This window comes from Pseudomonas oplopanacis (genome assembly GCF_057128725.1).
The window spans coordinates 56,328-112,164 of the sequence record NZ_JBSKHV010000010.1 but is presented as its reverse complement, the minus strand read 5'-3'; the positions used below and the strand labels follow the sequence as shown (position 1 = coordinate 112,164).

The following is a 55,837-nucleotide window of genomic DNA, read 5'->3' as shown; positions in this document are numbered from 1 at the left end:
GATTCTAAGTTTTTTTGGTGAAAACAAAAACGAGTGCTGAATGGCCTACAGACACTTAAGAGCCGCTTTATAACAAGGGCTCTAAAAAGCTGTCAAGGAAGCCACCCGGCCAAATGCTACTAATGCGTGCTAATTCTTTCCTTAGAGTCAGACTCGCGTTTTTCATCCTTTGCAACTATCTCTGGAGCCACATCAGGCAGGGGCTCCGGCGCGTATTGCAGCGCAATTTGCAGGACCTCGTCAATCCATTTAACCGGTTTAATCTGCAGATCTTGCTTGATATTGTCAGGAATTTCCTTCAGATCGCGTACGTTCTCTTCAGGAATGATCACTGTCTTGATCCCGCCACGGTGAGCAGCGAGCAGTTTTTCCTTCAAGCCGCCAATGGCGAGCACTTGACCACGCAGGGTAATTTCACCCGTCATCGCGACGTCTGCGCGCACCGGAATCCCGGTCAGTGCCGACACCAGGGCCGTGCACATGCCCACACCGGCGCTAGGGCCGTCCTTAGGGGTCGCCCCTTCCGGCATGTGGATATGCGTGTCGCGCTTCTCGTGGAAGTCCAGAGGGATCCCCAGGCTCTTCGCTCGGCTGCGGACAACGGTCAGTGCTGCAGTGATCGATTCGACCATCACATCGCCCAGGGAGCCGGTCTTGATCAACTGGCCCTTGCCCGGTACTACCGCGGCTTCGATGGTCAGCAATTCGCCGCCCACTTGCGTCCACGCCAAGCCGGTCACCTGACCGATCTGATCTTGCGATTCAGCCAGGCCGTAACGGAATTTACGCACGCCCAGGAAGTGTTCGAGCATCTCGGCAGTGACCTTCACCGAGAAGCGTTTTTCCATCGCATGCTCTTTGACTGCCTTGCGGCAGACCTTGGCAATCTGGCGCTCCAGCCCACGCACACCGGCTTCGCGGGTGTAGTAGCGGATGATGTCGCGGATCGCTTCGGCGTCGAATTCCAGCTCGCCTTTCTTCAGGCCGTTGGCAGTGATCTGCTTCGGCGAGAGGTATTTGACAGCGATGTTGATCTTCTCGTCTTCGGTGTAGCCCGGCAGGCGAATCACTTCCATCCGGTCCAGCAATGCCGGCGGGATGTTCATGGAGTTCGAGGTGCACAGGAACATCACATCGGACAGGTCGTAGTCGACTTCCAGGTAATGATCGTTGAAGTTGTGGTTCTGCTCGGGATCGAGCACTTCCAGCAACGCCGACGCCGGATCGCCGCGCATGTCGCTGCCCATTTTGTCGATTTCATCGAGCAGGAACAGCGGGTTGCGAACGCCCACCTTTGTCATCTTTTGAATCAATCTTCCTGGCATCGAACCGATGTAAGTACGGCGATGACCACGGATTTCGGCTTCGTCACGCACGCCACCGAGGGCCATGCGCACGAATTTGCGGTTGGTGGCATGGGCAATCGACTCTGCCAGCGAGGTTTTACCCACGCCAGGAGGACCGACCAGGCACAACACCGGGCCACGAATTTTCTTCACGCGCTTTTGCACGGCGAGGTATTCGAGGATCCGCTCTTTGACTTCTTCCAGACCGTAGTGGTCTGCATCGAGAATGTCCTCGGCGCGCGCAAGGTCCAGACGCACTTTGCTCTGGGCCTTCCACGGCACCTGAACCAGCCAGTCGATGTACGAACGCACCACGGTCGCTTCCGCGGACATTGGCGACATTTGTTTCAGCTTGTTCAGCTCACCCTGGGCTTTGGCCAAGGCGTCTTTTGGCAGGCCGGCGGCATCGATGCGCTTTTTCAGCTCTTCGATTTCGTTGTGGCCTTCGTCGCTGTCGCCGAGCTCCTTCTGAATGGCCTTCATCTGCTCATTCAGGTAGTACTCGCGCTGACTGCGCTCCATTTGTTTTTTGACGCGACCGCGAATGCGTTTTTCGACTTGCAGCAGGTCGATCTCGGCATCCAGCAACGCCAGGACGTGCTCGACCCGGGCCGACAAATCGATGATTTCGAGGATTTCCTGCTTCTGCTCGATCTTCAGGGCCATGTGCGCGGCCATGGTGTCGACCAGGCGGCCTGGCTCGTCGATGCTGTTGAGCGACGACAGGACTTCAGCCGGGACTTTCTTGCCCAGCTGCACATATTGTTCGAACTGAGCCAGCAGGCTGCGCACGAATACTTCCGACTCGCGCTCTGGTGCGTCGACTTCGTCGATCAACGAGACTTCGGCACGGCAGTGGCCGTCCACTTCGCTGAAGCGCTCCACGGCGCCCCGCTGCTCGCCTTCGACCAGAACCTTTACAGTGCCGTCAGGCAGTTTGAGCAGCTGCAGAACGGTCGCAATCGTACCTACGCGATAAAGTGCATCTTCACCGGGATCATCGTCAGCAGGGTTTCTCTGAGCCAGCAGAAGGATCTGCTTGTCGCCCGTCATCGCAGCCTCGAGGGCTTCGATGGATTTCTCGCGCCCCACGAACAGCGGGATAACCATGTGCGGATAAACCACAACATCACGCAATGGCAGGAGAGGCAATTCGATGGTTGTCTTCATGATTTCGCCTCTACGGCGGCCATAAGGCCGGAAACAGATGGAAGTAAGCTTGAAACCAAGATGGGGGCTGCCTTCAAAAAAAACAAGCGCAAAGACAGTGATAAAACGCAGTAATAGCAAAGGGGCCCGAAGGCCCCTTCTTTGTACCAGCTGCGTGACGCTTAAGCGTCTGGCGCGGCCTTGGCAGCAGGCTCACTGTTTTCGTAGATATACAGTGGCTTGGACTTGCCTTCTATAACGCTTTCGTCGATCACTACTTTACTCACCTCGGATTGCGAGGGGATTTCATACATAGTGTCGAGCAATACACCTTCGAGAATCGAACGCAGTCCACGGGCACCGGTCTTGCGTTCCAGGGCACGTTTGGCGACCGATTTCAGTGCGTCGGCCCGGAATTCCAGGTCCACGCCTTCCATCTCGAACAACTTGGCGTACTGCTTGGTCAGAGCATTTTTCGGCTCGGTGAGAATCTGCATCAACGCAGCCTCATCTAGCTCGTCCAGCGTGGCAAGTACCGGCAGACGACCGACGAATTCCGGGATCAGACCGAACTTGACCAGATCGTCAGGCTCGACTTCACGCAGGGATTCACCGACTTTCTTGCCTTCTTCCTTGCTGCGCACTTCCGCGTTGAAACCGATGCCGCCTTTCGTGGAACGGTTTTGTATAACCTTTTCCAGACCGGAGAACGCACCACCGCAGATGAACAGGATGTTACGGGTGTCGACCTGAAGGAATTCCTGCTGCGGATGCTTGCGACCACCTTGAGGTGGAACGGAAGCGACCGTGCCTTCGATCAACTTGAGCAAGGCCTGCTGCACGCCTTCACCGGAAACGTCCCGGGTGATCGACGGGTTGTCAGACTTGCGCGAAATCTTGTCGATTTCGTCGATGTAGACAATGCCCATCTGGGCTTTTTCTACGTCGTAATCGCACTTCTGCAGCAGCTTCTGAATGATGTTCTCGACATCTTCACCCACGTAACCCGCCTCGGTGAGGGTGGTTGCGTCGGCGATGGTGAACGGAACGTTCAGCAAACGAGCCAGTGTTTCGGCAAGCAGGGTTTTACCCGAGCCTGTCGGGCCGATCAGCAGGATGTTGCTCTTGCCGAGTTCGACGTCGTCATTCTTTTTGTCACGCTGGTTCAGACGCTTGTAGTGGTTGTACACCGCTACGGCCAGAACCTTTTTCGCACGCTCCTGACCAATCACGTACTGATCAAGGATGCCGCTGATTTCTTTAGGCGAAGGCAATTTATGCGCGCTGCTTTCGGCCTGGGCTTCCTGCACCTCCTCTCGGATGATGTCATTGCACAGGTCGACGCACTCGTCGCAGATAAAGACCGAGGGGCCGGCAATCAATTTGCGTACTTCATGCTGGCTTTTGCCACAGAAGGAGCAATAGAGCAGCTTGCCGTTGTCCTCGCCGTTGCGGGTGTCAGTCATTCGTTCGATCCAAATCCGATAGGCTTGCAACACAAGATGAAGGCTATTGCGGGCTTTTTCAAGCCCGCAGGTGATCGGACCCGCCGACCAACCTTATTTTGAGCTGCTTATTTTAAGCGGGGCGCTGGCTGATCACTTCATCGATCAACCCGTAATCACGCGCAGCTTCTGCACTCATGAAATTATCGCGGTTGGTGTCACGCTCGATTTCTTCAAGAGTGCGCCCGCTGTGCTTGGCCATCAGCGTGTTCAGACGCTCACGAATGAAGAGGATTTCCTTGGCATGGATTTCGATATCCGAAGCCTGGCCCTGGAAACCGCCCAGTGGCTGGTGAATCATCACACGTGAGTTCGGCAGGCAGTAACGCTTGCCCTGCGCACCGGCGGTGAGCAGGAACGCGCCCATGCTGCACGCTTGACCGATACAGGTGGTCGACACGTTTGGCTTGATGAACTGCATGGTGTCGTAGATCGACATGCCCGCAGTCACCGAACCGCCCGGCGAGTTGATGTAGAGATGGATGTCCTTGTCCGGGTTTTCCGCTTCAAGGAACAGCAATTGCGCACAGATCAGGTTGGCCATGTAGTCCTCTACCGGACCAACCAGAAAGATCACTCGTTCCTTGAGAAGGCGCGAGTAGATGTCATAGGCGCGCTCGCCACGAGCAGACTGCTCGACAACCATCGGGACCAGGCCGCCTGCGGCCTGGATATCAGAGTTCTGCTGAATATACGAATTACGGAACATGCTCTGCAGTCACTCCCAAATAGTTATGTCTTGAATACGCATAAGCCAGCACGAAGGCTGGCTTATGGTGTGTGCTTCTTACCGCAAAAACGATCAGTCGGCTTGTGGAGCTTCTACCGGCTTGACTGCTTCTTCGTAAGAGACCGATTTGTCGGTCACGCTAGCTTTCTGCAGAACAGTATCCACAACTTGTTCTTCCAGCACAACCGAACGAACTTCGTTCAGTTGCTGGTCGTTCTTGTAGTACCAAGACACAACCTGCTCAGGCTCTTGGTAGGCCGAGGCCATTTCCTGAATCATTTCGCGAACGCGAGTTTCGTCAGGCTTGAGGTCGAATTGCTTGACCACTTCAGCCACGATCAGACCCAGTACAACGCGGCGCTTGGCTTGTTCTTCGAACAGCTCGGCCGGCAGTTGGTCAGGCTTGATGTTGCCACCGAACTGCTGAACAGCCTGCACGCGCAGACGGTCAACTTCGTTGGACAGCAGAGCCTTAGGCACTTCGATCGGGTTGGTGGCCAGCAGACCGTCCATTACCTGATTCTTGACCTTGGATTTGATCGCCTGACGCAGTTCGCGCTCCATGTTCTTGCGAACTTCGGTGCGGAAGCCTTCAATGCCAGTTTCCTTGATGCCGAATTGAGCGAAGAATTCTTCGTTCAGCTCTGGCAGTTTTGGCTCGGAAACAGTGTTCACGGTGACGGTGAACTCGGCAGTCTTGCCGGCCAGGTCGAGGTTCTGGTAGTCCTCTGGGAAAGTCAGGTTCAGAACACGCTCTTCGCCGGCTTTAGCGCCAACCAGACCGTCTTCGAAGCCAGGGATCATGCGGCCGGAACCCAGCACCAGCTGAGTACCCTTGGCGGAACCGCCAGCGAACACTTCACCGTCAACCTTGCCGACGAAATCGATGTTCAGCTGGTCTTCGTTCTGGGCAGCGCGATCGGCCACTTCGAAACGGGTGTTCTGCTTGCGCAGGATGTCCAGCATTTTGTCCAGATCGGCATCAGCCACGTCAGCGCTCAGGCGCTCTACGGTGATACCGTCGAAACCGGCAACGGTGAACTCAGGGAACACTTCGAAAATAGCGACGTATTCCAGGTCCTTGCCCGCTTCGATCGACTTAGGCTCGATCGAAGGTGCGCCAGCCGGGTTCAGCTTTTGCTCAACAACAGCTTCGTAGAAAGAAGACTGGATTACATCGCCCACGGCTTCTTGACGCGCATCAGCACCGAAACGGCGCTTGATTTCGCTCATTGGCACTTTGCCTGGACGGAAGCCAGCAATCTTGGCCTTTTGGGCGGTCTGCTGCAGACGCTTGTTGACCTGAGTCTCGATGCGCTCAGCCGGCACGGTGATGCTCATGCGGCGCTCAAGAGCAGAAGTATTTTCAACAGAAACTTGCATGGATATTCCTCGTTGCACAGACGTTAGCCGGCCGTTTCCGACCCCAGAATCAAGGGCATGCATTCTAGTGGGTCAAACTCAAGAAGTCACCCTACTGAAAACGGGTAAAAACGCAGCAGGCAATTTATAGGAGCGAATGCACGAATACACCTCGCTCCAATGGCAAACACAACCGATCACGCCAGGGCCCTGCGCCAACCCTTCTATATATAGAAGAGGTTGCCAATCATCTCCCTGACAGCCGATCTTGCGAACAAGGCCGGCGGGCAGCGCGGCATCATCGAGCAACAAATACGACGAAACGCCCTGCCCCTGCGACCCAGAACCTGCAGTCGCTGAACCCGCCAAAACAAAAAAGGCGCCAGACTGTTAAATCTGGCGCCTTTCGAAATATGGGGTGGACGAAGGGGATCGAACCCTCGACAACGGGAGTCACAATCCCGTGCTCTACCAACTGAGCTACGCCCACCATATTGCGTGACAAAGAAGTAAACAACTTCCCTGCTGACCCCAACCAAGCCAATCGGCATGAGTGAAGCTTTATTTGGTGCGGATGAAGAGACTCGAACTCTTACGCCTCGCGGCGCTGGAACCTAAATCCAGTGTGTCTACCAATTCCACCACATCCGCGGGTTGAAGCTGTTAAAGCAAAGGCGCCAGACTGTTAATCTGGCGCCTTTCGAAATATGGGGTGGACGAAGGGGATCGAACCCTCGACAACGGGAGTCACAATCCCGTGCTCTACCAACTGAGCTACGCCCACCATATTGCGCTACTTGTGCCAAAGCTGCCTAAATGGCGCACCCGGCAGGACTCGAACCTGCGACCATCCGCTTAGAAGGCGGATGCTCTATCCAGCTGAGCTACGGGCGCCTTGTAATTTGTACTCTTGGAGGACTACAAACTAAGTGCTTTCCAGTCTTGCGAAACCGCAGTCACGCTTGACCTTCTTAACCAGTGCTAGGCTGTGCCCGACAAGTGCGACGAATAGTATAGAGCCCCCTGAGGGTCGTCAAATCCTTTTTAAAAAAAATTCATTTAATTAAAGGAGTTAGGGGAATTTGCAGACCAAGCGCCTTTGCCCTCACCTCATGACATGCGAGAATGCGTTCTCTTTTTTTCCCCTCTCGATGGTTAATCACGCGCAATGACTGCACAACTAATCGACGGCAAATCGATCGCCGCCAGCCTGCGCCAGCAGATCGCCAAACGAGTTGCCGAACGTCGCGAGCAAGGCTTGCGTACACCCGGCCTCGCGGTGATCCTGGTCGGCAGCGATCCCGCCTCTCAGGTTTATGTCTCGCACAAGCGTAAAGACTGTGAAGAGGTCGGCTTTATCTCCCAAGCCTATGACCTGCCTTCCGAAACCACTCAAGAAGCGCTGACCGACCTGATCGATCGTCTGAACGACGACCCGGCAATCGACGGCGTTCTGCTTCAGCTCCCTCTACCTGAACATCTGGACGCCTCCAAATTGCTGGAGCGCATTCGTCCGGACAAAGACGTCGACGGTTTCCATCCTTATAACGTCGGTCGTCTGGCCCAGCGTATTCCGCTGCTGCGCCCCTGCACCCCTAAAGGCATCATGACCCTGCTGGAAAGCACCGGTGCCGATCTTTACGGGATGGATGCAGTAATTGTCGGGGCGTCCAACATTGTCGGCCGTCCGATGGCGATGGAATTGTTGCTGGCCGGTTGCACCGTGACCGTCACCCACCGTTTCACCAAGGACCTGGCCGGCCATGTCGGCCGTGCCGATCTGGTGGTGGTGGCCGCTGGCAAACCAGGCCTGGTCAAGGGCGAGTGGATCAAGGAAGGCGCGATCGTGATCGACGTCGGGATCAACCGCCAGGAAGACGGCAAACTGGTCGGCGACGTGATTTATGAAACCGCCCTGCCCCGCGCTGGCTGGATCACTCCGGTCCCGGGCGGCGTTGGCCCGATGACCCGTGCCTGCCTGCTGGAAAACACGCTGTACGCCGCAGAAACCCTGCACAGCTGAGTTTCACAGCAGACGTAAAGAGCGATTCAAAAGACCCCGCCCCATGGCGGGGTTCTTTTTGCCCGAAGAAAAAGCCCTGCCACCCGCCTGAAAATGACATTTTTTTCATGTTTCACAGGACTTTCGCCTGTTACTTGAACAACCATCGACAGTTATTCAGCCATACTCCAGAATGTCGCGCTTTTACGAAATAGCCCGTTACAAAACGGCGTATCAACACATAATGAGTCTGCCAGCGTGAAAATCCGTCATTCCATCCTGAGCCTATTTTTTGCAGTTACAGGGACTTTCATCACGCCAATCGCCAGCGCTGGCGATACCACCGCTGCGCCTCGAGACGCGCAACATCTCAAACTTGCGTCGGGCAGCTCGTTAGTCATGGATATGCAGACCAACAAAATCATCTACGCCAGCAATCCTGACGTGGTGGTGCCGATTGCGTCTGTCAGCAAACTGATGACCGGCCTGGTCATTGTTGAAGCCCGTCAGAACATGGACGAGTACATCAACATCAACATCAGCGACACCCCGGAAATGAAGGGTGTGTTCTCCCGAGTCAAACTCAACAGCGAAATGCCCCGCAAGGAAATGCTGCTGATTGCCCTGATGTCTTCGGAAAACCGCGCAGCCGCGAGCCTCGCCCACCACTATCCGGGCGGCTATGCGGCATTCATCGCTGCGATGAACGCCAAGGCCAAGGCGCTGGGCATGGTTAACACCCACTTCGTCGAGCCGACCGGCCTGTCCCCACGTAACGTGTCCACCGCCCGCGACTTGAGCAAACTGCTGGTGGCTGCACACAAGTACCCGCTGCTGACCGAGCTGAGTACCACCAAGGAAAAAACCGTGTCGTTCCGTAAACCCAACTACAGCCTGGGTTTCCGCAATACCGACCATTTGGTGCGCAAACCGGACTGGGACATCCAGCTGACGAAAACCGGCTTCACCAACGAAGCGGGCCACTGCCTGGTGCTGGTGACGAGCATGGGTAATCGCCAGGTTGCGCTGGTCATCCTTGACGCTTATGGCAAGTACACCCACTTTGCCGACGCCACCCGTATCCGCAACTGGGTCGAAACCGGCAAGGGCGCAGAAGTGCCATCCGTTGCCTTGCAGTACAAATCGGACAAGAACCTCAAACACCGTCAGAGCGGTGTGGTTGAAGCCTCGAAATAAATAGCGCTGACAAAAAAGCCCCGGACAGTCGGGGCTTTTTTTCGTCTGGTGTTCGTCAGTCGTTGGGCAGCGGCATCTGATCGTCATCCGGAATGCCATCCCCTTTGCTCGGATCTCTCCAACCGTGTGGATGTTCTGTCGGCACCACCACCGGCCGGGCCAGAGGATCGCGCAGCGGGCTGTCCGGATCCATCACCGGGTCGATATCTTCTTCCGGCGTGGTAGGGACGCTGTCCGGACGTTTATCGTCGAAACTCGAATCGGTAGACATAGGCACCTCATCAGGGCTCAGGGTTTCAGGTCGGCGAGAGGGTCGTAAGGCTTCGCTGGCGCCTTGGGGTTGTCGCCCGGCTTCACGTCCCTGGGCGCCTTGGCGGGACCGATGGGGTCGACCTGGGGATCGGCGAGGTCCGGCGAATCGGGATCGAAACCCAACTCATCATCCGAAGAGTGCTCAGACGAATGCGGGCCGACAGGGGTAGTGGAATGTGCCATGGGCGCCTCCTTGGATGTGGCCCGGACAAATCCGGGCCCTTCACCTTAGAGAGCCGGCAAACGCAGCAGTGCCCTGCAGAATGACGAACGGACGCCTACTGCGTGGTCAGGGCCTTCTTGGCCCGCGCCGCCGCTTGTTCCTGACCAGCCTGCCCCAGATCATTCGCTGCCTTGAGCCAACGCTGCTGGTCGACGTTGACCGGGATCTGGTTCGGCTTCTGGATCAGCACGGCCCAGCCACCCGCGTCCTTGAACGACGACTCAAACGAACTGAAGCTCATCATGTCCCGATGATTCATACCTGCGCGAAGCAACACCGTCTGCTTCTTGCGGTTGTACCCGGCGAGAATGGCGTAGCGCGGCTCAGCCCAGAGCGCGGTGCCCTCAGTGAAGCGCACCATCACCGGATAGCCGGCGGCAACCTGAGTCAGCAGTGCGGGCAACGTGCTGTCGAGGGGATACACCACCATCCCGTATTCGCGGGCCAGGTTCTGCATGTTCTGCTGCAACTGGTCCTCGGCGCCCGGCAAATGCAGCGGTTTTTCCAGCAAACCCGGGGTAATGACTATGCCCTGCTGGGCCAACAGGCTGGCCAGCACTTGCGGTCCGCTTTGAAAGGCTTGCCCGCGATAAAACGTCCCGCTGAGTTCCACCCGCTCCGGCAGACGCTTGATCTCAGGCGCAACGCTCCCGGCGCACCCCGCCAACCCGGCCACACAGCCCACAATCAGCGCCACCATGCGAATTCGAGAAAATACCCGCTCCATCTTCACTCTCTTGTTCAGACGCCGGGCAACAGGTTCCCGGCCAGGCTGTCGATCATAGGATGCCGCGCGACGGCGGTATAGCCTTAACCGGCAGTTGCGTGCATTCGATAGAGCGAACTGGTTAGTGACAGGCGACCTTTGGTCAATTGTCTGACACACAGCACCGACTAGACTGTCAGTTGCATAGCGTGTGTGCCCGATGCAGGGCAAAGAGGAGGCACGATGAGCCTGACAATGACGATCGTGATGTTGATTTCCGGCTGGCTGGCCGTTGCCGCCGCCATGTTGTGGGGAGTCCTGCGCATTACCCGGCGGCACCATCACCACCCGATTCAATCAACACCACAGGAAACCAACGAAAAGTCCGATGCCCGTCACGCCACCGTGCACTGAGTGGCATTTTTCGTCTTCAAAAAAAAGGCCGCCTGAACACTTTCGTATTCAGGCGGCCTTTTCATTTAGAGCCGATCAAGCATCAGCAGTGATGCGCTTCTGTTTGGCTCGACGCGACATCATGTTCAAGCACTCGATCGTTGCCGAGAATGCCATGGCCGCGTAGACGTAGCCTTTCGGTACGTGAGCGCCGAAGCCTTCGGCGATCAGCGTCATGCCGATCATGATCAGGAAGCCCAGCGCCAGCATCACCACCGTCGGGTTGTCGTTGATGAACTTGGCCAACGGATCAGCCGCCAGCAACATCACCAGTACCGACACCACCACCGCAATGATCATGATCGGCAAATGCTCGGTCATGCCGACCGCGGTGATGATGCTGTCGATGGAAAACACCATGTCCAGCATCAGGATCTGACCGATTGCAGCGGCAAAGCCCAGGGTCACGGTCGACGTCGCCGACTTCGGATCTTCCGGTGCCGGGTCCATGCTGTGATGGATCTCGGTGGTGGCTTTCCACAACAGGAACAGGCCGCCGGCAATCAGGATCATGTCCTTCCAGGAGAACGCGTGGCCGAGGATTTCGATCACAGGCGCCGTCAACTGGACGATAAACGCGATGGTGCTCAGCAGACCCAGACGCAGGATCAGCGCCATGCCGATACCGATGCGGCGGGCTTTCTGCCGATGTTGCTCGGGCAGTTTATTGGTCAGGATCGAGATGAAGATCAGGTTATCGATGCCGAGCACGATCTCCATGACAATCAACGTGGCCAGGGCGACCCAGGCGGTAGGGCTTGCAGCAAGTTCTAAAAGGTATTCCATGGGTCAGTCCTGACTCGTATTAGACGTTAGATTTCCTGGGACGAAGCTTCGGTTTTTTCTTTGTCTTCGCCCGCTGATTCTTTCTTGCTGATCAGGCCGCCGGTGGCGTCGCTGAGCGCTTGTTCGGCGGCTTTGTGCGTATCGTCGATGGCCTGCTTGGCGCTTTCAGCGGCCTTGCCCATCAGTTGCTGGGCGCTTTTTTCGGCCTGGTCGCAACCGGCCAGTACCAGTAAAGACGCGAACAGCACAGCCGTGGTGGTGATCTTCATGATGCTTCCCTCGTTAGAACAAACGGCACCCAAACGATGGCCCGTTGATAGCGATGCATTCTAGGGAGGCAGACACTTCAGGAAAATTCGTATTTTTAGCGGTTATACTTCGATTTTTACGAACTGTAGACCGTCATGCTCAACTATCGGCAATTGCATTACTTCTGGGTGGTGGCCAAGACCGGCAGCATCGTGCGCGCCTGCGAGCAGCTAAACCTGACACCGCAGACCATCAGCGGGCAGATTTCCCTGCTTGAGCAAACCTACGGCATCGAATTGTTTCGACGGGTGGGCCGGCAACTGGAACTCACCGAAGCAGGCCGTCAGGCCCTGCCTTACGCCGAGCAGATGTTTCAGCTGGGTGGCGAACTCGAATTGATGTTGCGAGCACAGCCCAACGAGCAGCAGATTCAGTTCCGGGTCGGCGTGGCGGACGTCGTGCCCAAGTCCATCGTGTATCGGCTGATCGCGCCGACCATGGAGTTGAGCGAGCCACTGCGCATCACTTGCCGCGAAGACAAACTCGAACGTTTGCTTGCCGATCTGGCGATCCAGCGCCTGGACATGGTGATTTCCGACAGTCCGATGCCCTCGCACCTGGATATCAAGGGCTATAGCCAGAAACTCGGGGAATGCGGGATCAGCTTCTTTGCCACGACGGAACTGGCCGCGCAGTACGGCCAGGATTTCCCGCGCAGCCTGCACGGCGCACCGCTGTTGATTCCGGGGCCGGAAACCGTGGTGCGTAACCGGTTGCAGCGCTGGTTCGCCGAGCAGCAGATCCAGCCGCGCATTGTCGGCGAGTTCGATGACAGCGCGTTGATGCAGGCGTTTGGTCAGTCCGGCAGCGGGATCTTCATCGGCCCGAGCGTGATTGCCGATGAAGTGAAACGCCAATATGGCGTGGAGGTGATTGGCCAGACCGACGCCGTGACCGAGTCGTTCTACGCCATTTCAGTGGAACGCAAGGTCAAGCACCCCGGCATTGTCGCCATTACCGAAGGGGCCCGACGCGAGCTGTTCACCGAACTGTAAACCTCAGGCGCAGATTTCACGCGGCTTGAAGGTCATCAGCGCAATCGCCAGCAGGATCGAGGCAAGGATAAACGCGGCGGCCGCGAACCCAAGGCCTTGCAGACCGAAATTGTCGATCACCCGACCGCCGACCATCGCACCCAGGCCGATGCCGAGGTTGGCCCCGGCAATGTTCAGCGACGCGGCGAATGCCGGCGCTTCAGGCGCCGCTTTCATCAGGCGCACATGGCTGACCAGGAACAACGCCGCCTGCGTCACGCCCCAGATGCCCATCGCCGCCGCCAGTCCGAGGGGCGAATGAATATTCGGCACCAGCGCCACCAGGCCGGCAATCATGAATGCACAGAACATCACTGAAGCAATCAGCGGATGACGGTCCACCGCGCGACCACCCAGCGAGTTACCGATCAGCCCGACTGCGCCGAAGCCCATCAGGCACCAGCCGACCACCGTGCCGTTGAAACCGGCGAGGCGCTCAAGGATGTCCGCCAGGTAGGTATAAGCGGTAAACATGCCGCTGAAGACCACAATCGACAGCAGCACATGGCCGATCATCAACGGGCTGCGCAGGATCTTGAATTGCGAACGGAAACTCACCTGATGCTGGTGCAGGTTGGTTTTGGGCAGGTAGATAAACAGCAGCAAGGCCTTGGCAAAGGCGATGACCGCCAGAATGCCAAATGCGCTGCGCCAGCCGAATGCATCGGAAATCAGCGTGCCCACCGGAATGCCGAACACCGTGGCGCAGACAATGCCGAAACCAATCTTGGCGATGGCCCGCCCGGCGTAGTCCGGCCCGACAATGTCCACCGCCGTCTCGCTGGCCAGCGCCCAGAACACCGGCAAGCCGAGTGCGGGAATCAACCGGGCGAAGGCCATCACCCAGATGTTCGGCGCAAACGCCGCGAGGGTATTGGCCAGACCGAACATGATCAGCACCGAGATGAACAGCTTGCGGCGTTCAAACCGGGCGAAGTACGCGGTCAGGAACGGCCCGAAGGCGGCGACGGTGAAGGCGAACAAGGTCACCAGCAAACCCGCTTGCGGGATGCTGACTTCAAGGTCGCGGGCGATGGCCGGCAACAGGCCGACGATGACGAATTCCGTGGTCAGCACCGTGAAACCGGCGGCAGACAACAGAAGAATGGGCAACAGCATGCACAACTCCAGAAAACGACGACACCAGCGAATAGCCCGAAGGCCCACTGGCAGACTTGAAAATGAGGATGGCGAATCTTAACAGAGTGTGTCCAAACCGGGTTGCACGAACCTGCATATCTGGTTGATTGCGCGGGTGGCAGATCGTCACAGGTCTGAAGGATCGATCCTGCGCTGTGATAAAGTCCGCGCCCTGAAAAACGTACACCCTGTTAAGCCGAGACACTAAACCTGTGGCGAGGGACAAGCTCCCTCGCCACAGGTAATCAGCGCGTTACACCCTGTGTTTCCTTTCCGGTTTCCCGCCTGCGGCCTGCCCTGTATGTTGCCGCACACCTGCGAAACCCTGCTCCTATAAAAAATCAGAGATGCTGTTTTATGACTGCTTCATCCCCTTCTCTATTGCAACGCCTTAAACGCACCAGCCTGGTCACGCAAATCATCATCGGCCTGATCGCCGGCATTGCCCTGGCCCTGTTTGCGCCTGAAGTGGCGAAGTCCACTGCGTTTATCGGCAAGGTGTTTGTCTCGGCGCTGAAAGCCGTCGCGCCTATTCTGGTGTTCGTGCTGGTCATGGCGTCGATCGCCAACCATAAGCACGGCCAGGAAACCCATATCCGGCCGATTCTGTTCCTGTATTTGCTCGGCACGTTCGCGGCGGCGGTGGTCGCAGTCGTGGCCAGCATGATGTTCCCATCCAGTCTCGTGCTCTCCACCCACGACGTTGCGGTCACCGCACCGGGCGGTATCGGCGAAGTGTTGCAAAGCCTGCTGCTGAGCGTGGTCGATAACCCGGTCAGCGCGCTGATGAACGCCAACTTCATCGGCATCCTCGCCTGGGCCATCGGCATGGGCGTCGCCATCCGCCATGCTGGCGACACCACCCGTGAAGTGCTGGGCGACTTGTCCAACGGCGTGACCGTGATCGTGCGCCTGGTGATCCGTTTTGCCCCGCTGGGGATTTTCGGCCTGGTGGCCTCGACCCTCGCCACCTCCGGTTTCGGCGCCTTGATCGGCTACGCGCATTTGCTGGCCGTGCTGCTCGGCTGCATGCTCTTCGTGGCGCTGGTGATGAACCCGATCATCGTGTTCTGGAAACTGCGCCGCAACCCGTATCCGCTGGTGCTGATGTGCCTGCGCGAGAGCGGCATCACCGCCTTCTTTACCCGCAGCTCGGCAGCGAACATTCCGGTCAATCTGGAATTGAGCAAGCGCCTGGGCCTGCACGAAGACACCTACTCGGTATCGATCCCGCTGGGAGCGACCATCAACATGGCCGGCGCGGCGATCACCATCACCGTGCTGACCCTGGCGGCGGTGCATACCTTGGGTATCGCCGTGGACATTCCGACCGCGATCCTGTTGAGCGTCGTTGCGGCGATTTGCGCGTGTGGCGCGTCGGGTGTGGCAGGTGGTTCGTTGTTGCTGATTCCGCTGGCGTGCAGCCTGTTCGGCATCCCGAGCGAGATTGCCATGCAGGTGGTCGCGGTTGGTTTCATCATCGGCGTGTTGCAGGACTCGGCGGAGACGGCGCTGAACTCGTCCACTGATGTGCTGTTCACGGCGGCGGCTTGCCTGGGTGAAGAGCGCAAAGCTGAACGCCTGGCCTGATCAAGATCGCAAAACCTGTGGGAGCGAGCCTGCTCGCGAAGAGGCCGCCAGCCACAACAAAACCGTTGACTGACACACCGCTTTCGCGAGCAGGCTCGCTCCCACAGGGGTGTGTGGTGTTGGTGAGGAATGCGTACTTATGAAAAAGCCCCCGCAACCAATGGCTGCGGGGGCTTTTTTGTGTACCCGGGCGGTTTAGAACGCGCCCATGTAATCGCGCTTGCCCACTTCCACGCCGTTGTGACGCAGCAATGCGTAAGCAGTGGTCACGTGGAAGAAGAACTGCGGCAAACCGTAGCTCAGCAGGTAAGCCTGGCCACTGAAGCGCTTCTCTTTAGGAGTGCCCGGACGGGTCACGATCTCGATGCCTTCCTTGCCGTTGATCTGCTCCGGCTTGATCTCGGCGATGTAGGCCAGAACCTTGGTCAGCAGCGCTTGCAGCTCGGCGAAAGTGGTTTCGGTGTCTTCGTACTTCGGCACTTCAACTTCAGCCAGACGCGAAGAAACGCCTTTGGCGAAATCAACGGCGATCTGCACCTGACGCACCAGCGGGAACATGTCCGGGAACAGACGGGCTTGCAGGAACGCGTTCGGGTCGATGTTCTTGGCGGTGGCGTGGGCTTCGGCCTTGTTCAGCACATCGCTGAGAGCGGTGAGCATTTGCTTGAAAACAGGGACGGAGGCGTCGTACAGGGAAATGGTCATGGCAGTCTCGTGTGGTAACAGGAGGGGAAACGTCGGCCGATTATAGCCATGCCCGCCCCTCCCGGGAGGGGTCTTTTTGCGCTGCAGTGCACCTTCGCCGCTGGAACGGCTGAAGTCATCACCATCATCGTCCCCCAGCGACACGACGAATTCTGTTGCCATTGGCGCCCGCCAATCTAAAGTGCATCCACGCACGTGATAAACATGAATCAGGTAAGGATGCAGACCATGAGCACTGAGCAAGAGACGACCTTCGACGAGCCACGGCTCAACAGCACGGAAATCCGCATTTTGGGCTCGCTGATCGAGAAACAGGCCACCAGCCCGGAAACGTATCCGCTGACCCTCAATGCTCTGGTGATCGCCTGCAACCAGAAAACCAGCCGCGAACCGGTGATGAACCTGACCCAGGGCCAGGTCGGCCAGAGCCTGCGGGCGCTGGAAGGACGTGGCTTCACCAAACTGGTGATGGGCAGCCGCGCGGATCGCTGGGAGCACAAGGTCGACAAGGCGCTGGAACTGGTGCCGGCGCAGGTGATTCTGACGGGGTTGTTGTTCTTGCGCGGTCCGCAGACGGTCAATGAACTGCTGACCCGCAGCGGGCGCATGCATGAATTTGAAGACACCGAACAAGTGGTGCATCAACTGGAGCGGCTGATTGCCCGGGGATTGGCGTTATTGATCCCGAAGCAGGCCGGACAGCGGGAAGACCGCTACATGCATGCGCTGGGTGACCCGGCGGATATCGAGGTAATTCTGGCGGCGCGGCAGAACACGGTGGAACGTGGGGCTTCCGGGGGGGTGTCCGTAGAACGGATCGAAGAGCTCGAAGCGCGAATCACCGCACTGGAAGAACGCCTGGCCCGCCTCGAATAGTCAGTCCACACAAATCGATGTGGGAGCGAGCCTGCTCGCGAATAGGCCAGCACATCCAAAATCGACGTTGACTGACACTTCGTCTTCGCGAGCAGGCTCGCTCCCACAGTGGGTTGGGCGGGGGCTAGGGCTACTCACCGTCCCAGTAATCCACACCGTCACCCGGCCGGGCGATGGCGACGAAGCCTGAGGCATTGCCCTCGGCATCGACCTTGAAATCGTCCATCACCGCGTATTTACCGGAATCGGGGTACTCGCAAATCTCCGGCGATTGCTGGGTGCTGACCGCCAGATAGCGCAGCTCCCCGGCGCTGGTGTTAATGATCTGGTGCGCCGCTTCCGGGCCACCCGGCGGGCAGGCGATCACGTCGCCCGCGCGGATCGGGAAACGCTCGGCACCGAGGCGCACCTCCCCTTCCCCAGCAACGACGTAAAACATCTCCTCATTGACCCGATGGCTGTGAAACGGACTGCCGCGCATGCCCGGTTCCAGCACATACAGCCGATACCCCAGCTTCTGCGCGCCCAATTGCTGACCAACGCGGGCCATTCGCTGCTGGTAACGGCCCGCCGTATCGCCGGTGGGCGCCATGGCTTCGGGCAACGGTTCAAGGTCGACCTGGTTCAGATTGAGAATGCGCGGATGCATGGGGCTTTCTCCTGGCTGCGGGTCCTAGCTGCGGGCGAATTCCACGGCTTTGTGAAACTGCTCATCGGTCGGCCGGACGCCGGTGTACAGCACGAATTGCTCCAACGCCTGAATGGCGATCACTTCCAACCCGGTAATCACCCGTTTGCCTTCAGCACGACCGCGCACGATCAGCGGTGTTTCCGAGGGGATCGCCACCACGTCGAAGACAGTCTCGGCAGCGACAATGGTTTCAGCATCGAATGCCAGTTGATCGGCCTCCGGGCCGCCCGTCATGCCGATTGGCGTGACGTTGATCAGCATTTGTGGGCGCTGAGCACCCAATTCCGCTTGCCATTGATACCCCAATGACTGCGCCAAAGCACGACCGGCGCGCTCATTGCGGGCGACGATCAAGCCGTTCTTGTAACCGCCGTCGCGCAACGCGCTGGCCACGGCCTTGGCCATGCCACCGCTGCCGCGCAAGGCAAACGTCGAATCCTTGGGCACTTGGTGTTTTTTGAGCAGTTGCTCGATGGCAATGTAATCGGTGTTGTAGGCCTTCAAGTGGCCGCCAGTGTTGACGATGGTGTTGATCGACTGAATGGCCGCCGCCGAGGCGTCCAATTCATCCACCAGCGCAATGCACGCTTCCTTGAACGGCATCGACACGCCGCAACCACGAATGCCCAACGCGCGAATACCGCCCACGGCGCCGGGCAGGTCCTGGCTGCTGAAGGCCTTGTAGTAGAAATTCAGGCCCAATTGTTCGTACAGATGATTGTGAAAGCGCAGGCCGAAGTTGCCGGGGCGCCCGGACAGCGACATGCACAGCTGGGTGTCTCGGTTGGGGTTCATCTGCATGAAACTTTCTCCTTCTAAAGCACTTTCAGATAGACGGGATTAGCCATTCCATCGGGTCTGTTCGATCATAACGGCATGGCGGCGGACGCTGGTGCGAACCCGTCAGGAAACCGGTACAGACCTTACACAAAATTTACCTTTTTGCTGTGCTGATTTTCCAAAAAACGCTGTCTTAGAAGTATCCCCGCGACAATGTTTGGGTCTATTGCAGACGCAAACGCCGGGTCGAAGAACCGAGGAATTATCATGATCCGTAAAATCCCCACAGTAGCCTTGCTGATCGGCGCACTCGCTATCGCAGGACAGGCACAAGCCCATGGCGGTGGTTGTGGTAATTGCTGGCAAGGTCCAGCGGTCTTTGGCGCGCTAGTGGGCACGGCCATCGTCGGTTCGGCCCTGATTAACGCCAATCGGCCGGTCTACGTACAACCTCAACCGGTTTACCAGCCAGCGCCGGTCTACGTACAACAGCCACCACCGGTTTATTACCAGCCAGCACCGGTCTATGTGCAACAGCCGGTCTATTACGGGCCACCGCCGGCTTACTACGGCCCGCCACGTGGTTATTACGCCCCGCGTGGTTATTACGGACGTGGTTATGGCCACTGGTAACACATCTAATAAGCCCCGCCTCAACAGCGGGGCTTTTTTGTGACCGTTCGTCGGCGAACGTCTGGATAAATCGCGTCAAGGTCGCTGTGGGGACAGCGTCGGCGGCGCAAATTGGCAAGATTGAGTCGACCCGCCCTCGCCTTGCGCCAAACGGTCATATTTATGTCATGTCAGGTCCGCAAGCTGGGATCTGTCCGCAAATAACAGGTTGATAACAACAAGGACGACCTTATGCCCACGCAAAACCCGCACCGCAATGTCGGTTTGTGCACTTCCAGCAAGGTGTACGACGCCTTGACCGAACTCAAGCACCTGGAAGGCCATCGCAGTGCCAAGTTCCTTTCGCTGTTGGCCGAAAACCTGGTGCGCAAAGGCCTGCTCAACGAGCAGGAAGTGATTCACATGCTGGATCTGGTCGTCGACTGAGGCAAATACTCATCGGCGTCAATGACGACTATCGAAAGCGTTGATTGTCCGTTTCAGCGCCGGGTCCGTAAGGTAGCCCCATCGATTGATGGAGGTACTTATGTCCCAGGTTCAGATCATGTCCGTTGTTGGCAGCGCCGTTCCCGCACCGCTCAGAGAGCTGGGATTGCTCGCCTGCTGGTACCTGATGCAGGACGGTGAAGCGATCAGCGGTCCGCTCACTTCGCTGCCGGCTGCTCAAGCCTTGTCGCAACGCATCGGCCAAGGTCGCCTCAGCGCCTAAGGCAACTGCACCTTCGGTTTGGTTTCAATGAAGATGGCCCAGCTCGACATGAACAGGGCCGCGATCAGCGGCCCGATGACGAAGCCGTTGAGGCCAAAGATCGCCAGACCGCCGAGGGTCGAGATGAGGATCAGGTAATCCGGCATCTTGGTGTCCTTGCCCACCAGGATCGGTCGCAGCACGTTATCCACCAGGCCGATCACAAAAACCCCGTACAACCCCAGCACCACGCCCTGCCACATCGCCCCGCTGAGCAAAAAAAACGCTGCCACCGGCGCCCAGATGATCCCCGCCCCCACGGCTGGCAACAGCGACAGAAACGCCATCAGCACCGCCCAGAGCAATGCGCTCGGAATGTCCAGAAACCAGAAAATCAAACCACCCAACGCGCCCTGCGTGATCGCCACCAGCAGGTTGCCCTTCACCGTCGCCCGCACCACGCGATTGAACTTGAGTTGCAGCCGACGTTTCTGGTGTTCCTCCAACGGCACGGCCGCGCGAACTTTGCGTGCCAGCTCGGCGCCGTCACGCAGAAAGAAATACAGCAGGTAGAGCATGATGAAAAAGCCCACCACAAAATCAAACGTGACCTGGCCGAAACTGAATACCTGGGTGGCGAAGTACTCATTGCCCGTTACCGCACTCTTGATGATTTTTTCCCGCAGCCCGTTCAGCTCCCCCACTCCGAACCGGTCGAGCAAATGCTGAAAGAACGGCGGCAGGCTGTGCTTGAAGTGCGACACATACCCCGCAATGTCCAGCTCTCCGCTTTCGATGCTTTTGTACAGCGTCGCTCCCTCCTGAACCAGGAAGAAACCGAGGACGATTACCGGCAGGATCGCAATCAGCAGGCAAATACTCAGCGTCAGCAACGACGTCAGGTTGCGTTCCCAGCCCAGCTTCAGTTGCAGTCGACGTTGCATCGGCGCAAAGAGGATCCCGAGGATCACCGCCCAGAACACCGCGCCGTAAAACGGCAACAAAATCCAGATAAACGCAGCAGTCACCAGCCCCAGCAAGACCACCAGTGATTTGTTTTTTACGGTTTCTTCGTTCATGTCCGATCCGTGTCAGTGCGCAGGGACTCAGACTCCTGAAATGAAGAGCCGTCCTTATTGCTTAGTCCGCCACGGTTCGCGCGAGTGCCATCCGTTTGTTCATCAAGCATAGATCCAGATCAATGAACGCCGCCGGCAACGCGCTTACCCTCCACGGTTTTTGCGACTGCCCCTGCCATGACTCTTCTTGCCCCCGAACTGCTCGCCCCTGCCGGCACCCTGAAAAACATGCGTTATGCCTTCGCTTACGGCGCCGATGCGGTGTACGCCGGCCAGCCGCGCTACAGCTTGCGGGTGCGCAATAACGAGTTCGATCACGCCAACCTCGCCCTCGGCATTCAGGAAGCCCAAGCCCAGGGCAAGCGTTTTTACGTGGTGGTGAACATCGCGCCGCACAACGCCAAGCTCAAGACCTTCCTCAAGGACCTGGCGCCGGTGATCGCCATGGCGCCAGACGCGCTGATCATGTCGGATCCGGGCTTGATCATGCTGGTGCGCCGGCACTTCCCGCAGGTGCCGATTCATCTGTCGGTGCAGGCCAACACCGTGAACTGGGCGAGTGTCGAGTTCTGGCAGCAACAGGGCTTGAGCCGGATCATCCTGTCGCGGGAACTGTCCCTGGAAGAAATCGGAGAAATCCGCCAGCAAGTGCCGGCCATGGAGCTGGAGGTGTTTGTCCACGGCGCGCTGTGCATGGCGTATTCCGGTCGCTGCCTGCTGTCGGGTTACATGAACAAACGCGATGCCAATCAAGGCAGCTGCACCAACGCCTGCCGCTGGAAATATTCGGCGCACGCGGCCACGGAAAACCTGCTGGGCGAGATCGTCCAGCAGTATCAGCCCGAACCGACCCTGGGTATTGGCGCGCCCACCGGCCAGGTGTTCCTGTTGCAGGAGGCCAATCGGCCGGATGAGCTGATGCCAGCCTTTGAGGACGAGCACGGCACTTACATCATGAATGCCAAGGATCTGCGCGCCGTGCAGCATGTCGAGCGCCTGACGCACATGGGCGTGCACTCGCTGAAGATCGAAGGCCGGACCAAATCCCATTTTTATTGCGCACGCACCACGCAGGTGTATCGCCGGGCGATTGACGATGCCGTCGCCGGGCGTGAATTCGACCGCAGCCTGATGACCGATCTGGAGTCGCTGGCGCAGCGTGGCTATACCGAAGGCTTTTTGCGCCGCCATGTGCATGACGAATACCAGAATTATCAGCACGGCAGCTCGGTGTCGGAGCGACAGCAGTTTGTCGGGGAGTTGACCGGTGAATGCCGTGAGCGACTGGCGGAGGTCAAGGTGAAGAACCGGTTTGCACTGGGGGATCATCTGGAATTGATGACGCCCAAGGGCAACTTTCATTTCGATTTGCATCAGTTGCAGAACAGCAAAGGCGAGCCGATTGAAGTGGCGCCGGGGGATGGGCATACGGTGTATGTGCCGATTCCGGATGCGGTGGATCTGAAATTCGGGTTGTTGGTGCGTGATGTTTGCGCAGGTTGAAATCAATGAGCCTGCACACACCCCTGTGGCGAGGGAGCTTGCTCCCGCTGGGGTGCGAAGCGCCCCCAAAAACTGCCATCGCGATACATCAGGCAGATCGCATTCTGTGGATTACGACGGCTTCGCCGCCGAGCGGGAGCAAGCTCCCTCGCCACAAAAGCCACTTGCCACATAAGCAGCGGTGTCCCTCCGATAATCACGCGAACTCCTCACGCAACATCGCCACAAACGCTTCTCGCGCCGGGTGAACCCCGGCGTTTTCATGCCAGTAAAACAGATTGTCGATGGCCGTCAGTTCAGGAAACTCAAACCCTGCACACCCCGCCCCTTTGGCGTACTGATCAAACACCCCTTTAGGCACCAGCGCGACGCCGGCCCCCGCGCTGACGCACCCGACAATCGCGCCATAACTGGCCAGGCTGACAATCGGCAGCGCCTGCCCCTGACGCAGTAACCAATGTTCCAGCGCCGCCCGGTACGGACAGCCCTGGGGCCACATGAACACGGTCTTGTCCTGCAAGTCCGCGATGCCACGCACCGGCCCCAGCGATGTCGAGGCAATCAGCAACAGCTCTTCGCGGTACATCGGCGTGCGCTTGAGCTGGGAGCGCTCGACATCCACAGCGACAATCGCACCGTCGAGCCGATGGTTAAGCGTGTCATCCAGCAGTTGGCCCCAGGTGCCCGTGGTCAGTTCCAGCGCCACCGCGGGATAGCGCTTGTGGAATTTCGCCAGCAGGCGCGGCAGCCGGCCGGTGGCCGAGGACTCGATGGCACCGATGCGCAGCGGCCCGGAGGGGTCGGCGGACGGGTCCAATGCGCGTTTGGCCTCAACGGTCAGCGCCAAAATCTTCGAGGCGTAAGACAAAAACGTCTGGCCCGCCGGGCTGATGCGCAACCCCCTGCCCTCACGCAAAAACAGCGCCACGCCCAACTCCGTCTCCAGCGCCTTGATCCGCGCCGTGATGTTGGACGGCACGCAATGCAGCAACTCGGCGGCCCGGGCGATGCTGCCGACGTCGGCGACTGTCTTGAACATGCGAATCTGCGCCAGCTCCATAATCATCACCAAATGTGAACAGTTGACGCAGTATAAGTCAGTTGTGGTGAACTGTTCAGCTTCAGATACTCGGCACATACACCCAAGGTGCCCGACCATGAAACCACTCACCCGCCCCGCTCACTCACCGCTCAAAATCATTCTGGCGATGGCCTTTGTCATCGCCTGCTGGGGCTATTCGCCGACCGGCATTCATATCGGCTTGCAGGCCTACGACCCCGGCCATCTGGCCTTGCTGAGGTTTTTGATTGCCTCTGTGTTCATGGCTGTCATTGCCGCGTTCAAAGGCATCAGCCTGCCCAGGTTTCGCGACCTGCCGCTGCTGATGGTGCTCGGTTTTTTTGCGGTGAGCCTGCATCACGTTGTCCTGAACATCGGCCAACAGCATGTCAGCGCCGGCGCCTCCAGCGTGTTGGCGCAGTCGACGCCGTTGTTCAGCACATTGCTGGCGCGTTTTGTGTTCAAGGACCGGGTGAGCTTCTGGCGCTGGGGCTGCATCGTGGCGGGGCTGGTCGGCGTGGTGATTGTAGTGGCCGGTGATCGCGGACTGGGGAGCGTCGACGTTCACGGATTACTGATCCTGCTGGCGGCGCTGTCGTGGAGTTTTTACTTTGCCTTGCAGAAGCATCAAACCGGGCGCTACGACGGCCTGACACTGGTGTGTTACACGGTGTGGTCGGGCTCGGCGCTGCTGCTGATCTACCTGCCGGGACTGGCCAGCGAGGTCGTCAGCGCACCGGCTCATGTGCAGTGGGCGGTGTTGGCGTTAGGCGTGTTTCCCAGTGCGCTGGCGTATCTGGCCTGGGCGTTTGTACTGGCGCACGTGGACTTGAGCCGCGCCACCATGACGCTGTACCTGATCCCGCCGACGGCGATGGCCATGGCGGCCTATGCCTTGGGTGAACAGCCAACGCTGACGGTCGGCGTCGGTGCCCTCGTGGTGTTGATCAGTGTGCTGGCGCTGAATCTCGAACGCCGACCTGCAGTGATCGCGGTGCGGCCCGCCCAGCCATGAAGCCAAGCGAAATCGATTCAAGAATCGCCGTGCGATGCCGACCTCCTCTGTTCACATGAACGTGAAGCCATCGCCAGGAAGTACTCATGAACCGTTTTGCTGTGGCCTGCGCGCTAGGGATAGTGTCGGGCTGCGCCAGCCACCCCCAGCCAACGTATCAACCGCCGGCATTGACCGTGCAATTGGTGTTCAAACAGGCACCGCTGGAAAACTCGGTGATGCGCGATGGCGACATCATCAGCTATCAGGTGCATACCCCGCCGATGTTGGCCAATGGCTTGCCGAGCGTTGTTCAATTGCAAACCGATTGCAGCACCCCTGACGTGAAAATGCTGTTTCTCGACCGATACTTTTCCGACAGACCGGATTCAAGTCGCGTTCATCAGCAACTGACACCGGAAGTGCCCAAGGTGCTGGCGGCCGAACTGACGCAAAACCCCTCGTTCGGCGAAGCCTGCGTTCGCGTGGCAGCGTCTGACTGGCGCATCGTCCAACGAAGCGAAGACCAGCGCTGGTTGATGATCGACGTCAACAGCGTCAAGACCGAAGGTGGCGTCAGTCATTTCTGGGGCGCCATCGACGAGCCCGTATTGCTTTCAGACAAAAGCAACATGGAGCTTTACGGGCAGTCCCGCGAACGTTACGAAGTGGATTGCACTCGCCAGACCTACCGCGTTTTAAGCACATTCAAACTCGGCAAGACCCATCAGGTGGCGTTGGGTGAAGTGCTGAACAATCCGTCGCAACACGCCTTCGCACAGGCTGGCGCAGCAGTCAGGCTGTTGTTGAATGCAGCCTGTGGCTCAACCGCGCAGCGCTCGACATTGCCCGCCTACACCTCACGCATCAAGACGCCGCAAAGCTTCACAGCAGCCCCTGTCCCTGCGTCGGTGCTGAAGGCGATCAACGACCTCAAGCTTTCACCGCCCGCCCGCACACTCAAGCGCGTGGTGACCCGATCCAGCACGTATTCGGGATCGGGAATCACATTGCTCCTGGACACCGACCCGCAGAGCGGCCAGGTGCGCCAGCGATGGAAGGATGCGCCGATCGATCGCTGGACGATCTCGTTCCGCGGGTTGATCACCCTGGCTCAGCAGACCCCGCTGGCCGACAACCGACGTTCGCTCCCCACCTCCGGGGCCACGGATACCGTGCAACTCGGCTTCACCGGCGACTGGCAAAAAATGCCGGTGGGCGCCGCTCTGGAAATACGCACGGAAAAACGCGAGCGCCATACGCTCGACGGCGAAGGAACGCTGTCCGAACGGCTTCTGTGCACCGTGGAACGGGTATTCGAGGCGAGTCAGGTCAATCAGCAACTGCACGGCGACGCCAAGGAAATCAGTTGCCGATTCGACAACGATCCGGCCACCAGTCGCGGCAGCAAGTATTACTACCTTGAGGAGTACGGTTACTTTTTCCGGGCCGCTTACCCAAGCGGCGCGACAACGTTGCTCGAAGTCGAAGAATAAAGTTCAGGCGCCACCCGTGGAAAAACGGTCGCGGCTGTTGGTCAGGTGCAGCCACATCGCGGCCCGCGCCGCGTCCGGGTCCTGGCGCTTGATGGCGTTTAGAATCGCCTCGTGTTCGAGGTTGGCGAGCTGCCCCAGCTTGCTCAAATCCGCCGCCCCGCGCTCGGCGGCGTTGACGCGGGTGCGCGGGATCATCGCACTGCCCAGGTGCTGCATGATGTCGGTGAAACACACATTGCCGGTGGCTTCGGCGATCAACAGGTGGAAACGCTTGTCGGCCTCGACGCAGCTGTCGTTGTTGGCCAGCAGGCTCTGATAATCGTCCAGCGCTTCACGCATCTGCGCCAGTTGCAGATCCGTACGCCGCGTCGCCGCCAGTGCCGCGGCCTGGGTTTCCAGGCCCATGCGCAGCTCCAGAATGCTGCGCACCCCCAATGCAGTATCGACGTTCAGTCGCAAGCCCTGCTCCGGCGCGCGTTCGATGACGAACGTGCCGATGCCGTGACGGGTTTCCACCAGCCCCGACGCCTGCAATTTCGAGATCGCCTCGCGCACCACGGTGCGGCTGACGCCGTGTGCCTGAACGATAGAGTTTTCCGACGGCAACTTGTCCCCCGGCAGCATCTGGCCAAGCAGGATGCTCTGGGTCAGCTTGGCGACCAGGTCGTGCGCGAGGTTGTGGCTGCGCCTTGGGGCTGGCGTGTCGAGGTCATGTTGCATGGCGATGATCCGGAAACGGGGCTGACGGAATCGTAGCACCGCGCGGGATTGGGATCTTCAGAAAACAGCGCTCAACTTGTATGACAACACTCAACAACTGAACCGAATTTTGGTAAGAAGTCCATCCATCACCGCCAACAAAAGCATAAAAAATCACTTAAACGTCACCATTTTGTTGGACACAACCCCTTGCGCATTAAAAAAACGCGGTTGTATGATGTCTATCAACAACGCAGCACCCCGCATAAAAATAATCAGTGGGAGAAACCAAGTGAATACATCCGTATCAGGGATGCACGACGGTGCCGATTCGGTCCTGAAGTCCGCCATCTCGAAAGTCAAACGCCATGTCCTGCCGCTGTTCGTCATCATGTTCATCGTCAACTACATCGACCGTGTGAACATCGGCTTCGTCCGCGCCCACATGGAACACGACCTGGGGATCGGCGCTGCCGCCTACGGCCTCGGTGCCGGGTTGTTCTTTATCGGTTACGCGCTGTTCGAAGTCCCCTCCAACATCCTCCTGCAAAAAGTCGGCGCACGCATCTGGCTGACCCGCATCATGCTGACCTGGGGCCTGGTGGCCGCCGGCATGGCGTTCATCCAGAACGAAACCCACTTCTACATCCTGCGATTCCTGCTGGGTGTGGCCGAAGCCGGGTTCTTTCCGGGGGTGATTTATTACTTCACTCGCTGGTTGCCAGGGGTTGAGCGCGGCAAGGCGATCGCGATCTTTCTCAGTGGCTCGGCGGTGGCCTCGCTGATCTCAGGCCCGCTGTCCGGGTTGCTCCTGCAACTCGACGGTTTCGGGTTGCACGGCTGGCAGTGGATGTACTTCATTGAAGGGATGTTTTCGGTCGGGCTGTGCGTGTTCGTCTGGTTCTGGCTGGACTCCAAACCCCACGACGCCAAATGGCTGAGCCGCGAAGAACAGGATGCGCTGGTCAACGCCATCGAGGACGAACAGCTGGCCCGCGAAGCCGCGACGCCGATCAAGCCGTCGCTGGGCAAACTGCTCAAGGATCGTCAGATCATCCTGTTCTGCCTGATCTACTTCTTCATCCAGCTGACCATCTATGCCGCGACCTTCTGGCTGCCGAGCATCATCAAGAAGATGGGCGATCTGAGTGACATTCAGGTCGGGCTGTTCAACTCGATCCCTTGGCTGCTGTCGATCATCGGCATGTATGCCTTTGCTTCCCTGTCCGCCAAATGGAAACACCAGCAAGCCTGGGTGGCTGCTGCGCTGCTAATTGCCGCCGCCGGGATGTTCATGTCGACCACGGGCGGGCCGATCTTTGCCTTTGTTGCGATCTGCTTTGCGGCACTGGGTTTCAAATCCGCTTCGTCACTGTTCTGGCCAATCCCTCAGGCGTATCTGGATGCGCGGATTGCTGCTGGGGTGATCGCGCTGATCAACTCGGTGGGCAACCTCGGCGGCTTCGTTGCGCCGACCACTTTCGGCCTGCTGGAAGAACACACTGGTTCGATTCAGGGCGGCCTGTACGGGTTGGCCGCGACGTCGATCATCGCCGCAATCATTGTCTTTGCCGCACGCAACACACCGAAAACCGCACCGGCCGTTGCGTTGGGCAAACCAACGCCCAACCACGCCTGATCCGTTGTTTATAAGGACAAGAAAATGCACCCACAAGACTGCGCAAAAGCCCCGATCATCACCAGCATGCAAGTAGTTCCGGTGGCCGGCCACGATGGCATGCTGCTCAACCTGAGCGGCGCCCATGGTCCGTTTTTCACCCGCAATATCGTAATTCTCAAAGACAACGCCGGTCACACCGGTGTCGGTGAAGTACCGGGTGGCGAGCGTATTCGCCAGACACTGGAAGATGCCCGTGCGCTGGTGGTTGGCAGCCCGATCGGCACGTATCAGAAGATTCTCAATCAAGTGCGCCAGACCTTTGCCGATCGCGATGCTGGCGGGCGCGGTTTGCAGACGTTCGACCTGCGGATCACCATTCACGCCGTTACGGGTCTTGAGGCCGCCCTGCTCGACTTGCTCGGCCAGCATCTGGACGTGCCGGTCGCCGCCCTGCTCGGCGAAGGTCAGCAGCGTGACGAAGTGAAGATGCTCGGTTACCTGTTCTACGTGGGTGATCGCCAGCAGACAGACCTGGCCTACCGCAGCGAACCGGACGCCGATAACGACTGGTTCCGTGTGCGTCATGAGCAAGCCATGACCGCAGATGCTGTGGTTCGTCTGGCTGAAGCCGCCCACGCCCGCTACGGCTTCAAGGACTTCAAGCTCAAGGGCGGCGTGCTGAGTGGCGATGAAGAAATCGAAGCCGTCACCGCACTGGCCGAGCGCTTTCCGGACGCGCGCATTACGCTCGATCCGAATGGCGCGTGGTCACTCAAGGAAGCCATTCGCTTGTGCCGCGATCAGCACCGCGTTCTGGCCTACGCTGAAGACCCGTGCGGCGCGGAAAACGGTTATTCGGGCCGCGAAGTCATGGCCGAGTTCCGCCGTGCCACCGGGCTAAAAACCGCGACCAACATGGTCGCCACCGACTGGCGGGAAATGGGCCACGCCATTCAGTTGCAATCGGTGGACATTCCGCTGGCCGACCCGCATTTCTGGACCATGCAGGGTTCGGTTCGTGTCGCGCAGATGTGCCATGAATGGGGCCTGACCTGGGGCTCGCACTCCAACAACCACTTCGATATTTCCCTGGCGATGTTCACACACGTCGCGGCGGCTGCGCCGGGTGAAATCACCGCCATCGACACCCATTGGATCTGGCAGGACGGCCAGCGCTTGACCAAAGCCCCGCTGCAAATCGTCGGTGGTTGCGTGCAGGTGCCGAAGAAGCCGGGGCTAGGGGTTGAATTGGACATGGACCAATTGGCCAAGGCCCATGAACTGTACAAAGGCATGGGGCTGGGGGCGCGGGATGACAGCGTGGCGATGCAGTTCCTGATCCCGGGCTGGAAATTCGATAACAAACGGCCGTGCCTGGTGCGCTGACTTCTGTCGCTGTAGCTCCCCTGTGGGAGCGAGCCTGCACGCGAAGAAGCCGACACATCCAGCATGGGTGTCGCCTGACACACCGCCTTCGCGAGCAGGCTCACTCCCACAGGGGACTGAGGTCGTACACAAATACCCGGCCCAACCGCAGAACCAATGTGGGAGAGAGCCTGCTCGCGAAGAAGCCGACACATCCAGCATGGATGTCGCTTGACACGCCGCCTTCGCGAGCAGGCTCGCTCCCACAGGGGATTGAGGCCGTACACAAATACCCGGCCCAACCACAGAACCAATGTGGGAGAGAGCCTGCTCGCGAAGAAGCCGACACATCCAGCATGGATGTCGCCTGACACTCCGCCTTCGCGAGCAGGCTCGCTCCCACAGGGGACTGAGGTCGTACGCAAATACCCGGCCCAACCACAGAACCAATGTGGGAGCGAGCCTGCTCGCGATGGGGCCGGCACATTCAACGTGGATGTCGCCTGACACGCCGCCATCGCGAGCAGGCTCGCTCCCCCAGGGGACTGAGGTCGTACGCAAATATCCGGCCCAACCACAGAACCAATGTGGGAGCGAGCCTGCTCGCGAAGAGGCTGGTACATCCAACATTGATATTGGCTGACACTCCGCCTTCGCGAGCAGGCTCGCCCCTACAAGGGTGGTGTTGGTTAATCCATTTTGGACGCTTGCAGTAACCACTCCTTGAACGCCGTCATCGCCGCCGTTTCGGGGCGCGACTGCAAGCGGGTGAGCCAGTAGCTGCCAGTGGTGATGCCGATGGCAAACGGTTGCTCGATGGCTCCGGCCGCCAGTTGACGGGAAAACATCAGCGGCGGCGCCAATGCAATGCCTGCACCTTGAAGTGCGGCCTCCATCATCGCCAGCGACGAGTCGAAAACTATATTCTTGGTGGGTGCCGTGTTGGGCGGTAACCCGCAGGCCAAAAACCATTCAGGCCACTCGTCGGTACGGTAGGAACGTAACAACGTTTGTTTCAACAGATCCTCAGGCGAATTCAACTGCCGGGCCAGTTCGGGAACGCACAGCACCGACAGCGGCGCTTCGATCAACCGCAGCGCTTCAATCCCGTGCCAGGCACCAGCGCCAAAACGAATAGCGTAATCCAGTCCTTCAGCAGCCACGTCCACCCGATTGTTATTGGTCGACAGCCGTAAATCTATGAACGGATGTTTCTCCTGGAAGTCCGCCAGGCGCGGCAATAGCCATCCGACCGCAAACGTCCCCACTGCCCCCACTGTCAACACATCCCGATAATGCCCGCCCTCGAATCGCTCAAGCGTTTCGGCGATTCGATCAAAGGACTCGCGCAGTACCGGCAGCAAAGTTTCACCTTCACTGGTCAGCATCAGCCCGCGTGGCAGGCGTTTAAACAGTGTTACGTTAAGTTGGGCTTCGAGGCTTTTGACCTGATGACTCACCGCCGCAGGCGTAACGAACAACTCCACCGCAGCCCGAGTGAAACTCAAATGGCGCGCGGAGGCCTCGAAAGCGCGCAAGGCATTCAGCGGCAAGTGAGGACGAATCATGCCAACTCCATAGATTTTCTAATGGCTCACCCGAGATATCGTCGTTTGTCGACGCTCGGCGGACTGCCTAGATTTGGCTCGCCTATCAGGTAGCCCGATTTGCAAAAGCGCATGGAGTGTAGCGGGTTAACTTTATTACAACTCATGAAGAGTGGATCAGAAATGTTCAAACACAGACTCCCGAGGCTTACGCCCTACAGTGCTTTCGTACTTTTCCTCGGTACTGCCTCCTGTTTGGCGGCGACACCGTCCAACCAGCAACTCGAAACCTTGGTCAACACCACCGTCGGCCCCGTGATTCAGCAACAGAACATCACCGGCCTTGCCATCGCGATCACCAAAAATGGCCAGCAGCATTACTTTAACTACGGCGTAGCCTCAAAAGAGGACCGTAAACCGGTCAGCCAGGACACCTTGTTCGAAATCGGCTCAGTCAGCAAAACCTTCGCCGCCACGCTGGCAGGGTATGCGCAAGCCAACGGCAAACTGTCCCTGTCCGATACTGCCAGCTCCATCTTGCCGGCATTGCACGGCAGTGCGTTCGACCGCATCAGCGTGCTGCAACTGGGCACTTACACCGCTGGCGGGTTGCCGCTGCAGTTCCCCGACGACGCTGACCATGCAGACACGATGCTCAGTTACTTCAAACAGTGGACGCCGGTTTACCCTGCTGGCACCCATCGCCTGTATTCGAACCCAAGCATAGGGCTGTTCGGTTATCTTGCCGCCCACAGCATGGGCCAGCCGTTCGATAGCCTGATGGAAAAAACCTTGCTGCCGAAACTCGGCCTCAAGCACACCTACCTCAAGGTCCCGCAAGCGCAAATGGGACTCTACGCCCAGGGTTACAACAAGGACGACAATCCCGTACGTGTCGGGCCGGGCGCGCTGGATTCCGAAGCCTACGGCGTGAAAACCAGTGCCTCGGACTTACTGCGTTTTGTCGAAGCGAATATGAAACCGGCGAGGTTGGAAAAGCCATTGCAGCAAGCCATTGCCACCACTCACACCGGTTATTACACGGTGGGTGAGATGACTCAGGGGCTGGGCTGGGAGCTTTACCCCTACCCCGTCACACTGGATCGGCTGCTCGCCGGCAACTCGACCGAGATGGCAATGCAAGCGCACGAGGTCAAGTGGTTGAATCCGCCGCAGCCGCAACCGGAAAACGTGTTGTTCAACAAAACCGGCTCCACTGGCGGCTTCGGTGCCTACGTCGCGTTTGTGCCCTCCAAAGACATCGGCATCGTGATCCTGGCCAACAAAAACTACCCGAACCCGGAGCGAATCAAAATCGCCCACACGATATTGAGTGCCTTGAGCGAATAACCGGTAGCAACAGAAAAATGGGTGACCCTTTGAGGTCACCCATTTTCGTTTTTACGCCTGTTTAATGCCGGGTCTCTGGCTCACCGGCAGACGCTTCCCTATCCGCCGCAAGGTTGTCCCGCGCCTGAGCCACCAACAACTCGGCGACCAAGGCCAACTGCTGAATCGAAAATATTTCACCGCGGTTCGGCGCTTCAAGTCTGGCGGCAAAATTCTCGAGCAGGGCCGTCAGCGACGCGAGGGTATCGCAAGCTTGTTTCAGTAGCGTCCGCGTGTCGACCCCGGGGGCAATGGCGAATATAGGCTGGGGCGAGGAAATAATTCTGGGGCGTGGAATGACCGCTACTACGGCGGTACCGCACACTTTCACAGACGCGGGATGCTCGGTATCGTCAGGGGTTTCTGCTTGAGGCTTGCTGAACTTTTTCACAGGCGAGGCTCCTTTTTTCACGGGTGTTTTCATCCTTGGGTCCCTCGATGTCGCGGACTTCCACGAAGGCTAGCGGTGTGGGCTGACAGACACCAGTTCATCAAGTGCGACACAACTTGAAGGAAATTTCCGACGCCCGTGAAGGCGGATACTTCACACGCAAAAAAAAATGGGCGATCGCTTGGATCGCCCATTGTTGTTACTGCGGCTGCAATCGTCGTCCGATCACGTCCATCAAATCACAACCGTCACGCAGCGGAATCGCCAATACCCGCGCAAAATCCTGAAGCAACAGAGCATCACGACCCATCCCCTCGCCCACGGACAGGGTTTCCAGCAGTTGGGTCACGCTACGAATGCGATAGGCCGCAGTGTCATGCAACACATCCACCGGCGCATCCGTATCAATCAGCAACGACGCAATTTGGCAATCGATGCCCGTAATGGGCATATATCTGGCCATCAGTGATCTCCTCTCTCAATGCTGTACCGGTGGCTGAACGACAGGCTCGCCTTCGGGTGGGTCAATGTTATCCAGCGCCTGGTTCACCAGTAATTCGGCGATTACCGCCAACTGCTGGATCGAGAGCGCCACGTTACGTTTCGAGCTTTCCAGTTTGCAGGCCAGATCCGTAATCAGGACATTCAGCGATGCCAGGGTTTCGCAGGCATGACTTAGCAGGGTTATGGAATCGACGCCCGGAGTGATCGTGAAGACGTGGCTGATCGGGTCGGTATGACTGGGGTTTCGCAAGCGAGCGCTGACGGCGCGTTCTGTGGTTTCGGAAAGATCGAGCGGATCGGTATCTGTCGAAGTTTCGGGAGGATTTGGAGTGATCTTTTTCAATAGTGAAGCTCCTTTAAAGTAATGGAGCTACCCATCTCACTTCCACATGAGGGTGGCAGCTGAACGCAGGTGTGGAAGACCAGGCTAAAGGAGAACCTGGCGCACTGGAGAGTGCCCCGCGAACAGCCGCCATAACATGACAATGTTGGCATAAAATACCGCCATCATGTGTTTTGGCCGTTCAGGCTCCTTTATACAACGACAGACTTCCACATCCGACCGCTGATTTTGCAGCGGCCCGACTAAGGTATCGGCAGAGCGGGAGGCGCACCAGTTCACGAAGTACGACACGTCTTGAAGGAAATGTCCGAAGCCTGCGCACTTCGTCCTAGGACGCACCGATTTTGTAGCTGCTGACGAAGCCTGCGCGGCAGTCGTGAGTTATTAGTGCATGACGCGACAGGTGGGGGGCTGCTTCGCAGCCCAGCGGGAGCAAGCTCCCTCGCCACAGGTATGGAGTTGTTCAAAAGACCTTTCAGTCATCCGGCATTTCAGGGGGCTTGGTCGGTTTGGCGGGTTTGCCATTCTTGGTGGCCTTGGTGCCTTTTGCGCCTTTGACCGGTTCGGCCTCCGCAGGCGGGGTCACTACCGGCGGTGCGGTGGCTTCTTTCTCGGCGGCTGGCAGGGCGTCGATGGTGTCGAACACTTTCTTCAAATCGACCGACTTTGACTCATCCCCCGAACTCTCAAGCTTCTTCTCGCCATCCTTGCCAATCAGGATCACTTTGGGCAGCGCCCCCGCACCGAGTTTCAGGGAGCGGATCAGCGCCATGGTGTCTTGCTGACCGAGGTCCTTGCCGTCCAGCTGGCCGAACATGTTCAGCACGCTATACACCCGGATATTGCGTTGCGCGATCCCCTCCTTGTTGGCCGGATCGTCCAGTGACTTTTTCAGCCCGACCCAGACCGGATCGACGGTACTGGGCGCAATGATAATCAAGGGCCGGGAACGGCCTTTTTCGATATCCAGCGGTGAATCACTTTCGGCTGCGAACAAGGGACCGGCGAAAGCCAGCAAGGTTGTCAGGGTCAAAAACCTGATGAGCATGCGCATCTCCTTTTGATAACCACGCTCTAATGATTGCGCATCGCGGCGTTCGTTCCGGGTGACGCACCGCAATTGTGTTTCGCCTTGACCCAAGCTTAGGTCAGGGCGGTCATTGCGCAACAGACTGAGCTAATCTGATCGCATATAACGCTCCACCTGAACCGCCGTGAGGACGACTCCATGAGCGCTCAGCTGAACCACACCATCGTCTGGTGCCGCGACAAGCAGATTTCCGCGAATTTCCTGACCGAACTCCTCGGCCTGCCCGCCCCCGAGCCTTTCGGCCCGATGCTGATCGTCACGTTCGACAACGGCGTGTCCCTGGATTTCTACAACAACGAACCACCGATTGCATCGCAGCACTATGCGTTTCTGATCGGTGACGACGACTTCGACGATGCCTTTGCGCGCCTGCAAGCACGCGGCCAGCCGTGGTGGGCGGACCCGGGCAAGCAGCGGCCGAAGGAAATCAATGATGATGCCGGAGGACGGCGGGTGTATTTCGATGACCCGGACGGGCACCTGCTGGAGATTTTCACTCGGGCCTAAGCAACCACAGTCACCAGTGCCGGAATGGAAAAGGTGAATTCACTGCCGACCCCAGGCTCGCTCTGCGCCCAGAGTTCACCGCCATGGGCCCGCACGATGGCGCGGCAGATATACAAGCCCAATCCGCTGCCGTTGGGGTTACCTTCACGGGTCGACCAATAACGTTCGAAAATGTGCGGTATATGCGCGGCAGGGATTCCGTTGCCATTGTCGCGCACCGAAATCAGCACCTTGTCATCTACCTGCCAAGCCGTAACGTCAATGCGCCCACCGGCCGGGGTGAACTTGATCGCGTTGCCCAGCAGGTTCGACAGCACCTGAAACAGTCGCTGGGGATCGGCATCGAAGCTCAGCCCTTGGGCGCTGGTGCAGTTGAGTTCGATGTTTTTGTGCGAGGTCAGCGTCACCAGCAATGCACACGCCTGCTCCAGCAGGTCGACGACATCCAGCGGCTTGCGCTCGAGCGGGTACTGACCGGCGTCGAGTTTCGACTTGTCCAGCAGGTCGGCGATCAGGGCGTTCATGCGTCCAGTCGCGCCCTCCATGGTGTCCAGCGCCGCATTCATGCGTACGGTGTGCTTGCCTTCGTCTCGGGCGACCAGGCGCTGCATCATGCCGCACTGCATGATGATAATGGTCATCGGATTGCGCAGGTCATGGGACACCACCGCCACCAGTTCGTCACGCTCGCGAACCGCTTCATGCTCGCGGTGGACCTGCCGGGCCAGGTCATTCTCGATCGCATTACGGCGCAGCTCGCTGGCCGCGTAATAATCCGCCGTGCTCCACTCTTGCGAGCGTCCCTCTACCAGCTTTTCCCACAAGGCAAACGAGGTTCGCGGTTGCAAGCGGTTGTCACTGCCCGCACTGAAATGCTCATCAGGATTGCCACTCCACTTCATGCTGGAGCGCAGTTGCGGCCTGAACCACAGGACGCCGTTGTCCGTTGGCTTGGGCAGCACGAAGGCCAGCAGACCGCTGGCCACGTCGCTATAAAGCGCGCTCGACCCGTGGCGATTTTGCAAGGCGTCGGTCATCAGTGGCTCGCCGCTCTCCAGGCATTGCTCGCGCACCCACAAGTACAGCGCCCGCACCTGCTCAACCGACGGGCACTCACCGAACAGTTCGAGTCGATCTTCGATCAGCACCGCCACGCCGCTGGCATCGGTCAGTTCCTGCAATTGATCCGGGTGGTTGATCAGCCCCTGCAGCACATCGTCGTCAGCCAGGCGCATCGCCGCCGTCAGTTCTTGGATCAAGCGCGACTTCTGTTCTCGCTGCTGCTGTTCGTTGCGGGTTTGCAGGGCCGTGATCTGCATGCTGAGCAACTGGGCAATGGCTGCGCACATCGTGCGCACTGAATGACTGACCAACAGCGGTTGCGGATGGGCACAGGTGATCAGCCCCCAAAGCTGTTCATTGGCCAGCAGCGACAGGCTCATGGAACCCCGTACGCCCATGTTTTCCAGGTACTGGCAGTGCACCGGCGACACGCTGCGCAACAGTGAAAAACCCAAGTCCAGCGGCTGTCCGGTGTCCGGGCGCAGCACCGGAAGGATCGGCACCGGCACATAGCGCGCATCCACGATCACCCGAATCCAGTTCAGGCGATACAACTCGCGAGCCTGCGGTGGAATGTCCGACGCGGGGAAACACTGGCCCAGATAACCGGGTAACACGCCGCCCAGCGCTTCGCTGATGACTTGCCCGTGCCCCGCCGGCTCGAAGCGATAAATCATCACCCGGTCGAAGCCGCTCAGCAGGCGAAGTTCATCGACGCTGACGGTGTACAAGTCTTCCAGTGTCGCCGCCGCCTGCATCCGCCGCAGGGCCCGCAGCAGGATAGCGGTATGGTCCTGAGCGGCGTCGAGCAGCGGTTCGAGTTCGAGAATGACCACGCCGTCGTGACGGCTGAGCGTTGCGTTGAAGCGCCGGTCGCCAATCTCCAGGACCACCGGATTGACGTCTTCCAGACAGTTCGACAACAGCGCCTGACAAACCTGCTCAGCCGCGGCGTCGCCCACCACTGTCGTGAACGGTCGCTGCAGTACAGCGGCGGCGCTCTGGCCGAACACGTCTGCACAATTACGGCTGACCTGCTGAATGATCAATGCAGGCTCACTCAACGTCAGCAGTACGCCGTGCGGCTGAATCGCCCCCGGTACCCGGATCGCTTCACTGGCGCATTCGGCGAGCGCGGCGTCGAGTTGTTCGTCGGTGAGGCGGTTCATACCAGGACCTCGCAGTGCTCAAGCCAGGCTTCGAAAGCGACGAACGTCGCCTGCGCAGCCACCACCGAGCTTGTCCGTTGAAGCGGATTGCGCATCTCATACAGACACGCCAGAAACCCGCGCCACATCATTGGGGTTGCCGGGCCATACACCGCAAAAAATCGACCGCCCTGGTGCTCGTCGATACCGAGGCGTGAGTACACCCCGCTCCGCAACGATTGCCCTCCCAACGTGGCGCCCTCAAGGACATACAACACCCCCAGCACATCGGCGATGGCATCGGTCTGAAAGGCAAATGTACACAGCGGAATGGCATCGATAGCCGCCGCATCGAGCCCCAAGGCATACAGGTCAGCCTCAAGCGACGGGGTTTTGATGCGAATCAGCCAATCCAGATCGGGAATGGTCATTGCCATCTGGAACAGCAGGGTTTCCAGTGGACGATAGAAACCGTAATAGGCCTCGATCAATCGCGTATACAACAACCGGTCAGCGGTGAAGAAAGGAATGCGCAGTTCCAGCGCTTGATGCTGGCGTGTCGTGGCGCCGCGCAGTTCGCTGAGAATCAGCGGCAGGTGTTTCGGCGGGGCCTTCACGACGGCGTGTCGAGGCAATAACCGGCTACGAGGAGGTGAACATTAGCGATAGGGTTGGACGCGAACACGAGCCACCTCTTCCTTGTCGATCACGGGGGAATGCCGACAAGTCATTCGCAGGCGAATGATGGTTGGCTTTCCACCGTAGCACCTAAAGGAGGATGGGGTATGTTTGTTTGAGAAAGCCTGCTTAAAACGCCAGTTTGTAGCCAATCAGGACCAACATCGTCGCCAGGCAAGGACGCAGCACTTCATCGGAAATCTTGCCGGTCAAATGACTGCCCAACCAGATCCCTGGCAGCGAGCCGATCAACAAGAAGCCCAGCACGTGCCAGTCCATGTTGCCCATGCTCGCGTGGCCCAGCCCGGCGACCAGGGTCAGCGGCACGGCGTGGGCGATTTCGGTACCGACGAGGCGCCGGGTCGGCAGCAGCGGATACAGGATAAACAGGGCCACCGTGCCCAGGGCGCCCGCGCCGATGGACGTCAGCGCAACCATGGTGCCCAGCACCAGGCCGGTGATCACCGTCATGCCGTTGAGGCGCTTGCCACTGGGGTTGTAGTTGCCACCGGCGCGCTTGTGAGCGAAATCGAGCAGGCGCTTCTTGAACAGAATCGCCAGCGCGGTGGCGAACAGGACGAACCCCAGCGCCTGCTTGATGATCGCATTCATGGTTTCAGGCGCGGTGTGCAAGCTGCTCAGGAACCACAGCGTCAAGGCCACCGCTGGCACGCTGCCAAGGGTTAGCCAGCCGGTAATCGCCCAATCGATGTTGTTGTTTTTCCTGTGGACCAGCACGCCGCTGGACTTGGTGATCGCCGCGTAGAGCAGATCGGTACCGACCGCCGTCGCGGGGTTGATGCCGAACCACAGCAGAATCGGGGTCATCAACGACCCGCCACCGACGCCAGTCATGCCAACAATAAAGCCAACCACCAACCCGGCAACGACCAACCCGATGTTCACTAAATCCATTGATACGTCCACAAAGACCGCAGGAGAAATCTGGCCCGCAGCATAGCGATTTTTCTTATAACCACTTATATCGATGCGAACTATCGTTATGCCTGAAACTTTTGCCCACCCCGCTCCCACAGGGATGGGGTTTGTGTCGGGGTTTATTGCACCGGCAAGAAATTCAGGAACAGCAGGCTTTGCGCGTAGTTCAGGCCGATGCGCCGGTAGCGCTCGTCGAGCATCTGCGTCAGCAAATCCAGTCGCGCAACGATCTTGCCGAACTCCACGGCGAAACTCAGGTTGCTGCCCTCCTCCGAGATCTCGTTGGAGAACAGCAACGGTTCGCCTTGTTTGTTTTGCCGCTGACTGAGAATCCACGTGGCGATCTCGATGTTGCGCGCGGCGTTGCTGACGAACGTCGGGTTGATCGCATCCGTCATGTAGAACTCCAGGCGATTGCCGTGCGCGGTCACCAGCATGCTGCCGATGGCATAGATGAAAGCACCGACCCGGTCACCGAGAAACTCCGGGCTCATGGCATACCTGAGCGCCGCCAGGTCTTTTTTGCCGCCGAGGGTGGGCAGCGGCTGTTGCTGCTCGATGGCCATGCGCACTTGCTTTCCAGCGGTTCGGGCATCAAGGAAACCGGATTTCTTCAGCTCCTCGGGATTGCGCCGGTAAAGCTTGCTCATCAGCACATAGAGGCTGTCGAGGTTGTCACGCATCGCCAGGGTGGCCATGCGGTCGACGCTGGTCTGCAGAAATTCCTGGGGACGGCCTTCGCGGAACTGGCTGACGATGTCGTTGCCCTGTTGCTGGCTGCAACCACTGACAAAGAACATCGCCAAGCCAGCCAGAAGCCAGCAACGGCGGCGGATCGGTGGGGTGACACGGGGTAACGCTCGAGCCATGGGTTCTTGGACTTGGGCATGGGCCAGCGGTGGGGATCGCCGCCAGCTGCCCAAGGATAGAGCCACCAATCCCAAAAAAGTGCAGTGCCGGTGGTCCGTGAACCAACCCTTGGCCAGCCAAAAAGTGATATTTCGTCGTGTTCGCTTTTACCTGGATTGTGGCGCTGCATGGAACCACCGGGTTATTTTGCTGCCAACTGAGTATCCACCGAGATGCGCACAGGAGGTTTTCATGCAGTTCCTTGAACTGGCCGGCGCCAACGTACCGGTCATTGGCCAGGGCACTTGGCACATGGGTGAGGACAGCTCGGCACGCAAACGTGAAGTCTCGGCCCTGCGCCTGGGCATCGAGTTGGGCATGACGCTGATCGATACCGCGGAAATGTACGCTGAAGGCGGCGCCGAAGAAGTGGTCGCGCAAGCCATCAGCGGTCTGCGTGACCAAGTCTTTGTGGTCAGCAAGGTCTACCCGCACAACGCCAGCTGCCAAGGCATTCCACAGGCTTGCGAGCGCAGTCTGCGGCGCCTGAAAACCGATTACATCGATTTGTACCTGCTGCACTGGCGCGGCCAGTATCCCTTGGAGGAAACCGTCGAAGCCTTCGAACGGCTGCGTGAAGACGGCAAGATTGGCCGTTGGGGCGTGTCCAATTTCGATCTGGACGACCTGCACGAACTGCACTCGTCCACCTGTGCCACCAATCAGGTGCTCTACAACCTGGAGGAGCGCGGCATCGAATTTGATTTGCTGCCCTGGAGCCAACAACATCAGCTGCCATTGATGGCGTACTGTCCTATCGGTCAGGGCGGTGAATTGCTGACACATCCGACGCTGATAAAGATTGCCGCCCGTCACGGGGTGACACCGGCTCAGGTTGCGCTGGCATGGATCCTGCGGCAACCCGGCGTGATCGCCATCCCCAAAGCGGTCAAACCTGAACACGTGCAATTGAATGCGCAAGCCGCGCAAGTGCGGCTCGAACCCGGGGATCTGGAGGTGCTGGACCACGCGTTTCACGCGCCACAACACAAACAGCGATTGGCCATGGTCTGAGCCATCGTCGTATTGTCAGAGGGTTTTTGCATGCGAAGCACCGATCAGCTCGATGCTTTTAACTTGCCACGTTTCGTCCAGGCTCAAGACCCGGTCTTTGAGCGGGTTCAGGAAGAACTGAGTGCCGGTAAAAAACGCCGTCACTGGATGTGGTTCATTTTTCCCCAGTTTGCCGGGTTGGGCGGCAGCGAGATGTCCCGCTACTTTGCCATTCGCTCCGAAGAGGAAGCCTTGGCGTATCTGGAGCATCCTTTGCTGGGGCCTCGACTGCGAACGTGCACGCAATTGGTCCTGAACATCAAACAACGCTCGATCTCCGAGATTTTCGGTCATCCCGATGACCTCAAGTTTCACTCTTCGATGACGCTGTTTGCTCAGGTCGCCCCCGATGGCAGTCTCTTTCATCGGGCCCTGGAGCAGTATTTCCACGGCATACCGGATGACTGGACGCTGTCGTTGCTGGACTTAAAACAGGCCCATTTGCCCACCAATCAGGGTTGAGAAGTCGTCGTCGACAAACGGTAGGATCGCGTCCGCCACCGGTTGCAGTTGCCGGGTGACGTAATGGTCGTAGTCGATGGGTGCACTGCGTATCTCCAGCGGCTCGGGCCCGGCGACAGTAATCACGTAGCTGATCCAGCCACCGTTCTGGTACTGGCGCGGACGGCCCTGGCGGTCATTGAAGTCATCAGCAATGCGCGCGGCACGCACATGGGGCGGCACATTGCGCTCGTAGTCGTCGAGGGTACGGCGCAGACGCTTGCGGTAGATCAGACGGTCGTCGAACTCGCCGGCCAGGGTCTTTTGCACGTAATCGCGCACGTAATCCTGATACGGCTTGCGGTGGAAGATCCGCGAGTACAGCTCCTGCTGGAATTGCCGGGCCAGTGGCGACCAGTCGGTGCGCACGGTTTCCAGGCCTTTGTAGACCATTTCATCGGTGCCATCGGCGCGAGTGACCAGGCCGGCGTAACGCTTCTTGCTGCCCTCCTCCGCGCCACGGATGGTCGGCATCAGAAAGCGTTTGTAGTGAGTTTCGAATTGCAATTCCAGGGCACTTTCCAGCCCGTATTCGGCTTGCACATGTTCGCTCCACCACTGGTTGACGTGGTCGACCAGCGCGTGGCCAATCTGTGCAGCTTCTTCCTGACCGTGGGCGCGGCGCAGCCAGACGAAGGTGGAGTCGGTGTCGCCATAAATGACCGTGTGGCCCTGGGCTTCGATCAGCTGTCGGGTGCGCAGCATGATCTCGTGGCCACGCAAGGTAATCGACGAGGCCAGGCGTGTGTCGAAGAAACGGCAGCCGCTGGAGCCGAGCACGCCGTAGAAGGCATTCATGATGATCTTCAGCGCTTGGGACAGCGGCGCGTTGTGTTCGCGCTTGGCGGTTTCGCGGCCTTCGGCGACCCGGGCGACGATGGCTGGCAGGCAATGCCGGGTTCTGGAAAAACGCGCCCCGCGAAAGCCCGGAACGGAGTCGCTGTCGTCGGGATGCTGCAGGCCTTCGATCAACCCGACCGGGTCGATCAGGAAGGTGCGGATGATCGACGGATAGAGGCTTTTGTAGTCGAGCACCAGCACCGATTCGTACAGGCCCGGCTGCGAGTCCATGACAAAACCGCCGGGGCTGGCCTGCGGTGACTTGCCGCCCAGGTTCGGCGCAACAAAACCCTGGCGGTGCATCAGCGGCATGTACAGGTGAGTGAACGCCGCCACCGAACCACCGCTGCGGTCCGCTGGCAAACCGGTGACGCTGGCGCGCTCCAGCAGGAAGGTCAGCAGTTCGGTCTTGGCGAAAATCCGTGTGACCAGTTCGCAATCCTTGAGGTTGTAGGTGGCGAGGGCCGGTTTGTCCTCGGCGAACATGCGGTTGATTTCGTCCATGCGCTGGTACGGTGTGCTGATCGCCTTGCCCTCACCGAGCAAGGTTTGCGCGACGTTTTCCAGGCTGAACGAGGGGAAACTCCAGGTTGCCGAGCGCAGGGACTCGATGCCGTCGATGATCAGGCGCCCCGCGGCTGCCGCGAAGTAATGGTTGCGGCTGCCGTGTTCGCGCCACTGCATCTCTTCGCCGCCGCGCCCCAGCTTGAGCGGTACGCCCAGGCGTCGGGCGTGCTCGTGGAGGACGCGCAAATCGAACTGCACGACGTTCCAGCCAATGATCGCGTCCGGGTCATGGCGGGCAAACCATTCGTTGAGCTTTTTCAGCAGCACGGTTCGCGAGTCGCAGTATTCGAGCTGGAAGTCCACCGCGCTGGCGTCGCCATTGGGCGGCCCGAGCATGTACACCTGGCGCTCGCCGCAGCCTTCCAGGGCAATGGAATACAACTCGCCTTGTTCGGTGGTTTCGATGTCCAGCGAGACCAGCCGCAGGTTGGGCCGGTATTTCGGGTCGGGTTTCATCTGCGCGTTCAGCAGCAGACCGTCCGCATCGGGTGTACCGCCAAAGATCACCGGCGCGGTGATGAAACGCTCCATCATGTAGCGCTCGGGCGGGCGAACGTCGCCCTCGAACATCTCGACGCCGGTCTTGCGCAGCGCGGTTTCCAGGCGCATCAACTGACCGTGCTGCCGACAATACAGGCCGAGCACCGGGCGATGCTCGAAATCCAGCAGGGCCAAGGGTTTGAGCTCGACGTTTTTCTCGCCGCGCAGCACCTCTTGCGCCTGTTCGCGCTGGGCGGCAGGGATGAATGCCACCGACGGTTGATGAGGCAGGCGGATGCGCCGGGGACCGCTGTCGGTCGCCAGCCAGAACTCGACTTCGGTGCCGGCCGGGGTGTCGCGCCAATGCCGGGTCAGGACGAAGCCCTGCTGTAAATCCACCACTGCAACCTCACGTTTTGATTCAGGTCGCAATTCTACGCGTCATCGAAACATAAAACCTGTGGGAGCGAGCCAGCTCGCTCCCACAGGGACTTACTGAGCCCTTGGATCATGTTTACCGAAGAAAAACCGCTGAATGGCGTTTTTTGAGTGTTATCTGCCGCTTTCTCTCTTGCCCTCAGCGCTTGGGTCTACGATTCTTCAAGAACAACGACAACACCCGAGAAGCCACCATGAAAACCGTCGCCCAACTGCTCAAGCTCAAAGATCAGAAGAATCAGGAAGTGCACCAGATCAAACCTGATCACATGGTGCTGGAAGCGCTGATGAAAATGGCCGAGAAAAACGTCGGCGCCTTGCTGGTGGTGGAAAATGACGAGGTGCTGGGCATCATCAGTGAACGTGATTACGCGCGCAAACTGGTGCTGCATGGCCGCTCTTCAGTGGGCACGCCAGTGCGCGACATCATGGTGTCCCCGGTGATCACCGTGGACACCCATCAAACCGTCGATACGTGCCTGGGCATCATGTCCGACCGACGCCTGCGCCACCTGCCGGTGGTGGAGAATGGCAAGTTGATTGGCTTGCTGTCGATCGGCGACCTGGTGAAGGAAGCGATTGCCGAACAGGCGGAACTGATTCGCCAGCTGGAGCAGTACATCCGCGGCGAGTAATCCGGATACACCACAGTTGTTATTGGGTGTTCAGACTGGCCAATGCCGGGCGAAGACCGGTGCCAGTGTCGGGTGCCGGTCGATGCGTTCCAGCCACGCGAAAAAACCGGGACGGGTGTTGCGTAAATGCTCCCGGCTGCCGGCCCACCGCGACACCACCGCCGCCAGCACATCCAGTGCGCCCGGCGTCTCATCCCCCAGATACAGCTCGCCGGAAAACTGATCGGCAAACAGCTCCCAGCTCCAGTGCAATCGCGCGCGGGCGCCGGCCATGAGGTTTTGCCGGGATGCCTCATCCGTCTCGGCCAGCCAGCGTTCGGGGTAATCGATGATGCCGATGGCCGCGTAGCAATTGCTGACGATGTACGTCAGGCCGCGGATCGCCTGATCGCGGTCGGCGGCCAAAGTTGGCAACAGGTTCGACTTGGGAAAGGTCAGCCCGAGATGAATCAGGATCGCCGCACTTTCGGTCAGGATGCTGCCATCGGGCAATTGCAGCGTTGGAATCTGCTTGAGCCGGTTGAGTTTCTCCAGTGCCTGGGCGGCCTCCGAGGACAGCTCGACATCGATGAAGCGGTAAGGAATTTCGCACAGCTCCAGCGCCGCTTCTATCGCCGCCGCGCCGGAGTTCTGGTGTCCATAGAGTTGATACATGGTGCGGCTTCCTGGCGAGACGGGAATGGGGTCATTAGAGGCGTCACCTGCCGGTCGTGGTGATCCAGCTAATCAGTGTAGAAGCGTCGATCCCCCCCACCCGCACCATCCGACGACTGAACCATCACGCCCGCGTGGGGCAACTCACAAGGTCTATCAATACTGTCGATGTTCACCATCACATCAATGAAGTTCTCATAAAAAATCCTCGGCGTAACATCCGCTCCATACCAACCAATAAATACCCCGGAGCACACCATCATGAAACGCCAAACCCTCATCGCTATCGCTTTCTCGGTCTTTGCAGTTAACGCTTTTGCCGCAACCTCTGCTCAACCTGTGGTCGCTGAAGGCGGCTCGGATCGTCTGATTGAAAGCCGTGTAGCTGAAGGTGGTTCGGATCGTTTGATCGAAAACCGTGTAGCCGCTGATGGTTCTGACCATCTGATCGAAAACCGCGTAGCCGCTGATGGTTCGGATCGTTTGATCGAAAACCGCGTAGCCGCTGATGGTTCTGACCATCTGATGGAAAACCGCGTAGCCGCTGATGGTTCCGACCGTCTGATGCAGAACCGCGTTGCCGAAGGTGGTTCCGACCGTCTGATCGAAAGCCGCGCTGCATAAATGCAGGGCTTTACCGCAGTACTCAATGAAAAACCCGGCCTGACCCGCCGGGTTTTTTTACGCCTTTCGTTTGATCAGGGTTACTGGCCAGCCCGCTTCATACAACGCAGATAACGCTCATCGACCCGTTTGGCAAACCATGCCGTGGTGAGCTTGCGGGTGATTTTCGGGCTTTGCAGTTCGATCCCCGGCAACACGGCGCGAGGCAATGCCCTGCCCTCGGCCTGATCGGCCAACGCGAACACTCGCCGGTAGAGTTCCGTCTCCTCGAATTTAAGGCTTTTGCCCTCCTCCAATTGATTGCGAATGGTCGTATTGCGCATCCCCAATTGCTTGCCGAGGCTGCGCACCGCCACTTCCGTGGTGCCGGGCATGATCGAGTCATAGCGGACCAGGTCGCCATCCAGCGCCAACGGGATACCTGACACCCGGCTCAACGCATTCTGAAACGCCGCATTGCGGCTGGCGTACCAACCGGCATTGAAATCAGCGAAGCGATACAGCGGTTGTGTGTAACTCACCGGGTAACCGAGCAAATGGGCGATGCCGAAGTACATGCCGCCGCGCCGGGTGAATACCTCATGGCGAATCGAGCCTTCCACCGGGTACGGATAGTCCTTCGCTTGCTGTTCGGCGAACTCGATACTGACTTGCATCGGCCCGGCGGTGTGTACCGGATTGAAGCCACCGAACAAGGTCTTGCCCAAGGGCACCATGCCAATGAAATCATCGAAAATCGCACTGAGTTCCTTTTCACTGCGCGCCGCGTTGAGGCGGTCGCTGTAGCTTTTGCCGTTGGGCGATTTCACCTGCAGCGCACCGCTGATCAACAGGCTGGGGATGTGGACTTTAGCGGCGCGACGGTCGATTTCGTCCCGAGCGATCTTGCCCAGGCCCGGCACGGGCGGGTCGACCTGAAAGGTGGATTCCTGCTCGGTCACGGCGAGCACCGAACACAGGTTTTGCGTGGACGGATAGATCTTCTGGGCCGCGAAGGCGGCGTAGATGTCCGTGGCCCACCCTTGGCGATCCGTGGTTTTGGCCGGCAACAGGCGCACGATTTCGGCCTTGACCTCGGCGGGCGGGCGCGCTGGTTGTTCCTGCGGGCGCTGAGTGCCGCAACCGGCCAGCAGCAACAGCGCCGCGCCTCCCATGATCAATCGATTGGCTTGCATGGTGCTCCATCAAATCCGTTGAGCCGGGTTAACCATACGACCAATGGCATGGCGCAGGCTATGACCCCCGCTGCAGGCCGCTGTTCCCCGCAATCCGTAGCAGCTGTCATCTCGAATGATGACAAATTGATTGCGAAACGTTACTGAGAAATCCTATCATTCGCGCCTGGAGTCGCATTTGCGCAAGGAGTTCCCGCGCCGTCACTTTCTTTTTTCTCGTCGGCGGCGCTCCGCCAGGAATGAAACATGACCACTGCAGCCCGACTTGGCGTGCCCTTTCGCCCCTCCCTTCTCGCCTTGTTTTGTTCCCTGTCTGCCACTGCCTACGCCGCCACGCCAGCGACACCCGCACAAAACGGCAAGCCCCTGGTGCTCGACAGCGTCAACATCAACGCCACAGCCCCTTCGCCGTCAGATTTGCCCCCGGTGTTTGCCGGCGGCCAGGTCGCTCGCGGCGGGCAATTGGGCGTGCTGGGCAATCAGGACATCATGGATGTCCCGTTCAGTGTGTCGTCCTACACCGAGCAATTGATCCAGGACCAGCAAGCCGAAACCGTCGGCGATGTCTTGCTCAACGATTCTTCGGTACGTCAGGCCACCGGTTTTGCCAACCAGGCCCAGGTGTTTGTGATTCGCGGACTGCCGCTCAATGGCGATGACATTTCCTACAACGGCCTGTACGGCGTGCTGCCGCGCCAGATCATTTCCACTGACGCACTGGAGCGCGTGGAAGTCTTCAAGGGCCCGAACGCCTTCATCAACGGCGTCACCCCAACGGGCTCCGGCATCGGCGGCGGCGTGAATTTGCAACCCAAGCGCGCAGGCGACGTGCCGTTGCGCCGTTTCACCACCGACATCAGCAATGACGGTCGCGTCGGCGAGCACCTGGACCTCGGTCAACGCTTTGGCGAAGACAACCGCTTCGGCGCGCGGGTGAACATTGCCCAGCGCGAAGGCGACACCGGCATCGATGACGAGAATCAACGCTCCAAACTGTTCGCGATCGGCCTGGATTATCGCGGCGACGCATTGCGCATCTCCGGCGACTTCGCCTACCAAAAGCAACGCATCAATGCCGGCCGCAACTCGGTGTTCCTTGGCACCGCCACGCACATTCCGGACGCGCCATCGGCCGACACCAACTACGCGCCGAAATGGGGTTTCACTGAAATCGAAGACACCTTCGGCATGCTTCGCGCCGAGTACGACCTGAACGACAACTGGACGGCGTACGCCGCAGGGGGCGCCAAGCACACCCGTGAAGTCGGAAACTACAACTCGACCACCCTTACCGACAACCTCGGCAGCGCCACCACCACTGGCTCGTTCATCCCCCATGATGAAGACAACACCAGCGCCATGGCCGGCCTCAACGGTCGTTTCCAGACCGGTCCGGTCAGCCACAAACTGAACTTCGGCCTGGCCGGGATCTGGACCGAACAGCGCAGCGCGTTCGATTTCGACCTGACCAAATACCCGAACAACATCTACCACCCGGTGCAAACGCCGGCGCCACAGGGCGGCCTTTCCGGTGGCGACCTGAGCGATCCAGGCATCACCGGCAAAACTTTCGTGCGCAGCGGCGCGGTGTCCGACACCCTGGGTTTCTTTGACGATCGCTTGTTACTGACGGTCGGCGTGCGTCGCCAGCAGTTGGTTGTTCAAGGCTATGCCTACGCGCCGTACGGCTCCGGCAGCCGCACTTCCTCCTATGACGAATCCATCACCACGCCGGTCTACGGCATTGTGTTCAAACCCTGGGAACACGTTTCGCTCTACGCCAACCGCATCGAAGGCCTGGCAGAAGGCCCGACATCGCCGACCTCGGCCGGGGGGCGCGTGGTCATCAACGGCAACCAGTCCTTTGCACCGGCACGCTCGAAACAAATCGAAGCCGGGGTGAAAGTCGACATGGGCACCTACGGCGCCACCCTCGGTGTGTACCGCATCGAACAACCCAGCGACGGTTTCACCCAGGTCATCGACAGCACCACAGCTGTCTTCATACGTGACGGTGAACAGGTCAACAAAGGCGTTGAGATGAACATCTTCGGCGAGCCGATCGAAGGCCTGCGCCTGATCAGCGGCCTGACCCTGATGGACACCGAACTGAAGAAAACCGCTGGCGGGATCAATGACGGTAATCAAGCCATTGGCGTGCCAAGCTTCCAGTTCAACGCGGCCGTGGATTGGGATGTACCGGGCCTGCAAGGCGTAGCGCTGGACGCGAGGATGTTGCGCACCGGCGGCCAATACGCCGACGCGGCCAACAACCTCAGCCTGCCGACCTGGAACCGCTTCGATGCCGGTGCGCGGTACGCCTTCAGGGTCCAGGAGAAAGACGTGACCCTGCGTCTTGGCGTCGACAACGTGGCCAACAAGAAATACTGGGAATCGGCCCTCGGCGGGTACCTGACCCAAGGTGAGCCACGGGTCGCGAAGATGTCCGCCACCATCGACTTCTGATCAACCACGGCTCAATGAAAAGGCCCCGCAGTTTTTGGCTGCGGGGCCTTTTTCCGTTGGGCGGTCAGCCTTCCGGTCGGCTGCGACTGAACCATACTTGAGCCAGTCACCGAGGAGGACAGGCTCATGCATCGTAGTGACGTACTGATCGTCGGCGCCGGCCCGACCGGGTTGGTCCTGGCGCTGTGGTTGAGCAAACTGGGGATCCGCGTGCGGATTATCGACAAGACGTCGGCGCCCGGTACCACGTCGCGTGCGCTGGCGGTCCAGGCGCGGACGCTGGAGCTTTATCGCCAGCTCGACCTCAGCGAAGCCGTGGTGCAAAGGGGTCATCGCGTGGCGGGCGCCAATTTCTGGGTCAGCGGTGAGTCGGTTGCACGGTTGCCACTGAGCAACATTGGCGCTGGCCTGACACCCTATTCGTTCATGGAAATCTTTCCACAAGACCAGCACGAACGGCTATTGATCGAGCGTCTTGAAACCTTCGGCATCAAGGTGGAACGCGGCACCGAACTGGAGGACTTCGAGGAAACCGGCGATGGCATCACCGCCCACTTGCGCCTGCCCGATGGCCAACAGGAAACCTGCCAGGCGTGTTACCTGGCCGGTTGCGACGGCGCCCGTTCGATCGTGCGTAAAAAGCTGGACACCGGGTTTCCAGGTGGCACCTACCAACAAATTTTCTACGTGGCGGATGTGCAGGCCAGTGGGCCGGCACTCAATGGCGAACTGCACGTGGACCTTGATGAAGCGGATTTCCTCGCCGTGTTCCCACTGGCCGGCGAAGGTCGCGCCCGGCTGATCGGCACGGTGCGTGACGAGCGTGCCGACCGGGTGGAAACCTTGCGCTTTGAAGACGTCAGCAGCCGGGCCATCGAACACATGCAGGTGCAGATCGAACAGGTGAACTGGTTCTCGACTTACCGCGTGCATCACCGGGTGGCCGATCACTTTCGCACCGGTCGTGCGTTTTTGTTGGGCGACGCGGCCCACGTTCACAGCCCGGCCGGTGGCCAGGGCATGAACACCGGGATTGGCGATGCGATCAACCTGGCGTGGAAATTCGCCGCGGTGTTGAGTGGCGGTGCCGAGGCCAAACTGCTCGATACCTACGAAACCGAGCGCATCGCTTTTGCGCGAAAACTGGTCGCCACCACCGACAGGGTGTTCAGTTTCGCCACCGCCGAGGGACGCTTGGCCGATGTGCTGCGAACACGGCTGGCGCCCTTCGTGATTCCCAAAATGGCCTCGTTCGAGACGTCTCGCGAGTTCCTGTTTCGCACGGTCTCACAGATCACCCTGAACTATCGCGGCATGCCGTTGAGCACCGGCGTTGCCGGGCACGTTCACGGCGGCGATCGCCTGCCCTGGGCGCATGATGGCGAGGGCGACAACTTTGAATCGCTGAGGAATCCAACCTGGCAGGTGCACGTGTATGGCGACACCAGCGACGAAATGATCGCCTGGTGCATCGAGCATCATCTGCCCTTGCATGTATTTGACTGGCGACCGGCATTTGAAGCGGCGGGGTTGGGGCGTAACGGGTTTTACCTGCTGCGCCCGGATACGTATGTGGCGATTGCCGAGACGTGTTCCGATCCGAAAGTGATTGAGCGGTACTTCAAGCACCACGGGATCCGGCCGTACTTCGGCACGCCCTGATTCAACCCAAATCAACTGTGGGGGTTGGGTTTAGATACCGGCCAGGGCCAGGTCCATTGCGAAGTAGGTGAAGATCAAATCCGCGCCGGCGCGCTTGATCGCCCCAAGGCTTTCACGCACCACACGGTCCTCATCAATCGCCCCCGCTTGCGCGGCGAACTTGATCATCGCGTACTCGCCGCTGACCTGATACGCCGACAGCGGCAAACGCGAGACCTCGCGGATGTCGCGGATGATGTCGAGGTAGGCGCCGGCCGGCTTGACCATCAGTGCATCCGCACCTTCCTGTTCATCCATCAGCGATTCGCGCACCGCTTCGCGGCGGTTCATCGGGTTCATCTGATAGCTTTTGCGGTCGCCCTTGAGCGCGCTGCCGCCGGCTTCACGGAACGGGCCGTAGAGCGCCGAAGCGAACTTGGTCGAATAGGCCATGATCGCGGTCTGGCTGAAACCGGCGTCATCCAGCGCCCGGCGAATCGCCTGGACCTGCCCGTCCATCGCCGCCGACGGGGCAATCACATCAGCACCGGCCCGAGCAGCGGCCACGGCTTGTTTACCAAGGTTAATCAGGGTCTGGTCGTTGTCGACTTCGTGGTTGTGCATCACGCCGCAATGGCCGTGGTCGGTGTATTCGCAGAAACAGGTGTCGGACATCACGATCATTTCCGGCACGGCATCCTTGGCGATCCGCGACATGCGCGACACCAGGCCGTTGTCGCTCCAGGTGTCGCTGCCGCTGCTGTCCAGATGATGCGACACGCCAAAAGTCATGACCGACTTGATGCCGGCGCGGGCGTAGCGCTCGATCTCGCCGGCCAGTTTCGATTCCGGAATGCGCATCACGCCGGGCATGCTTTTGATCGGCACGAAGTCGTCGATTTCTTCCTCGACGAAAATCGGCAGCACCAGGTCGTTCAAGCTGAACTCGGTTTCCTGGAACAGGCTGCGCAGGCTCGCATTGCGGCGCAGACGGCGTGGACGTGCTTCGGGGAACTGGCTGGACATGGGCATTCCTGAAAAACGGAGGATGAGACTAACGTCGTAGGGGGCAAAGCTTATGCCCTGTGCGGAGCAAGACACAAACCTCAGGCGCGGAACAAACCCTTACCGGTTCGGCAATAATCCCCGAATCCCACACAAAACCCTGTGGGAGCGAGCCTGCTCGCGAAAGCGGTGTGTCAGTCAAATAAAATGTTGGCTGTCACGACGCCTTCGCGAGCAGGCTCGCTCCCACCGGTTTAGATTTCATACAGGGTTAAAGTGTCAGGGTGCCGGTGATGCAAGTCACCACCGCTCCACCAATCCAGATTTCATCGCCCACCTGATCCACCTGAATGCGCCCCGCCCGTCCCATCGTCAGGCCCTGGCTGACCACATAGGACGCCGGCGCCAGCCCTTCGGCCAGCAACCACTGCGCAATCCCGGCATTCAAACTGCCGGTCGCCGGGTCTTCCGGCATGCCGTCGCCGGAGATGAAGGCCCGTACTTCGAATTGCGCGTCATCGCCATCACGCTCGGGATTCCACGGTGCGATCACGCCGACCGCCAGGCCCAGCATTTGCGAATGATCCGGTTGCAAGTCCAGCACTTGCTGGCGGTCCGCGACCATCACCGCCAACCAGCCCGCACCGTTATCCACCCACTGCGCCCGGACAATCGCCCCGACCTCCAGACCGAGCCCGCATCGCACGCGCTCCACCAGTTCGGCGTCCACCGGCCCGGTGTTGATCAGGGGTGGCGCAAGGAAGGCCAGCTCCGCGCCCTGTCGACGGATCCGCACCAGCCCGACGCCGCACTCCTGAATGATCTCCTCGCCCTTGGGCAGGCCCCCCGCCTCAAGCCAGGCATGGCAAGTGCCCAGGGTCGGATGACCGGCGAAGGGCAACTCGTTGAGGGTGGTGAAGATCCGCACGCGATAATCGGCCCGCGGATCGCGCGGCTCCAGCACGAACGTGGTTTCACTGAGGTTGGTCCAGGTCGCGAACGCCGCCATTTGTTCATCACTGAGCGCGTCGGCCCCGAACACCACCGCCAACGGATTGCCCTTGAGGGCGATGCGGCTGAAGACATCTACTTGCTTGAAATCGAATGAACGCATGATCTTCCTTGTTCGTGAAGCATTCTATTTAGGGTTAGGGATTTCCAGTCCGCGGATCACCGCCGGCCGCGCCAGAAAGCGTTCCAGCACGCGCGTGACATTCTTGAAGTCCTTGATGCCCACCAGATCACCGGCCTCATAGAAGCCGATCAAGTTGCGCACCCACGGGAACGTCGCGATGTCGGCGATGGTGTAGCGTTCGCCCATGATCCAGTCGCGCCCTTCAAGGCGTCCATCCAAAACTTTTAACAAACGTTTACTTTCCTCGACGTAACGGTCGCGGGGGCGTTTGTCCTCGTAGTCCTTGCCGGCAAACTTGTTGAAGAAACCGACCTGGCCGAACATCGGCCCGATGCCGCCCATCTGAAACATCAGCCATTGAATCGTCTCGTAACGCGCGGCCGATTCCTGCGCCAGCAGTTGCCCGCTCTTGTCGGCGAGGTAAATCAGAATCGCCCCGGACTCGAACAATGGCAGGGGTTTGTCCTCGGGACCATGAGGGTCGAGGATCGCCGGGATCTTGTTGTTGGGGCTCAACGACAAAAACTCGGGGGACATTTGATCCTGGGTGTCGAAGCCCACCCGATGCGGCTCGTAGGGCAGCCCGATCTCTTCGAGCATGATCGAGACCTTGACGCCGTTGGGGGTCGGCAAGGAGTACAACTGGATCCACTCAGGGTATTGAGCAGGCCATTTTTGGGTAATCGGGAACGCAGACAGATCGGTCATCGCTAGCCTCCATCGCCAAAGAAAGGGTTGAGCATAATCCAGGATCGCCGCCCGCAGGTTGCGAACTTTTGGCGTTATCGAAATCGCTGATGATGACGATCAACAGATGTCAGCCTTCGCCAACGCCTCTACGTGTAGGGTGTCCATAATTTCGCAACATCTTGTCGATAACCTTGACTGCACCCCGTTCAAGGTTGTCGATAAAGTGCCGCGCACCCGTCGGAATCGAACCAAATGGGCTTCAGAGGACTCTGAGCAATGCCCTTTCGGACACGGACCGGCCCAACGACATGGAAAACACCCGAAGCTGGGAGCTGGTGGTGTAAAGGTTTGTCAGCCTTAACTGAATGCGCTGAAGATCCCTTATTCACATGATGAACCTGTCCAGATTCGCTAAAAGCTTCAAACACCGTGCGTACATTTTTCTGCCTGCGCTGCTGGCGACGAGCGCATTGTTTTTGTCGCTGGAGTCCAGCGAAAGCCGCGCCCAACCGGCGGACGGCACCCAGACCCTGGTGTTCCTGCGTCACGCAGAAAAACCCGAAGGAGGTCTGGGCCAGCTCAATTGCCAGGGCCTCAACCGCGCCATCGACCTGGCGACCTTGTTGCCGGAAAAATTCGGCAAGGCCAACTACGTATTTGCCGCCAACCCGACGCGCAATGTCGAGGAAGGTGAACTGGACAATTCCTACAGCTACATCCGCCCCCTGATGACCATCAGCCCCAGCGCGATCAAGCTCGGCTTGCCGGTGAACATCAAGTTCTCGGCCAACGACACCAGCGACCTGGCGAACGAATTGCTCCACGACAAGTACCACAACTCCATCATCTACACCGCCTGGTCCCACGGCTACCTGCCCGAGTTGATCAACAAGGTCGCGGGAGATGCGGTCGGCGAGAAACAGAACATCTCCGAGGACTGGGAGTCCAGCGACTACGATTCGGTGTACGTCCTGACCCTGACCTGGCACAACGGCAAGGCCAGCCTCGTCAGCCACAGTTACAAGCAAGGGCTGGATAACGGCTCGCAGACTTGCCCGACCTAAGCGGTCAGCAACTTCCAGGATTGATCGGGGTTGCTTTGCTCTGAGATTTGTAGCGGCTACAAGGGCCTCTTCGCGAGCAGGCTCGCTCCCACATTTGAACCGTTTGTTTGATCAAACACGGTCTAATGTGGGAGCGAGCCTGCTCGCGAAGGGGCCGGCAAACACTGCATCAACCTGGCTGGTTACCACGCTCCCGCAGGTACTCAAGAACCGCTGCCTTCTCCCCGGCAAACTCAATCCGCGCGCCTTTCTTCTCCCGCTGAAACGCATACATCGGATCGTAATACTCGCGCAGCAACCCTTCGATCCAGCCCTGGTGCAAGTCCAC

At 59.0% G+C, this 55,837-nt stretch carries 55 protein-coding genes and 4 tRNA genes (1 of these 59 running past the window's edge); 23 read left to right on the top strand and 36 right to left on the bottom strand.

Features of this window, described 5'->3' with window-relative positions; genetic code table 11:
• Positions 1–119: 119 nt before the first annotated feature.
• The 8 genes from lon to ACWKV5_RS19960 all read right to left on the bottom strand — a co-directional run bounded on the left by lon (position 120) and on the right by ACWKV5_RS19960 (position 6,986).
• Positions 120–2,516, bottom strand: a complete 2,397-nt coding sequence (gene lon, locus ACWKV5_RS19995; RefSeq protein ID WP_027926069.1) for an endopeptidase La — start codon at positions 2,514–2,516, stop codon at positions 120–122.
• Positions 2,517–2,677: 161 nt separating this feature from the next.
• The gene (clpX, locus tag ACWKV5_RS19990) at positions 2,678–3,961 is read right to left on the bottom strand and encodes an ATP-dependent Clp protease ATP-binding subunit ClpX (protein ID WP_007946893.1); all 1,284 of its coding nucleotides are present in this window, start codon (positions 3,959–3,961) and stop codon (positions 2,678–2,680) included.
• 112 nt (positions 3,962–4,073) lie between these two features.
• Positions 4,074–4,709 carry an ATP-dependent Clp endopeptidase proteolytic subunit ClpP gene (gene clpP, locus ACWKV5_RS19985; protein ID WP_027926070.1) on the bottom strand — a complete coding sequence of 212 codons (636 nt, stop codon included), beginning with the start codon at positions 4,707–4,709 and terminating at the stop codon, positions 4,074–4,076.
• Between the two features lie 93 nt (positions 4,710–4,802).
• Complete coding sequence (gene tig / locus ACWKV5_RS19980; RefSeq protein ID WP_483842693.1) at positions 4,803–6,113, bottom strand: trigger factor; 1,311 nt, start codon at positions 6,111–6,113, stop codon at positions 4,803–4,805.
• Positions 6,114–6,506: 393 nt separating this feature from the next.
• Positions 6,507–6,582, bottom strand: a tRNA-His gene (locus tag ACWKV5_RS19975).
• A 76-nt stretch (positions 6,583–6,658) separates the two neighbouring features.
• Positions 6,659–6,743, bottom strand: a tRNA-Leu gene (locus ACWKV5_RS19970).
• Positions 6,744–6,800: 57 nt separating this feature from the next.
• Positions 6,801–6,876, bottom strand: a tRNA-His gene (locus tag ACWKV5_RS19965).
• 33 nt (positions 6,877–6,909) lie between these two features.
• Positions 6,910–6,986: transfer RNA gene (locus tag ACWKV5_RS19960), tRNA-Arg, on the bottom strand.
• Between the two features lie 274 nt (positions 6,987–7,260).
• On the opposite strand from ACWKV5_RS19960, the gene folD reads away from it, so the two are divergent.
• Both folD and pbpG read left to right on the top strand, forming a co-directional pair.
• Positions 7,261–8,115 carry a bifunctional methylenetetrahydrofolate dehydrogenase/methenyltetrahydrofolate cyclohydrolase FolD gene (gene folD, locus ACWKV5_RS19955; RefSeq protein ID WP_027925381.1) on the top strand — a complete coding sequence of 285 codons (855 nt, stop codon included), beginning with the start codon at positions 7,261–7,263 and terminating at the stop codon, positions 8,113–8,115.
• Between the two features lie 237 nt (positions 8,116–8,352).
• Complete coding sequence (pbpG, locus tag ACWKV5_RS19950) at positions 8,353–9,291, top strand: D-alanyl-D-alanine endopeptidase (protein WP_483842692.1); 939 nt, start codon at positions 8,353–8,355, stop codon at positions 9,289–9,291.
• A 55-nt stretch (positions 9,292–9,346) separates the two neighbouring features.
• Here pbpG and ACWKV5_RS19945 read toward each other — a convergent pair whose 3' ends face one another.
• From ACWKV5_RS19945 to ACWKV5_RS19935, 3 genes are all read right to left on the bottom strand, one after another.
• Positions 9,347–9,562 (bottom strand): hypothetical protein, encoded by a 216-nt coding sequence (locus ACWKV5_RS19945; protein ID WP_483842691.1) that lies wholly within the window; start codon positions 9,560–9,562, stop codon positions 9,347–9,349.
• A 17-nt stretch (positions 9,563–9,579) separates the two neighbouring features.
• Positions 9,580–9,786 (bottom strand): DUF6021 family protein, encoded by a 207-nt coding sequence (locus tag ACWKV5_RS19940; RefSeq protein WP_483842690.1) that lies wholly within the window; start codon positions 9,784–9,786, stop codon positions 9,580–9,582.
• A 95-nt stretch (positions 9,787–9,881) separates the two neighbouring features.
• Entirely contained in the window at positions 9,882–10,553 is a 672-nt protein-coding gene (locus tag ACWKV5_RS19935) for a cysteine peptidase family C39 domain-containing protein (protein ID WP_483842689.1), read from the bottom strand.
• A gap of 222 nt (positions 10,554–10,775) precedes the next feature.
• Here ACWKV5_RS19935 and ACWKV5_RS19930 point away from each other — a divergent pair, with 222 nt between their 5' ends.
• Positions 10,776–10,946: a hypothetical protein gene (locus ACWKV5_RS19930; protein WP_483842688.1), complete on the top strand. Its 171-nt coding sequence runs from the start codon at positions 10,776–10,778 to the stop codon at positions 10,944–10,946.
• 75 nt (positions 10,947–11,021) lie between these two features.
• Here the strand turns inward: ACWKV5_RS19930 and ACWKV5_RS19925 are convergent, their stop codons facing one another.
• Both ACWKV5_RS19925 and ACWKV5_RS19920 read right to left on the bottom strand, forming a co-directional pair.
• Positions 11,022–11,771, bottom strand: coding sequence for a TerC family protein (locus ACWKV5_RS19925; RefSeq protein ID WP_140667851.1), 750 nt, complete (start codon positions 11,769–11,771; stop codon positions 11,022–11,024).
• Positions 11,772–11,797: 26 nt separating this feature from the next.
• Positions 11,798–12,040, bottom strand: coding sequence for a hypothetical protein (locus ACWKV5_RS19920; RefSeq protein ID WP_140667852.1), 243 nt, complete (start codon positions 12,038–12,040; stop codon positions 11,798–11,800).
• A 135-nt stretch (positions 12,041–12,175) separates the two neighbouring features.
• On the opposite strand from ACWKV5_RS19920, the gene nhaR reads away from it, so the two are divergent.
• The gene (gene nhaR / locus ACWKV5_RS19915; RefSeq protein ID WP_483842687.1) at positions 12,176–13,075 is read left to right on the top strand and encodes a transcriptional activator NhaR; all 900 of its coding nucleotides are present in this window, start codon (positions 12,176–12,178) and stop codon (positions 13,073–13,075) included.
• Between the two features lie 3 nt (positions 13,076–13,078).
• Here nhaR and ACWKV5_RS19910 read toward each other — a convergent pair whose 3' ends face one another.
• A complete protein-coding gene (locus ACWKV5_RS19910) occupies positions 13,079–14,233 on the bottom strand; it encodes an MFS transporter (RefSeq protein ID WP_027925389.1) in 1,155 nt (384 codons plus the stop codon).
• 378 nt (positions 14,234–14,611) lie between these two features.
• Between ACWKV5_RS19910 and sstT the strand changes: the two genes are divergently transcribed.
• Complete coding sequence (gene sstT / locus ACWKV5_RS19905) at positions 14,612–15,844, top strand: serine/threonine transporter SstT (protein WP_483842686.1); 1,233 nt, start codon at positions 14,612–14,614, stop codon at positions 15,842–15,844.
• Positions 15,845–16,039: 195 nt separating this feature from the next.
• Here sstT and ACWKV5_RS19900 read toward each other — a convergent pair whose 3' ends face one another.
• Complete coding sequence (locus tag ACWKV5_RS19900) at positions 16,040–16,549, bottom strand: DUF1993 domain-containing protein (protein ID WP_027925391.1); 510 nt, start codon at positions 16,547–16,549, stop codon at positions 16,040–16,042.
• A gap of 228 nt (positions 16,550–16,777) precedes the next feature.
• Between ACWKV5_RS19900 and ACWKV5_RS19895 the strand changes: the two genes are divergently transcribed.
• Positions 16,778–17,425 carry a YceH family protein gene (locus ACWKV5_RS19895; RefSeq protein ID WP_483842685.1) on the top strand — a complete coding sequence of 216 codons (648 nt, stop codon included), beginning with the start codon at positions 16,778–16,780 and terminating at the stop codon, positions 17,423–17,425.
• A 130-nt stretch (positions 17,426–17,555) separates the two neighbouring features.
• Here ACWKV5_RS19895 and ACWKV5_RS19890 read toward each other — a convergent pair whose 3' ends face one another.
• Together ACWKV5_RS19890 and ACWKV5_RS19885 are read right to left on the bottom strand one after the other, a co-directional pair.
• A complete protein-coding gene (locus ACWKV5_RS19890) occupies positions 17,556–18,074 on the bottom strand; it encodes a cupin domain-containing protein (RefSeq protein WP_483842684.1) in 519 nt (172 codons plus the stop codon).
• A gap of 24 nt (positions 18,075–18,098) precedes the next feature.
• Positions 18,099–18,917, bottom strand: coding sequence for a shikimate 5-dehydrogenase (locus ACWKV5_RS19885; RefSeq protein ID WP_483842683.1), 819 nt, complete (start codon positions 18,915–18,917; stop codon positions 18,099–18,101).
• A 246-nt stretch (positions 18,918–19,163) separates the two neighbouring features.
• Here ACWKV5_RS19885 and ACWKV5_RS19880 point away from each other — a divergent pair, with 246 nt between their 5' ends.
• From ACWKV5_RS19880 to ACWKV5_RS19870, 3 genes are all read left to right on the top strand, one after another.
• Positions 19,164–19,529: a hypothetical protein gene (locus ACWKV5_RS19880; protein ID WP_483842682.1), complete on the top strand. Its 366-nt coding sequence runs from the start codon at positions 19,164–19,166 to the stop codon at positions 19,527–19,529.
• A gap of 231 nt (positions 19,530–19,760) precedes the next feature.
• Positions 19,761–19,955, top strand: coding sequence for a hypothetical protein (locus ACWKV5_RS19875; RefSeq protein ID WP_310269953.1), 195 nt, complete (start codon positions 19,761–19,763; stop codon positions 19,953–19,955).
• Positions 19,956–20,055: 100 nt separating this feature from the next.
• On the top strand, positions 20,056–20,238 hold the full coding sequence (locus ACWKV5_RS19870; protein WP_483842681.1) for a hypothetical protein: 183 nt from the start codon (positions 20,056–20,058) through the stop codon (positions 20,236–20,238).
• Here the strand turns inward: ACWKV5_RS19870 and ACWKV5_RS19865 are convergent.
• Entirely contained in the window at positions 20,235–21,296 is a 1,062-nt protein-coding gene (locus ACWKV5_RS19865) for an AI-2E family transporter (RefSeq protein ID WP_483842680.1), read from the bottom strand. The genes ACWKV5_RS19870 and ACWKV5_RS19865 overlap by 4 nt on opposite strands.
• Positions 21,297–21,473: 177 nt before the next feature.
• Here ACWKV5_RS19865 and trhP point away from each other — a divergent pair, with 177 nt between their 5' ends.
• Complete coding sequence (gene trhP / locus ACWKV5_RS19860) at positions 21,474–22,799, top strand: prephenate-dependent tRNA uridine(34) hydroxylase TrhP (RefSeq protein WP_483842679.1); 1,326 nt, start codon at positions 21,474–21,476, stop codon at positions 22,797–22,799.
• A 196-nt stretch (positions 22,800–22,995) separates the two neighbouring features.
• Here trhP and ACWKV5_RS19855 read toward each other — a convergent pair whose 3' ends face one another.
• Entirely contained in the window at positions 22,996–23,859 is an 864-nt protein-coding gene (locus ACWKV5_RS19855; protein ID WP_059182490.1) for a LysR substrate-binding domain-containing protein, read from the bottom strand.
• A gap of 97 nt (positions 23,860–23,956) precedes the next feature.
• Here ACWKV5_RS19855 and ACWKV5_RS19850 point away from each other — a divergent pair, with 97 nt between their 5' ends.
• Together ACWKV5_RS19850 and ACWKV5_RS19845 are read left to right on the top strand one after the other, a co-directional pair.
• Positions 23,957–24,874, top strand: a complete 918-nt coding sequence (locus ACWKV5_RS19850; protein ID WP_483842678.1) for a DMT family transporter — start codon at positions 23,957–23,959, stop codon at positions 24,872–24,874.
• 86 nt (positions 24,875–24,960) lie between these two features.
• Entirely contained in the window at positions 24,961–26,349 is a 1,389-nt protein-coding gene (locus ACWKV5_RS19845; protein ID WP_483842677.1) for a surface-adhesin E family protein, read from the top strand.
• A gap of 3 nt (positions 26,350–26,352) precedes the next feature.
• On the opposite strand, the gene ACWKV5_RS19840 is transcribed toward ACWKV5_RS19845, so the two are convergent.
• Positions 26,353–27,069 (bottom strand): FadR/GntR family transcriptional regulator, encoded by a 717-nt coding sequence (locus tag ACWKV5_RS19840; protein WP_483842676.1) that lies wholly within the window; start codon positions 27,067–27,069, stop codon positions 26,353–26,355.
• Positions 27,070–27,340: 271 nt separating this feature from the next.
• On the opposite strand from ACWKV5_RS19840, the gene ACWKV5_RS19835 reads away from it, so the two are divergent.
• Positions 27,341–28,687, top strand: coding sequence for an MFS transporter (locus ACWKV5_RS19835; protein WP_483842675.1), 1,347 nt, complete (start codon positions 27,341–27,343; stop codon positions 28,685–28,687).
• Between the two features lie 24 nt (positions 28,688–28,711).
• The gene (gudD, locus tag ACWKV5_RS19830; RefSeq protein WP_483842674.1) at positions 28,712–30,055 is read left to right on the top strand and encodes a glucarate dehydratase; all 1,344 of its coding nucleotides are present in this window, start codon (positions 28,712–28,714) and stop codon (positions 30,053–30,055) included.
• A gap of 668 nt (positions 30,056–30,723) precedes the next feature.
• On the opposite strand, the gene ACWKV5_RS19825 is transcribed toward gudD, so the two are convergent.
• Positions 30,724–31,602 (bottom strand): LysR family transcriptional regulator, encoded by an 879-nt coding sequence (locus tag ACWKV5_RS19825; RefSeq protein WP_483842673.1) that lies wholly within the window; start codon positions 31,600–31,602, stop codon positions 30,724–30,726.
• 162 nt (positions 31,603–31,764) lie between these two features.
• Between ACWKV5_RS19825 and ampC the strand changes: the two genes are divergently transcribed.
• Positions 31,765–32,931 (top strand): class C beta-lactamase, encoded by a 1,167-nt coding sequence (gene ampC, locus ACWKV5_RS19820; RefSeq protein WP_483842672.1) that lies wholly within the window; start codon positions 31,765–31,767, stop codon positions 32,929–32,931.
• 61 nt (positions 32,932–32,992) lie between these two features.
• Here ampC and ACWKV5_RS19815 read toward each other — a convergent pair whose 3' ends face one another.
• From ACWKV5_RS19815 to ACWKV5_RS19800, 4 genes are all read right to left on the bottom strand, one after another.
• On the bottom strand, positions 32,993–33,394 hold the full coding sequence (locus ACWKV5_RS19815; RefSeq protein WP_483842671.1) for a DUF6124 family protein: 402 nt from the start codon (positions 33,392–33,394) through the stop codon (positions 32,993–32,995).
• Between the two features lie 166 nt (positions 33,395–33,560).
• Entirely contained in the window at positions 33,561–33,824 is a 264-nt protein-coding gene (locus ACWKV5_RS19810; RefSeq protein ID WP_483842670.1) for a hypothetical protein, read from the bottom strand.
• A gap of 15 nt (positions 33,825–33,839) precedes the next feature.
• Positions 33,840–34,208, bottom strand: coding sequence for a DUF6124 family protein (locus ACWKV5_RS19805; protein ID WP_483842669.1), 369 nt, complete (start codon positions 34,206–34,208; stop codon positions 33,840–33,842).
• A gap of 475 nt (positions 34,209–34,683) precedes the next feature.
• A complete protein-coding gene (locus tag ACWKV5_RS19800) occupies positions 34,684–35,256 on the bottom strand; it encodes a DUF4174 domain-containing protein (RefSeq protein ID WP_483842668.1) in 573 nt (190 codons plus the stop codon).
• Between the two features lie 180 nt (positions 35,257–35,436).
• Between ACWKV5_RS19800 and ACWKV5_RS19795 the strand changes: the two genes are divergently transcribed.
• On the top strand, positions 35,437–35,805 hold the full coding sequence (locus ACWKV5_RS19795) for a VOC family protein (RefSeq protein WP_483842667.1): 369 nt from the start codon (positions 35,437–35,439) through the stop codon (positions 35,803–35,805).
• Here ACWKV5_RS19795 and ACWKV5_RS19790 read toward each other — a convergent pair.
• The 4 genes from ACWKV5_RS19790 to ACWKV5_RS19775 all read right to left on the bottom strand — a co-directional run bounded on the left by ACWKV5_RS19790 (position 35,802) and on the right by ACWKV5_RS19775 (position 40,501).
• Positions 35,802–38,036, bottom strand: coding sequence for an ATP-binding protein (locus ACWKV5_RS19790; RefSeq protein WP_483842666.1), 2,235 nt, complete (start codon positions 38,034–38,036; stop codon positions 35,802–35,804). The two genes, ACWKV5_RS19795 and ACWKV5_RS19790, sit on opposite strands and share 4 nt — an antisense overlap.
• Positions 38,033–38,632, bottom strand: a complete 600-nt coding sequence (locus ACWKV5_RS19785; protein WP_483842665.1) for a biliverdin-producing heme oxygenase — start codon at positions 38,630–38,632, stop codon at positions 38,033–38,035. Before ACWKV5_RS19785 ends, ACWKV5_RS19790 begins: the two co-directional genes overlap by 4 nt.
• 190 nt (positions 38,633–38,822) lie before the next feature.
• Positions 38,823–39,608 carry a sulfite exporter TauE/SafE family protein gene (locus ACWKV5_RS19780; protein WP_483842664.1) on the bottom strand — a complete coding sequence of 262 codons (786 nt, stop codon included), beginning with the start codon at positions 39,606–39,608 and terminating at the stop codon, positions 38,823–38,825.
• A 143-nt stretch (positions 39,609–39,751) separates the two neighbouring features.
• On the bottom strand, positions 39,752–40,501 hold the full coding sequence (locus ACWKV5_RS19775) for a hypothetical protein (protein ID WP_483842663.1): 750 nt from the start codon (positions 40,499–40,501) through the stop codon (positions 39,752–39,754).
• Positions 40,502–40,733: 232 nt separating this feature from the next.
• On the opposite strand from ACWKV5_RS19775, the gene ACWKV5_RS19770 reads away from it, so the two are divergent.
• Positions 40,734–41,555, top strand: a complete 822-nt coding sequence (locus ACWKV5_RS19770; protein ID WP_483842662.1) for an aldo/keto reductase — start codon at positions 40,734–40,736, stop codon at positions 41,553–41,555.
• Positions 41,556–41,585: 30 nt separating this feature from the next.
• Positions 41,586–42,056 carry a DUF1810 domain-containing protein gene (locus tag ACWKV5_RS19765; RefSeq protein WP_483842661.1) on the top strand — a complete coding sequence of 157 codons (471 nt, stop codon included), beginning with the start codon at positions 41,586–41,588 and terminating at the stop codon, positions 42,054–42,056.
• Here ACWKV5_RS19765 and ACWKV5_RS19760 read toward each other — a convergent pair.
• Complete coding sequence (locus tag ACWKV5_RS19760) at positions 42,021–44,381, bottom strand: DNA polymerase II (protein WP_483842660.1); 2,361 nt, start codon at positions 44,379–44,381, stop codon at positions 42,021–42,023. The two genes, ACWKV5_RS19765 and ACWKV5_RS19760, sit on opposite strands and share 36 nt — an antisense overlap.
• A gap of 233 nt (positions 44,382–44,614) precedes the next feature.
• Between ACWKV5_RS19760 and ACWKV5_RS19755 the strand changes: the two genes are divergently transcribed.
• Entirely contained in the window at positions 44,615–45,055 is a 441-nt protein-coding gene (locus ACWKV5_RS19755; RefSeq protein WP_007944798.1) for a CBS domain-containing protein, read from the top strand.
• Between the two features lie 30 nt (positions 45,056–45,085).
• Here the strand turns inward: ACWKV5_RS19755 and ACWKV5_RS19750 are convergent, their stop codons facing one another.
• Positions 45,086–45,709, bottom strand: coding sequence for a glutathione S-transferase N-terminal domain-containing protein (locus ACWKV5_RS19750; protein WP_483842659.1), 624 nt, complete (start codon positions 45,707–45,709; stop codon positions 45,086–45,088).
• 261 nt (positions 45,710–45,970) lie between these two features.
• On the opposite strand from ACWKV5_RS19750, the gene ACWKV5_RS19745 reads away from it, so the two are divergent.
• A complete protein-coding gene (locus tag ACWKV5_RS19745; RefSeq protein ID WP_483842658.1) occupies positions 45,971–46,333 on the top strand; it encodes a hypothetical protein in 363 nt (120 codons plus the stop codon).
• Between the two features lie 80 nt (positions 46,334–46,413).
• On the opposite strand, the gene ACWKV5_RS19740 is transcribed toward ACWKV5_RS19745, so the two are convergent.
• A complete protein-coding gene (locus ACWKV5_RS19740) occupies positions 46,414–47,508 on the bottom strand; it encodes a DUF1615 domain-containing protein (protein WP_483842657.1) in 1,095 nt (364 codons plus the stop codon).
• Positions 47,509–47,754: 246 nt separating this feature from the next.
• Between ACWKV5_RS19740 and ACWKV5_RS19735 the strand changes: the two genes are divergently transcribed.
• A complete protein-coding gene (locus ACWKV5_RS19735; protein ID WP_483842656.1) occupies positions 47,755–49,974 on the top strand; it encodes a TonB-dependent receptor in 2,220 nt (739 codons plus the stop codon).
• A gap of 126 nt (positions 49,975–50,100) precedes the next feature.
• The gene (locus ACWKV5_RS19730) at positions 50,101–51,636 is read left to right on the top strand and encodes an FAD-dependent oxidoreductase (protein WP_483842655.1); all 1,536 of its coding nucleotides are present in this window, start codon (positions 50,101–50,103) and stop codon (positions 51,634–51,636) included.
• Between the two features lie 30 nt (positions 51,637–51,666).
• On the opposite strand, the gene hemB is transcribed toward ACWKV5_RS19730, so the two are convergent.
• The 3 genes from hemB to ACWKV5_RS19715 all read right to left on the bottom strand — a co-directional run bounded on the left by hemB (position 51,667) and on the right by ACWKV5_RS19715 (position 54,463).
• Positions 51,667–52,641, bottom strand: coding sequence for a porphobilinogen synthase (gene hemB, locus ACWKV5_RS19725; RefSeq protein ID WP_483842654.1), 975 nt, complete (start codon positions 52,639–52,641; stop codon positions 51,667–51,669).
• A 250-nt stretch (positions 52,642–52,891) separates the two neighbouring features.
• A complete protein-coding gene (locus ACWKV5_RS19720) occupies positions 52,892–53,734 on the bottom strand; it encodes a PhzF family phenazine biosynthesis protein (protein WP_483842653.1) in 843 nt (280 codons plus the stop codon).
• Positions 53,735–53,758: 24 nt separating this feature from the next.
• Positions 53,759–54,463 (bottom strand): glutathione S-transferase family protein, encoded by a 705-nt coding sequence (locus ACWKV5_RS19715; RefSeq protein ID WP_483842652.1) that lies wholly within the window; start codon positions 54,461–54,463, stop codon positions 53,759–53,761.
• Between the two features lie 374 nt (positions 54,464–54,837).
• On the opposite strand from ACWKV5_RS19715, the gene ACWKV5_RS19710 reads away from it, so the two are divergent.
• Positions 54,838–55,509 (top strand): histidine phosphatase family protein, encoded by a 672-nt coding sequence (locus ACWKV5_RS19710; RefSeq protein WP_483842766.1) that lies wholly within the window; start codon positions 54,838–54,840, stop codon positions 55,507–55,509.
• A 169-nt stretch (positions 55,510–55,678) separates the two neighbouring features.
• Here ACWKV5_RS19710 and mnmH read toward each other — a convergent pair whose 3' ends face one another.
• Positions 55,679–55,837, bottom strand: the 3' end of a protein-coding gene (mnmH, locus tag ACWKV5_RS19705) for a tRNA 2-selenouridine(34) synthase MnmH (RefSeq protein ID WP_483842651.1). It continues 945 nt past the right edge of the window; 159 of the gene's 1,104 nt are visible here — the last part of the coding sequence; its start codon lies off the right edge, out of view — the gene reads right to left on this strand; its stop codon occupies positions 55,679–55,681.

Coding starts and splice junctions, on each gene's coding strand:
- lon (WP_027926069.1), bottom strand. CDS start 2,516: ATGAAGACAACCATCGAATTGCCTCTCCTGCCATTGCGTGATGTTGTG.
- clpX (WP_007946893.1), bottom strand. CDS start 3,961: ATGACTGACACCCGCAACGGCGAGGACAACGGCAAGCTGCTCTATTGC.
- clpP (WP_027926070.1), bottom strand. CDS start 4,709: ATGTTCCGTAATTCGTATATTCAGCAGAACTCTGATATCCAGGCCGCA.
- tig (WP_483842693.1), bottom strand. CDS start 6,113: ATGCAAGTTTCTGTTGAAAATACTTCTGCTCTTGAGCGCCGCATGAGC.
- folD (WP_027925381.1), top strand. CDS start 7,261: ATGACTGCACAACTAATCGACGGCAAATCGATCGCCGCCAGCCTGCGC.
- ACWKV5_RS19945 (WP_483842691.1), bottom strand. CDS start 9,562: ATGTCTACCGATTCGAGTTTCGACGATAAACGTCCGGACAGCGTCCCT.
- ACWKV5_RS19940 (WP_483842690.1), bottom strand. CDS start 9,786: ATGGCACATTCCACTACCCCTGTCGGCCCGCATTCGTCTGAGCACTCT.
- ACWKV5_RS19935 (WP_483842689.1), bottom strand. CDS start 10,553: ATGGAGCGGGTATTTTCTCGAATTCGCATGGTGGCGCTGATTGTGGGC.
- ACWKV5_RS19930 (WP_483842688.1), top strand. CDS start 10,776: ATGAGCCTGACAATGACGATCGTGATGTTGATTTCCGGCTGGCTGGCC.
- ACWKV5_RS19925 (WP_140667851.1), bottom strand. CDS start 11,771: ATGGAATACCTTTTAGAACTTGCTGCAAGCCCTACCGCCTGGGTCGCC.
- ACWKV5_RS19920 (WP_140667852.1), bottom strand. CDS start 12,040: ATGAAGATCACCACCACGGCTGTGCTGTTCGCGTCTTTACTGGTACTG.
- nhaR (WP_483842687.1), top strand. CDS start 12,176: ATGCTCAACTATCGGCAATTGCATTACTTCTGGGTGGTGGCCAAGACC.
- ACWKV5_RS19910 (WP_027925389.1), bottom strand. CDS start 14,233: ATGCTGTTGCCCATTCTTCTGTTGTCTGCCGCCGGTTTCACGGTGCTG.
- sstT (WP_483842686.1), top strand. CDS start 14,612: ATGACTGCTTCATCCCCTTCTCTATTGCAACGCCTTAAACGCACCAGC.
- ACWKV5_RS19900 (WP_027925391.1), bottom strand. CDS start 16,549: ATGACCATTTCCCTGTACGACGCCTCCGTCCCTGTTTTCAAGCAAATG.
- ACWKV5_RS19895 (WP_483842685.1), top strand. CDS start 16,778: ATGAGCACTGAGCAAGAGACGACCTTCGACGAGCCACGGCTCAACAGC.
- ACWKV5_RS19890 (WP_483842684.1), bottom strand. CDS start 18,074: ATGCATCCGCGCATTCTCAATCTGAACCAGGTCGACCTTGAACCGTTG.
- ACWKV5_RS19885 (WP_483842683.1), bottom strand. CDS start 18,917: ATGCAGATGAACCCCAACCGAGACACCCAGCTGTGCATGTCGCTGTCC.
- ACWKV5_RS19880 (WP_483842682.1), top strand. CDS start 19,164: ATGATCCGTAAAATCCCCACAGTAGCCTTGCTGATCGGCGCACTCGCT.
- ACWKV5_RS19875 (WP_310269953.1), top strand. CDS start 19,761: ATGCCCACGCAAAACCCGCACCGCAATGTCGGTTTGTGCACTTCCAGC.
- ACWKV5_RS19870 (WP_483842681.1), top strand. CDS start 20,056: ATGTCCCAGGTTCAGATCATGTCCGTTGTTGGCAGCGCCGTTCCCGCA.
- ACWKV5_RS19865 (WP_483842680.1), bottom strand. CDS start 21,296: ATGAACGAAGAAACCGTAAAAAACAAATCACTGGTGGTCTTGCTGGGG.
- trhP (WP_483842679.1), top strand. CDS start 21,474: ATGACTCTTCTTGCCCCCGAACTGCTCGCCCCTGCCGGCACCCTGAAA.
- ACWKV5_RS19855 (WP_059182490.1), bottom strand. CDS start 23,859: ATGGAGCTGGCGCAGATTCGCATGTTCAAGACAGTCGCCGACGTCGGC.
- ACWKV5_RS19850 (WP_483842678.1), top strand. CDS start 23,957: ATGAAACCACTCACCCGCCCCGCTCACTCACCGCTCAAAATCATTCTG.
- ACWKV5_RS19845 (WP_483842677.1), top strand. CDS start 24,961: ATGAACCGTTTTGCTGTGGCCTGCGCGCTAGGGATAGTGTCGGGCTGC.
- ACWKV5_RS19840 (WP_483842676.1), bottom strand. CDS start 27,069: ATGCAACATGACCTCGACACGCCAGCCCCAAGGCGCAGCCACAACCTC.
- gudD (WP_483842674.1), top strand. CDS start 28,712: ATGCACCCACAAGACTGCGCAAAAGCCCCGATCATCACCAGCATGCAA.
- ACWKV5_RS19825 (WP_483842673.1), bottom strand. CDS start 31,602: ATGATTCGTCCTCACTTGCCGCTGAATGCCTTGCGCGCTTTCGAGGCC.
- ampC (WP_483842672.1), top strand. CDS start 31,765: ATGTTCAAACACAGACTCCCGAGGCTTACGCCCTACAGTGCTTTCGTA.
- ACWKV5_RS19815 (WP_483842671.1), bottom strand. CDS start 33,394: ATGAAAACACCCGTGAAAAAAGGAGCCTCGCCTGTGAAAAAGTTCAGC.
- ACWKV5_RS19810 (WP_483842670.1), bottom strand. CDS start 33,824: ATGGCCAGATATATGCCCATTACGGGCATCGATTGCCAAATTGCGTCG.
- ACWKV5_RS19800 (WP_483842668.1), bottom strand. CDS start 35,256: ATGCTCATCAGGTTTTTGACCCTGACAACCTTGCTGGCTTTCGCCGGT.
- ACWKV5_RS19795 (WP_483842667.1), top strand. CDS start 35,437: ATGAGCGCTCAGCTGAACCACACCATCGTCTGGTGCCGCGACAAGCAG.
- ACWKV5_RS19790 (WP_483842666.1), bottom strand. CDS start 38,036: ATGAACCGCCTCACCGACGAACAACTCGACGCCGCGCTCGCCGAATGC.
- ACWKV5_RS19780 (WP_483842664.1), bottom strand. CDS start 39,608: ATGGATTTAGTGAACATCGGGTTGGTCGTTGCCGGGTTGGTGGTTGGC.
- ACWKV5_RS19775 (WP_483842663.1), bottom strand. CDS start 40,501: ATGGCTCGAGCGTTACCCCGTGTCACCCCACCGATCCGCCGCCGTTGC.
- ACWKV5_RS19770 (WP_483842662.1), top strand. CDS start 40,734: ATGCAGTTCCTTGAACTGGCCGGCGCCAACGTACCGGTCATTGGCCAG.
- ACWKV5_RS19765 (WP_483842661.1), top strand. CDS start 41,586: ATGCGAAGCACCGATCAGCTCGATGCTTTTAACTTGCCACGTTTCGTC.
- ACWKV5_RS19755 (WP_007944798.1), top strand. CDS start 44,615: ATGAAAACCGTCGCCCAACTGCTCAAGCTCAAAGATCAGAAGAATCAG.
- ACWKV5_RS19750 (WP_483842659.1), bottom strand. CDS start 45,709: ATGTATCAACTCTATGGACACCAGAACTCCGGCGCGGCGGCGATAGAA.
- ACWKV5_RS19745 (WP_483842658.1), top strand. CDS start 45,971: ATGAAACGCCAAACCCTCATCGCTATCGCTTTCTCGGTCTTTGCAGTT.
- ACWKV5_RS19740 (WP_483842657.1), bottom strand. CDS start 47,508: ATGCAAGCCAATCGATTGATCATGGGAGGCGCGGCGCTGTTGCTGCTG.
- ACWKV5_RS19735 (WP_483842656.1), top strand. CDS start 47,755: ATGACCACTGCAGCCCGACTTGGCGTGCCCTTTCGCCCCTCCCTTCTC.
- ACWKV5_RS19730 (WP_483842655.1), top strand. CDS start 50,101: ATGCATCGTAGTGACGTACTGATCGTCGGCGCCGGCCCGACCGGGTTG.
- hemB (WP_483842654.1), bottom strand. CDS start 52,641: ATGTCCAGCCAGTTCCCCGAAGCACGTCCACGCCGTCTGCGCCGCAAT.
- ACWKV5_RS19720 (WP_483842653.1), bottom strand. CDS start 53,734: ATGCGTTCATTCGATTTCAAGCAAGTAGATGTCTTCAGCCGCATCGCC.
- ACWKV5_RS19715 (WP_483842652.1), bottom strand. CDS start 54,463: ATGACCGATCTGTCTGCGTTCCCGATTACCCAAAAATGGCCTGCTCAA.
- ACWKV5_RS19710 (WP_483842766.1), top strand. CDS start 54,838: ATGAACCTGTCCAGATTCGCTAAAAGCTTCAAACACCGTGCGTACATT.